This is a genomic window from Cytobacillus sp. IB215665 (assembly GCF_033963835.1).
In the GTDB taxonomy this organism is placed as follows: domain Bacteria; phylum Bacillota; class Bacilli; order Bacillales; family SM2101; genus Nanhaiella.
The window spans coordinates 1-57,671 of sequence record NZ_JAXBME010000021.1 but is presented as its reverse complement, the minus strand read 5'-3'; the positions used below and the strand labels follow the sequence as shown (position 1 = coordinate 57,671).

Below are 57,671 nucleotides of genomic sequence, written 5' to 3'. Positions count from 1 at the left end.
CGACTTGTACAGCCTCGAAAAGCGTTGGAGTCAATTACCATGAAGGCGCTTTTTGCCTATGTGGACATTGGCGAAACGACTCGAGTGGCTAGGAGGCGCAGCTGGACAGCTAGAAATGTGGAAGTGCCCTGTTCATCTCCGACAAGCGCTGGAACCATTACTCATGAAGGCGTTTTTTGCCTTCGGGTGTATTGGTGAAGCGACTCGAGGAGATAGGCACTGCAGCTGGACAGCTAGAAATGCGTTTATTACTAATAATGAAAGGGATTGTGAACATGATCTATCCGTACAAAGGTGTAACCCCTACAATAGCAAATACTGCATTTATTGCTGATTACGTTACAATCACTGGTGATGTATCTATAGGTGATGAGTGTTCAATATGGTTTAATACTGTAATTCGTGGAGATGTAGCACCAACTATTTTAGGCAACCGTGTTAATATTCAAGATAACTCTGTTTTACATCAAAGTCCCAATAAGCCTTTGATATTAGAAGATGATGTGACAGTTGGCCATCAAGTGATTCTCCATAGTTCGATTATTCGTAAAAAAGCATTAATTGGTATGGGCTCCATTGTTCTTGATGGAGCAGAGATCGGGGAAGGCGCATTTATTGGAGCGGGAAGCCTTGTACCACAAGGTAAGACTATTCCACCTTATACATTAGCCTTTGGACGTCCTGCAAAAGTTATTAGGAAATTAACTGAAGATGATCTAAAAGAAATGCGCAGAATTCGCAGTGAATATGTAGAAAAGGGCCAATATTATAAGAATCTACAAGATAATCAATAATATGCAGAGCATCTAAAGTTGAAATATTCATTCTGTTTGAAGTGGGGATATTCTAGCAGAAAATCATAAATTCAACAATAGAATTACAATAGCTACAATAGACTTGTATTATATAATATTTGAGGAGAAAAAATGGTATTTTTATTTTGGCTACTAATTGTTATCATAATCGGGTATCTTTTATACCTTTACAAAACTCAAAAAAAAGCATGGAAAACAATTACATCCTGTATACTCGTTCTATTCATATTATGTATTATTTTGCTCATAAAAAAACTACCTGTGTCGACATTGAGAGAAGCAAATCATACTTCGGTAGAAGCTCAAGCACCTGAAAATGATGTTGAAATCATACAAAATACGATGATAAAAATCAAAAATTCTGTACTATTACAAGCACCAGCGCTTTCACAACTTCCTGAACTTCCTCGTGGTTGTGAAGTAACAGCATTAGCAATGTTTTTACAATATGCGGGTGTCGTTGTTGATAAAATGGAATTAGCTGAAGAGGTAGCAAAAGATCCAACACCATACAAAAAGGAAAATGGCATTATTTCTTATGGACATCCAAACAATGGGTTTGTAGGAGATATGTATTCTCGTAATAATAGAGGATATGGTGTGTATGTTAAACCAATAAAACAGCTTGCTGAGCAATATTTACCTTCAAAGATCATTGATCTAACTGATCGTGACTTCAAAGAAATTGAAATGTATTTATCAATTGGATCACCTGTATGGGTGATTACTAATACTACATATCAAAAATTATCTAATGACAAATTTGAACACTGGGAAACTCCAGATGGAAAAATAAAAATTACTTATTTTGAACACTCGGTTCTAATTACAGGGTACGATTCAGAGTTCATCTATTTTAATGACCCTCTTACTGGTGAAAAAAATAAAAAAGTTCCTAGAGACCATTTCATCGCAGCTTGGCAGCAAATGGGGAGTCAGGCCATTACCTACATGGAGTAATGACCTGACTTTTTTCATGCATGTCTGTTTTCGCATTCTCGCAAAATAGTATCTTCTTTCATCGGATATAAAAGTACTTCTAACTCTTCTCTATAAGTGATAATGGTACAAATTTAAGAATATGAAAGGACAAATTTTTATGTAAGCTCTATTAAGTGTTTATGGAATTATCCATTAACGATGCTGCGCCATTTTTTCCAAATACAAAAAGCGCCTTCGAGTGAACCAACTCTAGCGCTTCTCGTGAGGGTGCAAGACACTTGCACTTATCTTATAGTTTAAACTGTTTCATTTGCTCTCTCATACATTGACTCGAAATCAAACTTCTTTTCAATATAAATTTGATGCCAAATCATAAATATAACAACTGTCCAAATCTTCCTACTGTAATCACCTTTATTAGCACAATGATCATCTAATAGTGATAAAAGTACCTCTTTATTAAAGATATGATCTGTTTCACTAGTTTGAATGATCTGTTTTACCCAGTCGTACATCTCATCTTTCAGCCAGTGACGAATTGGTACTGGAAAACCTAGCTTCTTTCTTTGTAGCACGTGAGCTGGTACAATTCCTTCAACAGCTTTGCGTAAAATATACTTCGTTGTATTTTGAGCTGTTTTCATTTCTGGTGAAATTTTTGAAGCCACTTTGAAAACTTCTTTATCTAAAAAGGGAACACGTAATTCAAGTGAATGAGCCATCGTCATTTTATCTGCCTTTAATAAAATATCACCACGCAACCACGTATGAATATCAATGTACTGCATTTTGTTTACAGGTTCATAACCTTGAATATCCTCATAAAATGGTGCTGTAATCTTTCGGTAGTCTAGTTGTGATTTATAGTCGCGTAAAAGCTTACGTTTATCCGCTTCTTCAAACATTTTGGCATTACCAATGTACCGCTCCTCCATTGGTGTTATACCTCGCTCAATAAAGCTTTTTCCCTTCACACCATCCGGTAACATTGTAGCAATTTTAGCAAGAGCAGATTTTGCAAAGTTAGGTAAGTTACTAAACATTTCTAAAGATTGTGGCTCACGATAAATGTTATATCCACCAAACAATTCATCTGCACCTTCTCCAGATAATACAACAGTAACATGTTTTCTAGCTTCTCTAGCAACAAAATATAACGGAACTGCTGCAGGGTCAGCAAGCGGATCGTCCATATGCCAAATAATTTTTGGAAGCTCTTGCATATACTCTTCTGGAGAAATAACATAGCTTATATTTTCTAAACCAAGCTTTGCAGCTGTCTCCTTCGCTACATCTATTTCACTGAAACCATCACGTTCAAAGCCTACAGAAAAAGTTTTAATATTAGGGTGAAATTCCTTTGCAATTGATGCGATAATCGAAGAATCGATTCCTCCTGAAAGAAACGACCCAACAGGCACATCACTACGCATATGTATTTTCACTGAATCGTATAATACATCACGAATTTCCTTGATAAGCTTTTCCTCTGACTTATGCATCGTTTGAAAACTAGCTTTCCAATATTGAGAGATAATCATGGGCTCTCCTATTTTTTTTGTAAAGCAGTGCCCAGGCTCCAATTTACGAATGCCATATGACATCGTTTCCGGTTCAGGTACATATTGATATGTTAAATAGTTTTGCAACGCCTCATAGTTTATTAAGCCGTTCTTCAGCGCTGCCAAAATACTCTTTTTTTCTGATGCAAAATACGTTAAATCATCCTGCTCCATATAGAAAAACGGTTTAATTCCAAATTGATCTCTTGCCCCAAATAAAGTCTTCGTCTCTTTATCCCAAATTACGAATGCAAACATTCCTCTTAGCTTTTCTACAGCCTTTTCCTTTTCATGGCTATAAAGTGCTAATATAACTTCTGTATCAGAGCTCGTATTAAAATGAAAGCCTTCCTTAACTAAAGATTCACGAAGCTCTACATAATTATATATTTCACCGTTAAAGATTATCCAATAACGTTCATTTTCATAAGTAAGAGGTTGATGTCCCCCTTCAAGATCAATAATACTTAAACGTCTAAAACCTAGCTGAATATGTTCATCGAAATAAAACCCTTCATCGTCTGGTCCTCTATGAGTAATAATATTATTCATATTTTCAAACAATGCTTTGTCATTTTCATGACGTTGATGATTTGCTGTATTGTTTACACAGCCAATGAATCCACACATTATGTAAGTCACCTACTAATTCGTATTTATATATTTAAGAATTATATCATATTTGGCTAGTGAATTGAGAGTGTTAGTAGTATACACAATTTTCCTTTTAATTTAATCAGAAAGGTCCTTTTCGTAAACTTTGTTGCTATTTTTACTAAAAGTCTTTTTGTAAACTCTGTTGCTATTGTTACCAAATTAATACCATAAAAAGTGGTTTTATACGTTAGTCATCGTTGTACAGAAGAAATGATGCCACGGACACTAAATGTATAAGTATTTATTTCTTAAATTGAAAAATAGCCTTCAATGCGAAAATAGCCTTCTGCAAAAATAATCGCTCCTACATTTCGCTTAATATTAATTATTTTCTTTCATTTATAAAGGAAATTTTAATTAGAGTAGAGAAATAGTTTTTAAAATTCTGAAAAATCAGGAGGGTTACTTGTGGACTATCGTGAACATGAGGTACTAAAATTCATTAACGTAAATTTTCCTAACCTAGAACTTGAAATTCAGAACTTGTCTTTGTTTCCTTTTGGCAAACGAATAATTGATATTAATGGCTATGAGATATTCGTTTACTACTGTCCTTTTTCTGATAGTGTTAAAACGATATTTCCTAATGTAGCAGAAGTAAGAGCCCATCTTAGTTAATACCTATAAAAAATATTGTCATTCATAGTGAGGGCAGACCTCACATACAGAATATGTTGTATGTGAGGTCTGCCCTTTAGTTATTGCTTTGTAGTTATTTATTAAGGTACTTTTGTTAATTTTGTTGCTATTGTCATTTAAGTAGAGCAGCAATAATGATACTGAAAAGCAACAATCAATCCGAAAGCAACCTTTATTAATTACTTCGAGATAATGCTTGTTCTTTTAACACTTCTGCTTTATCAGTACGTTCCCACGTAAGATCAACATCAGTACGTCCAAAATGTCCATATGCTGCTGTTTGCTTATAAATTGGACGTCGTAAATCAAGCATATTTATAATCCCAGCTGGACGTAAGTCAAAATTATTACGAATGAGGTCAACTAAAACTTCATCAGCAACCTTACCTGTTTCGAATGTATTTACTGAAATGGATACAGGCTGTGCGACCCCGATTGCATATGCTAACTGAACTTCCAACTTATCAGCTAAGCCAGCTGCCACCAAATTCTTTGCAACATAACGTGCAGCATATGCAGCTGATCGATCAACTTTTGTAGGATCCTTACCAGAGAATGCTCCCCCTCCGTGACGGGCATATCCTCCATACGTATCAACAATTATTTTGCGCCCTGTTAATCCGGCGTCTCCTTGTGGACCACCTATTACAAATCGACCTGTCGGATTTATAAAGTATTTTGTATCAGCATCAATCAATTCTTTAGGAACAACATGGCTTATAACATGCTCCTTAATGTTTCGTTGAATTTGTTCTAATGTGATCTCTGGGTGATGTTGAGTAGAAATTACAATCGTATCTATGCGAACTGGTTTATTATTTTCATCATACTCAACAGTTACTTGGGTCTTACCATCTGGTCGTAAATATGGAAGAATTTCTTCTTTTCTTACCTTTGTTAAGCGTTGTGCCAATTTATGAGCTAATGAGATTGGTAACGGCATTAATTCTTTTGTTTCATTACAAGCATATCCGAACATTAAGCCCTGGTCACCAGCTCCAATTGCATCTATCTCTTCATCTGTCATTGACCCTTCACGAGCTTCAAGTGCTTGATCGACACCCATTGCAATGTCAGGCGATTGCTCATCAATAGATGTTAATACCGCACAGGTTTCTGAATCAAAACCATATTTTGCACGTGTGTAGCCGATGGTCCGTACAGTTTCACGTACGATCTTAGGAATATCAACATACGTCGATGTAGTAATTTCCCCAGCAACCAAGGCCATCCCTGTTGTCACGGTCGTTTCGCATGCAACACGAGCGTTAGGGTCATTTGTTAAGATAGCATCAAGAATGGAATCTGATATTTGGTCACAAATTTTATCAGGGTGACCTTCAGTTACAGATTCAGAAGTAAATAAGTGACGTTTTTTTGTCATAGCTTTTCCTCCTTTATGAAGCAAACTACTTCATATAGTTATATTTTGAAACGGAACTCATTCCCATATTACTTTCCAAAATTTCAAACTTTTTACTGGAAATAAATAAAACCTCTCCTACAAATCATGAGGAAAGGTTTGACATACTCGATTCACGCCTTTCACTCTTATCGTTCAAGACAAGTGCCTTGCACCAGGTTAGCACCTTATCACAATTAAGAACAAAGCAGATTATTTTCTCATAATCTGAAAATATAGTGATGGTTGCTGGGCTTCATAGGGCCTGTCCCTCCACCAGCTCGGGATAAGAGAGTATCCGTTCAACACAATATATTAACGTAGTAAACAGTATCATGTCAACATAGTTAAGAGCTGAATTGTTCATTAAATTATCGTTATGTATCTTTTACAAAGAATGGTACGATTATGTTGAATCCAGTATAAAATAATTATAAATAGTATAGACTATTTGAGTTAATGTGTTATACTATTTTTAAGTTATGAATTGTTAACGACATTATTAAAACGTAAAGGAAGGTTTTGATCATGAATTCTGTTAGTGTATCATGCGAATTATCAAGTTTACTAGCTCGTAAAAATACATTACACAATTTATCCGTCCCTACTCTCGTTGAAAGTGTGTTAAATAGAAAAGAAGGCACTTTAACTTCTTCAGGTGCCATACTATCTACAACAGGAAAATATACTGGACGATCACCAAAAGATAAATATATTGTAGATGAGCCATCTACAAGAGGTAAAATAGATTGGGGAACAGTAAATCAGCCTATTTCACAGGAATCATTTGACAATCTCTATAATAAAGTACTCGATTATTTAGCTAACAAAGATGAAATTTATGTATTTAATGGGTTCGCAGGTGCTGATAAAAAATATCAACTTCCTATTCAAGTGATTAATGAATATGCATGGCACAATTTATTTGCACATCAGCTATTTATTCGTCCTACTGAGGAGGAATTACAATCGCATACCGCTGACTTCACTGTCATTTCTGCGCCAAATTTCAAAGCAGACCCTGCAATTGATGGAACAAGATCGGAAACATTTATTATTATTTCATTTGAAAAACGCACAGTGCTTATAGGTGGAACAGAGTATGCAGGTGAGATGAAAAAATCAATATTTTCTGTCATGAACTACCTTCTCCCTGAAAAAGAGATTTTATCCATGCATTGTTCAGCCAATATTGGTCAAGAAGGAGATGTCGCTTTATTCTTCGGGTTATCAGGAACGGGAAAAACAACCCTTTCAGCTGATGCGAACAGACGGTTAATAGGGGACGATGAACATGGATGGTCAGCAAATGGAGTGTTTAATATAGAGGGTGGCTGTTACGCCAAGTGTATAAACTTATCCCGAGAGAAGGAACCACAGATTTACGATGCGATTCGATTCGGTTCAGTACTAGAAAATGTCATCGTTGATGATTGCTCAAGAAACCCTGATTATGACAATTCTTCTCTAACAGAAAACACTCGAGCTGCTTACCCTATACAAGCAATCGATAATATCATTTTTCCTAGCATTGCAAGTCACCCTAATACGATCATTTTTTTAACAGCTGATGCTTTCGGTGTTTTACCTCCTATTAGTAAACTATCGAAGGAACAAGCAATGTACCATTTTCTAAGTGGGTATACGAGTAAGCTTGCTGGAACAGAGCGAGGAATCACTTCTCCACAAGCTACATTTTCAACTTGCTTTGGTTCACCATTCTTACCATTGCCAGCTACACGTTATGCAAAAATGTTAGGTGATAAGATTGATGAACATGGTGCTCAAGTATACCTTGTGAATACAGGCTGGACTGGTGGAGAATATGGTGTAGGTAACCGAATGAAACTTGAATTTACTCGTTCAATGGTACGTTCTGCTTTAGAAGGAGAATTAACCAATGTTGAAACAATAAAAGAAGGTATATTTGGTTTAGAAATACCATTACATGTTCCCGGTGTACCTGATGATGTACTACAGCCAATAAAAACATGGGCAAATCAACAAGAATACGTTGATAAAGCAACTGAACTAGCAGCAAAATTCCAAGAGAACTTTAAAAAGTTTAGTAATATTGATGAGAAGATAGAACAATTAGGTGGACCTTCATTAATAGCTAACTAATTACTTACTACTCTATATACACTTTCATCATGCATGATACTTAGAATAATAATAACAACAAAGGGTCTGACCCCATTAATAAAAATGGGTCTGACCCTTTTACTCTTTACTAAGGTTAGTATTATTGTAATCATTCGTCTAGGATTGCTGTATGCGAACAAAGTAATCAACACTAATTTCTTATTCTTCTTTTCTTTATAAAAGGCTGTTTTTCAGATTGATTGTTGCCTTAGTTCTAAGATACACGTTTACAGGCATCTTTTCTACTTTTACATATCAAGCTCTCATAAAACTCAGCATTATCACATTATTAGTAAAAACAACTACATCGTTTACGAAAAGAGCCTTACTGTTAAATGTTGTACAACAGCCTCAAAATGTAAAAAAGCATTGATTTTGCCGGATAAAGTATCCCAATCCCTTAGTTTGTTGAATGTAAAGAAATCAGCCGGTAAGTGATCACAGTTTTATTATTTTCTAATTCAACCTTATCAATTACCCCTTCTCCACTTATATCTCCCCCTATAGTTCTTTTTACCTCTAATGGGATGTCGAGTGGATATAGACGGTAACCTGTTTTTTCTAGAGTGAAAATATTTTCTCCTAACCTTTTTTCTTTTCCCTTCGTAACAATCATTGTATTTAATTCAAGAGGCATACCCATTTTAAACGCTCCTTTAACATAGTTATCCTTTTATGACTATTTTATCATGGTGCTTATTGATTTTTCATCCACTCAGTAAGTCTTTTTACAATTTTTCTATTTTCAGCAGGAGGAAAGTAATGGGTATATTCGTCAAAATACCATGTAGTTACGCTTTTATTAAGCTCTTTCAGTCTATTTTCAAGTCTATATGCATGTTGTATGGTCACATTGCTATCGTTTTTACCATGGATAATTAAAATAGGTGCATGTAATTGTTCTAGCGTATAGAGAGGTGTACGTATTTTGTATCTATCTGGATACTTATTAGGTGTTCCTCCAATAACTCTTTTCAGCATACGTCGTAGATCAATTCTTTCGTTATATGTAAGTGTCATATCAGAAACACCACCCCAAGTTACAACTGATTTTACATTGTGTTCTATAATCCCTGTGAAAAGTGCCATGACACCTCCACGTGAAAAACCAAATACATGAATCCTATCTTCAAAAACGCTATCAAGCTGTTCTAGTACTCGGTAACTTGCAACGGCATCATGCCTATCATTACCAGCAAAGTCTTCATTACCTTCTCCGCCTTGATTTCCACGATAAAAAGGCGCCATGACTACAAAACCTTCTGAAGCAAATTGGACGATGCGCCCAACACGAACTTTACCAACATTTTTTATTCCGCCTCTTAAATATAAAAAACCATCATGCTTACCTACTCTTTTCGGTTCGGCTAATAATCCCTTCACTTTCAAACCGTTACTTAAATATGTTAATTCATATAAAAGGATATTTGGATTAGGCGAAGGTAACCGCTGTCTTTCAATAACATGTCCATCTCTACATTCCAAGCTGATCCCCTCCTTCTACTTCAGAATATAGCATGGAAAAGTATTTATGTTGTTTATGCTGTGATAAACACAATGTATTAATTAAGCAACGATTGTTACTAATCCTGAACAGCTAGTTTGACTTTGAGATGTACGATGATAACAAGAAGGATGGTTGTAGAACAATTTATCTCTTAGGTCGAAAAACAACAATCTCTGGGGAAACAATCAAAATAAGTAACTAAAGTTATTATGAGCTTCTATGTTAAATTCTCTACATACTATTTTCACATGTCAACTACTCTACATTCTAACAGTGTAAGTATTGAAGTGACATTCATAGGCGTTCACCTTTTCGAATGGTGCTTCATAAACTATCTTAGCTTAGAAAAGTATATAGGAGGAACTGGCAATGAAGAAAAAAATAAGCTTTATATTTCTTGTAGCATTTCTAATCTTCATACCATTGTCTGGGTGTAATGAACAACAAATACAAAAATTACGTGTTGCTGAAGTAACCCATTCAATATTTTATGCCCCACAGTATGTTGCATTTTCTGAAGGATTCTTTGAAAAGGAAGGGCTGGAAGTAGAGTTGACAACGACATGGGGTGGCGATAAAACGATGACAACTTTGCTATCTGACGGTGCCGATATTGCATTAGTTGGCTCAGAAACGACAATATACGTCCATGCTCAAGATGCTAATGATCCTGTAATAAATTTTGCTCAACTAACTCAAACCGATGGGACTTTTTTAGTTTCACGCACTAACATCAATAATTTTTCCTGGGACCAACTGAAAGGAAGTACTTTCCTCGGTCAACGCAAAGGTGGTATGCCGCAAATGGTTGGAGAGTTCGTATTAAAGAATCAGGGTATTGATCCACACAAAGATTTAGATTTAATTCAAAATATTGAATTTGCTAATATTGCAAGCGCATTTGCAGCTGGAACAGGAGATTATGTGCAGCTTTTCGAACCAACAGCAAGTATATTTGAACAAGAAGGAACAGGATATATTATTGCATCATTTGGCAAGGAGTCTGGATATGTTCCATATACTACCTTTATGGCAAAAAGCAGCTTTATGGAAGAAAATAGTGAAGCAATAGAAAAGTTTACTCGAGCGATATATCAAGCACAACAATGGGTTGACTCTCATGATGCAGCAGAAATTGCACAATCAATTCATACCTTTTTTGAGGATACATCAATAGAATTAATTGAAACAGTAGTTGATCGATACAAAAGTCAAGGCTCATATGCTACCAATCCAATCTTGGATGCAACTGAATGGAATAACCTTCAAGACATAATGGATGAAGCTGGCGAACTACCTTTACGAGTAGATCATGAAACATTAGTCAACACTGATATTGCTGAAAAGGTGATGTCCAAATAAGAGGTGATGATTCATGAGTTTTTTATTAATAAACAATATACATCACACATATTTTTCTAAATCATCAGCAACTACCGCACTCGAGAATATTAACCTAGCAATTAAAGAAGGAGAATTTATTTCATTTATTGGACCAAGTGGCTGTGGGAAGACAACGCTACTTTCCATTATTGCTGGACTTTTACAGCCCACTAAAGGTGATGTTCTTTTAAAAGACACCAAAGTGACAGCATCAACTCACACTGTCGGCTACATGCTTCAGCAAGATTATTTATTTCCTTGGAGAACGATTGAAGAAAATATTTTATTAGGATTAAAACTCAATCATAAATTATGTGATAGAACAAAAGAGAAAGCTATTCAGCTATTACAAGAAATCGGGTTAGAGGGAACCGAAAATCTGTACCCAAGACAACTCTCTGGAGGGATGCGTCAAAGAGCAGCGCTAGTGAGAACATTAGTAACAGATCCACAAATTTTTTTACTGGATGAACCTTTTTCTGCACTTGACTTTCAAACGAAACTTAAATTAGAAGATCTCGTATCAAACACTTTAAAGGAATACAACAAAACTACACTACTTGTAACACATGATATTGGAGAAGCAATTGCAATGAGCGACCGCATTATATTACTGGATGCAAATCCAGGTAGAATATCCGAAACATTCGTTATTCCAAACACATTAAGTGAACTACCTCCATTTAATGCTAGGCAACACCCCATATATGCTGACCTTTTCCAGAAGGTCTGGAAGGAGTTGGATAAATTTGACACCTCAAACAAAATATAGCGACCTTCATGCCCAATACTTGTATCAGCTAAAAAAAGAAAAACGCGTAGTAAGAATTTATCAACTGCTCATTTTTATTGTATTTTTTTCAAGTTGGGAAATAGCTAGCTACTTTAAGTTGATAGATCCACTATTATTCAGTTCTCCTTCAAAAATCACAAAATTATTAATTGAAAAAGTAGCAGATGGCTCAATATTTGTTCATATAGGTGTCACATTATTTGAAACCGTGCTTGGCTTTATTTTAGGCACCTTATTAGGAACCATCCTGGCTGCACTTTTATGGTGGTCACCACGCCTTTCCAACATATTAGACCCTTACCTTGTTATTTTAAATGCGATGCCGAAGGTTGCACTAGGACCTATATTAATCGTTGCCTTAGGACCTGGATTTACGTCCATTATCGCTATGGGAACTATCATATCAGTAATTATTACAACAATTGTTGTTTACACCTCTTTTAAAGAGTTAGATCCAAATTATTTAAAAGTATTACACTCATTTGGAGCTTCCAAAAGACAATCATTTTTCGAAGCAGTACTTCCTTCTTCATTTCCAACGATCATTTCAACACTTAAAGTCAATGTAGGACTTTCATGGGTTGGTGTAATCGTAGGGGAATTTTTAGTATCTGGTAAAGGACTTGGGTACATGATTATTTATGGTTTTCAAGTATTTAACTTCACACTCGTTCTCCTCAGTTTATTAATTATTGCAGTTTTTGCTACAATTATGTACCATGGCGTTGAATACCTAGAAAGAAAACTGATCAAAGACGTATAAATGGAACTATAGGGCAAAAGAAAGATACACCAGCCTTGCTAATCAAAAACTAAAAACAATTAAAGCTCGCACAAGGACCTGAAGATATATAGACCTTGTTGCGAGCTTATTGTTTATTCATTAATTAATTCTCTTATTCGGTTAAGACTATTTTGTAGCACCCCATCCTTCATAATAAAGCTATAAGAATCATTATAAGCAATATTTTCAGGCAGATGATCGAGTAAAACAGGCCCCTTTGTTTCGTAGTATGTTGGTTGTTCCTCAATTGAGTTGATACTTGCAAAATAGATATTTTTTATAATCCTCTTCTCTTTTCCCATCACCATATATTGACCTATATACCGAAGATCAATAATGTTACCACCTGTTTCCTCCTTCACTTCACGAATTGCTGCTTGTTCTGGAGTTTCTCCTTCTTCGACATTACCACCGGGGAATTCTAGGCCTCGTGTAGCATGATTTGTTACAAGCCATTGTTTGTAAAACCTACATATGACCCACACATGCTTAGGAGATAAAGAAAATGGATGATTGTCAAATGAGAGGTAAACATCATTAAAATAATAGTCCTTAAATTGTATTTCCATTGCACTTCTCTCTCCAACTGTTTAGTTATAAAAATATTAACATAATTCATTAAATTTATCACGACTAGTAAGATTTGTAAATTTATATTTTCAATTAAAAGTACACTTGTTATAATACATATTGAGGAACGAATCAAACAAATCTCCCAAATTTATCTACTAATATATATTAAAAATAAGGTTTGTGAAACTTCCTTTATGTTAAATCGTATACATAGTATACACTTTACGAGGAGGAACTATATTGAAAAAGCTAATAACTACTATGTTCGCTGTATCTTTTGTATTACTACTCGCAGCTTGTTCTTCATCAGACGCTGATGTAAATGATTTGTTTAACAAATCAATGGAAGCTGCTCAAGATCTAAATAGTTTTTCAGTTGATATGGTAATGGATCAAACAATTGAAGTGGGAACAGAGAGCATTCCCCAAAACATGGAAATCTATCTAGATATGGTGCAAGAACCATTAACGATGTATCAACAGATGTCTATATCTATGGGTGATGCAATCAATGTAGATACAGAGTCATATTTTACTGAAGAAGGATTTTTCATGTATGATTCAATGAGTAATTTGTGGCAAAAACTCCCTAGTGAGCAATTTGAACAAATTATGCAAATGTCTAAAAATCAGCAATCTCCAATAAATTCTCTGAAGCAAATGGAAAAGTTTGTTGATGATTTTGAACTTATCGAAGAAGATGACCAATACATCTTTAAACTTTCTTCTACAGATGAAAAAATGAAAGAGTTAATTACTTCAATGATTCCACAGGATCAACTCACAAGTGCTGGAATGGCAGATAACATTGACCAATTAATGGAAAATATGACTATTTCAACATTAAAATATGAAATAACTGTTGATAAAGAGACTTACTATCCAAAAAATATTTCAATGATTATGGACTCAACGATGACAATGGAGGGAGAGACTGTCGGATTCTACCAAGAAATGACAGGTAAATACTCTAATTTTAATGAAGTCAGTGAAATTTCTGTTCCTGAAGAAGTTATAAACACAGCAACTGAAAGTCCTCTATAATCATATTGAGGTCACTCATAATTAAGAGTGACCTTTCTGTTTATTACGCTTACTCATAAATTTATCTTTCGTCCAAATAATCTACCTTAAAATTTCACGTACCAAACCCATCTATTGTATATGAGTTTCAGCACACTTCTTCACTGCTTTGCTCACCACATCAACTATACAAGTAATACATTTTATGTTTTTTCATTGAAAAATACATCATGTAACAATCCTTGCTCTTCAATAAATTCTCTAGTTTTTCTATCCCCTAATTGGTAAATTAATTGAAGTATTTTCTCGAGCGTTTCATCATAGGCGTCATTTTGTTCATCATCATGATATTGAATATACGGGATGTGTGCCCTAAAAAAATTTTGCCATTCTGTTGAATAATTTTGGTCAAAATATTCACGTAATGTTGTAATTTCTTCGTCTGTTGCAAATACTTTATAATTCCAAGGAGATGCTGTACTTAATCTCGAAATTTCTCCACTTCCTAAAGAGATATAATAAGCTTCCTTCTCTTTACTCATAATTATTCAACTCCTATATATGCTTAAATATAGGTTTTTCTATCAAGAGTAAAATATACACATAATATATCTCTCTTGCTTACTGATTATTGCGATCTCTTAACAATTTAATGGCTCGAGTAAGAACTTTGGGAACAGGTACTCCAGCCCTTCCTGCATTTTCAATAATCGATAGCAATTCATTAGAAAGATAAAAAAAGATTGTGGTATCACGTAAAAAATGATATTCTCCTAGAATGAGGTCTATTAAATGAGCAATTGCAACTAATGCAAATATAAATATCTTTTGCATAATTCCTTTAAACCCTATTCTGCTGGACAAAGTCCCCTCTATAGTTGCAGATATCATCCCGGTTACATAATCAATGATTACAAATACGAGTAAAATTACCATTAATTTGTCCCAACCACCGAATAGGAATGTCACTGTGGAACATAAAAATGAAAAAGCCACGATAAAAATATATTTTTCCAACATTACCTTCCTTTCTTTGGATAACTGGTTAACAAGTGAAATTAAGCTTTTCCCTTACTTCAAGTTATGAGAAACTTAACATATTGATTGAGTGAATGCCTTATAAAGTGGACATTGTAACCTAATTATTATGAATTTATTTTGTTTGACAGTCATAGACTATAGGATAATCAATATATTGGAGTGAGAAGAATGAAGTTAGTCGACGAACTTTATGATATGTATCGTCATAAATTAACAGGTGACGAAGAAGATGCTGAAATTTTAACATTGGCACTGCTAGAACAATTAGATCGTAATGATATCTTGTCGATGGTTGAGGAACTAAGTGATTATGAATTAGTTGGTTTAGTTAGCTTATATATCACTGAAAAGCTAAAGGGGAAAATAGCGCGAGATGGAGTAGGCAATAATAGACGTTCATCCATTTCTGAACTACGAAATCTTCATTGATTTTCTCTCCTTCATTTCATAAGACTCTTTTCGAAAACTTTGTCGTAACAGTTCCTAAACTAAAAGATAAAGATATCGATTTACTCAATAGTCATCGTTTTAAGAGAAAATGGCACGAAATCCAGGTGTATACGTGTTTATTTTTTCATACGAAAAACAAACACTCTATGCGAAAATAGCCTTTTATAAACAACATATTCGGTCATTATGAGTATTCATGAAGGAGGGTAAATTTTTGCTTACTGTTTTAATAATATCAATTATTATCGTCCTTGGTGTTCTTTTTATAACATTAATGACAACCTCAAAAGCATATCAATATGAGCATACAGTTGACGATTTACAAGAAAATCACCATATCGAAACCGAAGATAAAACGTCTTAACTAACAACTGCTATATTTACATAAATTATAAATCATTGTGTACAAGCCTGATCTTACAATTCATTATTGTTATTGATGAAACAGTTGACAGTTTAGTAACTAAATTGCAAAAAACCCACCTTGGAAGAGGTGGGACATAGCACAATAAAACAAAATCACCATAAACTTTTCGTGCCGTGGAGAGAATGGAAGCCTCTCCTTAAATATTAAGGTATGTTAAACTTTTCACGATATGTAAACCTCACTCCATTAACCCTAGTTCAACTGCTCGATGAGCGATTAAATCATCTACGTCGCTCGGTAGACCATCCAACGATCCAAATTCATGTTCCCAAATGTTAGCAAATGAATCAACACACGATGGAAATGTTAATTGATTAGCATACTTAGCTTCTTCTTTAAACGCCTTAATTAGACTTTCTTTATTCATAACCATCATTTATCTCTCCTTAGTGAATAAATAAATAGGGCAGACCCGATGAAGAGTCTGCGCTATGCTTATTTTCCTTTTGAAAAATGATTAGCTTGGTGTGAATGTTCGACAGTCTGTCTCTTCTGTGCTATTTGCAGAAGTACCACTGTGGCTAATCACATATATTTCCTGAGCATTGCATTTGTTTCCCTGTTTCCAATAATGACAATTATTTACCTCACATAAAACATCTTTTGCCATAGTTACTTACCCCCTAAAAAAATGATACATAATATATCATTTGTTTTTAGGAATTTTTCATACTATATAAAAACTGTAAAATGAGCCCTTTATATTTTTAACTTACTTGAATAATTAAACAGCATTTCTTTTTTCTAACAAACATGAGCTGTTAAATCGGTTTAATAACCTTAAAAGAGAATAAAAGATACCACGAAAGTCCATGTACTTATAGTACAAAGCAACAATCTATGCGAAAACTGTGTCGGTAAGTATCCTACTTCTCAATTTTTGATGGATGTATGGATGATTTTTTTTCTGGTACTGGATCAATGCCACCCGGATGAAAAGGATGACATTTTACGATACGTTTCATTGTTAACCAGCCACCCTTTAATGGTCCAAAGCGCTTAATCGCTTCAAGTCCATAGTGAGAGCAGGTTGGATAAAAACGACATGTCGGTGGTTTTAAAGGCGATATGACAAGTTGATAAAAACGAATAAATCCAATAAATATTTTTTTAAGCAAAGTGACTCACCCTAACTATATAATACCTTTAATAAAGGTCATTTCATAAATTTGTAATTTTTTATTACTTTACATATGAGTAACTGATGTGTATTATATGATTTTTATAGTCTTCGGAGAAGAAAAGATGCTCCAAAAGTTAGTTGTATACGTTTTTAGCTCTTATTAGGAAAAAGCAACAATTAATGCGAAAACAGCCTTAATAAATGATATACTATTTTTAGCTGTATAGAAAATATTATGTTTATCGAAATTTCATGTTAAGTGAAAATTTGTGCTTGGACATGTATAATAAAAAAAGAAAAAATGACAATTTATATAGGAGTGGTTATCCATGCCATCAGTTGAAAGTTTTGAATTAGATCATTGTATTGTAAAAGCGCCTTTTGTAAGACATTGTGGCGTTCACAAAGTAGGAAGCGACGGTGTAGTCAATAAATTTGATATCCGCTTTTGTCAGCCAAATAAACAGGCTATGAACCCTGATGCCATTCATACACTTGAACATTTATTAGCTTTTAATATTCGTAAATATGCTGAAAGATACAACCACTTTGATATCATTGATGTGTCTCCTATGGGATGTCAAACTGGCTTCTATCTAGTTGTTAGTGGAGAACCATCTGTAAGTGAAATCATTGATTTGTTAGAAGATACATTTAAAGAGGCTGTAGAAATAACTGAAATTCCAGCTGCGAACGAAAAACAATGTGGTCAAGCGAAGCTACATGACCTTGAAGGTGCTAAACGCCTTATGCGTTTTTGGTTAGAACAAACTAAGGAAGATCTCCATCAAGTATTTTAACATGTTCATATGAATGACTGTAAGCTATTATTACTGAAAACTCAGCTAGATAAAATCGAAGTGCTGATAAAAGAGTCTACATCGCACGAACTGTATATACAGTTTTTTCTTAGTATGATAAATAATAATTAATTCCACAAAACTAAATATAACAAAGGGTAGACCTCACTCCATATAGTATAAATAAGTAATATATGTTGTGGGGTCTACCCCTTATAAAAGACAAATCACTTCATTCCACTAAAGTTGTTATTGAATTTCTTCATTTCTGTTTGAATAGTGTCAAGATCAAGATGTTGTTCTACAATTTCAGCTAATTTTTCAAAGCTTTCCTCCCTTAAACCATTAAATGATCGACGTAATTTAATCGGCGACAAGCCTTTCTTAACTCTAAGGTGATTCAACAGCTTTGTTCGAAATAAATCATTATGCATAATACCATGAAAATATGTCCCAATGACATCATACTTCCCTTTTACACATCCATCTGTATGTTGGTCTGTAATAACAAACGGATTACATTGGTTAAGGTTGTTAGTAACTCCCATGTGTATTTCATAGCCTGTTACAAATACTTGCTCACCTTCAAATTCCACATAACCTTCAGAAAGAGTCGTCTTCTTTCCTTTTGTAATTGTCGTTCGAATAGGTAAAATACCTAGCCCATGACAACTAACTTGTGATGTTTCAATTGAAAATGGATCTTCAATCATTTCACCTAACATTTGATAGCCACCGCAAATGCCAAAAATAAGCGTATTTTGTTCTTTATGGAGGTACTGAATCCCCTCTGTCAATCCACTATTATGCAAAAATGTACAATCATCAATTGTATTTTTACTTCCAGGTAAAATAACTAAATCTGGCTTGCCCAACTCCTCTATGTGTGAGACAAATCTTACATGGCAATCTTCTTCAATATGAAAAGGGTCTATATCTGTAAAATTTGAGATAAACGGATACCTTATGACAGCAATATCAATATCTTTTACACCATTTTGAGACCTATTGTATGTATCTAAAACAACAGAATCTTCGGCATCTATATGAAGGTTTGGAATATAAGGGACCACACCTAATACTTTTTTACCCGTATAACTTTCGAACCATGTTAGCCCTGATGTTAATAAGTTTATATCTCCACGAAATTTATTAATTATTACACCTACCACTCGGTCACGCTCTTCTTGTGTAAGTAACTGTAATGTACCAACTAAGCTTGCAAATACCCCTCCTTTGTCAATATCCCCAACCAAAATTACAGGAGCGTTAGCCATTTTAGCTACCCGCATATTAACAAGCTCTCGGTCATTTAAATTTATTTCTGCAGGGCTTCCTGCTCCCTCAATCACGATGCGGTCATATTCTTCAGCAAGCTTTTCATATGAATCAGTAATAATCTGTAAGCCTTGTTCAAAGAAATCTTGCCTATACTCACTAGCCTTCATATTTTTCATAGGCTTACCGTGCACAACAATTTGAGATTGGCTATCTCCAGTTGGTTTAATTAATATGGGGTTCATATCAGTAGTTGGTAGAACCCGAGCAGCTTCAGCTTGAACCCCTTGAGCTCTCCCTATTTCTTTACCATCTTGTGTAATATAAGAGTTCAAAGCCATATTTTGTGATTTAAAAGGTGCTGTTTTATATCCAGCATTAGCAAATATCCTACAAAATGCTGTCGCAATTACACTTTTCCCACTATCTGAATGTGTACCCTGAATCATAATTGGAAATCCTATTCCCACTGTTATCCCCTCAATTTAATAGATTATTATCATTTTAGCTCATATAAAATGTTATGTTCTGATACAAATAAACTCAATATTTCGTGAATTTATGAAAAATTACAATACCTTCAGCAATTTGTTCATTGTTCATATCAAAGCTAAGAGATCGTAATTACAACAAGAAATAAATTGTAAAAATTATAATGATGACAATAAAGAATGAAGATAAAAAGAAAATGAATACCTTTGGTGATTGAAATGACCCTTCATTTATATCATGTTGTTTTTGTAAATAGTTCCTTGTAGAAAAAATGATTGTAGCTATCCCCAATATTACAGAAAGTACTTCAACGATATTAGCAATGAAACTCACAGACTTTGTCATAGTTCGTGGAAATGTAAAATGTAAATTTGCAATGAGAAAACCCACTCCAATAATAGCTATTGCAGTTCTAATCCAAGCTAAATACGTTCTTTCATTAGCTAAGTGTTGTTGTATATATTTTGAATCAGTCGTTTCCTTCATAAAATTCACCTTCTTAAAATATGGCTGTTTCTTTTCGTTCTAAGATATAAAATACTTATACACAAAGCGGTTGTAGCATCTTTGCTCACTTAACATGAGGTCAATTGCATGAATTTTTTTGCTTTCCTACATTAGTCTCAGCAGCAACATTGTTTACAAAAGGCTGTTTTCGTATCGTTTGTTGCTATTCTAAAATACGTATAAGCCAAGCGGCCGTGAAATCTTTTCTTATGTTATATGACATCAATTGCATAAATTAATTTGTTGCTTTCCTACATTAGTCTCAGCAGCAACATTGTTTACGAAATGAGACCTCCGAAAAGAGTCTAAATTAAAAAATGAGACGTTTGTGTTATCAAAAGTCCCATTTTTAAAGTTAATTCTCTAACTGCTCTAGTCTTCCAGAATCTAAATGAAATAAAAAGCCTAAGATTTGTATCCCTTCACCATACTTTTTATAGACTGGATGACTTTTTAGCTTTTCAATTTGCTTTATGACATTGACTCTAGACATATCGTCTAAGGATAAACTATCTGATCGGTCTTCTAACGGTAAGTTTTCCTTAATACTATTAATCCAGTATTGCAGCTCTGGCTCTTGATTATTATTACATGCAGCTGCAACACCACCACAATTTGTATGGCCCTCAATAATTATTTTTTTTACTTTAAGATGATAGAGAGCATAGTATAAACTCGCTGAAAAGCTCTCATCATCTTTATTTACTTGATTGGCAATATTACGATGAACAAACATTGTACCCAATGGCATTTGGCTTATCACTGAAGGACTGACTCTTGAATCGCAACAACTTAACACGAAATATTCGGGGCTTTGTCCTTTTGAAAGCTCTGAGAAATAAAGTTTATTTTCCGATAAAGTTTCCTTAACAAATCGTTCATTTTGTTTTTGAATGTCCATTATAAGCCTCCTGTAAATATTCTTATTGCAGATCTAACGCATGCTGTAAGGAAAGATAACTAATATTGTTCCCATATTTGCTCTCCCAATCTGCTCTTTTCACTAAATCTTTTACTGGACCCTTCATGCCAGCAATTAATATTTCTATATTCGCCTGCTTATAGTCGTCAATGATTTTTTCAAGTTCATCAATTGAAACAGCATCTATGGCATTGACACTTGAAAAGTCTAAGACGATCTTTGTCGTACTAGGATGATCTGCAATTTCTTTTCTTAATTGTTCTTCAAAGAAACCCATATTTGCAAAATATAATGAAGCATCTATTCGAAATATAATGGTATCTTTGAACGTTTTTGCGTTTTCATAACGTTTAATATTTCGGAACACATTTTCTTGTTCAATATACCCTAATTGTGCAACATGAGGATATGCGCTTCTCCAAATAAACACAAGTAGTGAAAAAGCAATACCTATTAAAATACCTTCTTCGATACTTGTAACTAATGTAGCTATAAAGGATACGATAAGTGTCCAACCGTCTACCTTTTTTATTTTAAACAAATGCACTGCTTCTTTCACATCAATTAAGCCAAAGACAGCTACCATAATAATCGCGGCTAACACGACGTTAGGCAAATAGTAAAATAATGGTGTGAAAAATAACAATGAGATAATGATTAAAACCGCGGTAATGATTGAAGCTAATCCAGTTTTAGCACCTGCTTGATAGTTAACTGCTGATCTTGAAAATCCACCTGTCACTGGGTATGCTGAAAAGAAAGAACCGACAATATTAGCTAGTCCTAAGCCTGTTAATTCTTGATTTGAGTTTATTTTATCATTTTCCTTCGCTGCAATTGCTTTTGCAACTGCAATTGATTCCATAAAACCAACAAATGAAATTGTCAAAGCAATCGGAAGCAAGCTTGTGATCGAGCTTATGTCAAATGCAGGTAATGACATTGTTGGTATCCCTCTAGGGACTTCTCCAACAATACTTACACCGAACTCTTGGAGGTTTAAAAAATATACAAGTAATGATCCACCGACTACAACAATTAATGCTGCTGGGAAACGAGGATAGTTTTTCTTAAAGTAAAGTAAAATCGCAATGCTTAATGCCCCTATTGCTAAAGTGATAAAATTAACATTTCCAATTTGAACAATTGCCCCATATAATACTTCGAATACACTTCCCCTTGCGATATCAACTCCTAATAAATGCTTTAGCTGACTTAAACCTATAATTAGTGCTGCTGCAGATGTAAATCCACTAATAACTGCATGCGACAAAAAGTTAACGATGAACCCAAGTCGAAATATGCCCATTCCGAACTGAATCACCCCAACCATGAGTGAGAGCAATAATGCATAGGATAAGTATTCACTTGATCCAGGTTCAGCCAATGTCGATACACCTGAAAACACAAGTAAAGACACCATTGCTACAGGACCTACTGCTAATTGTTTTGAAGATCCAAATAAAGCATAAATGATTAAGGGGATAGTAGAGGCATAAAGTCCTATCACAGGAGGTAAGCCTGCAAGCATTGCATATGCCATACCTTGAGGAATTAACATGATAGCAACGATAAGACCAGCAGATAAATCTCCCTTAAGATATGACCCTTTATAACTCTTCATCCAATCAACAGCAGGGATAAGGTACTTTAACATCTTTAATCATTCCTTCATTTTATCATAATTATTGTATAAAATGTTTAATTTGGGTGTAACAAAAGGGTGTTTTGGACAATGTCACGTACATGAGCTTTGTCCAAAAAAATTTATCTTATTATAAATTATCTTTTGTTAATTCTGATGCTATTTTAAACTGAGTTACAACAGCAAAAGGGGAGCTTTATCCCCTTTCGTAAAAAAGCAAAACACGAATAGATCTATGACTATAAAAATCATAAAATACACATCAGTGGCTCCAATTTAAGTGAAAAAAGCAACAAAGTATAAGAATAGAGCCTTCGAAAAATAACTATCCGTACAAAAATAACCTTTTATTACTTATTAATGTGTATGATGAACTGCACAGCGATTAGGTCCAATTTCTAATTCTTGTTGCTTCTCTACTGATGCATCCTCAACTCCACGATTAATCGCTATGATTTCTTCAAAGTTTGGTGGAGTTTCTGTACTTGCAGATTGTGCTACAAATTCAACAAAGTCATCTTCTTTTTGATTTAACATCACTTCATTTTGCTCGCGAATGGTTCCTAATTTCTCACCTATATAACCTTGTTGATTGACTTCATCATCAAAATCAGCATAATGTGCTGGTAGTACAATTACATCATCAGCAATTTTAGCTACTTTATCGTATACAGTCGTATATAAGTCCTTAGCCCATTCTCTTACCTTACCACCTAAATCTGGACGTCCTAATCCACTTACAAAAATTGTATCTCCTGAAAAGAGTAACTTGTCATTCACAAAGAAAGAAACACTCCCCGGGGTATGACCAGGCGTTTTAATAGCAATGACTTCAAGAGTAACTTTTTCAAACTCAATTATTTCATGCTCCTCAAACGGTTCATGATCGAACACTGCGCCTTCACTTTTCATGACATAGTATTTAGCACCTGTTTCTTCTGCAAGCTGTCGTCCACCTGATATATGGTCAGCATGGAGGTGAGAGTCAACAACATGCGTAATTGTAGCCCCCTCATCGTCCGCTATTTCTTTATAAATATTAGTAAAACGTGCAGGATCTACGATTAACACTTCTTCGCCAGAAACGATCATATAAGATAGACACCCTTTACCAACTCTAATAAACTGATATACTTTCATATCTTTATCACGATAAACTTCTGTTTTATACAAATATTCACTCCACGACTTCATACCACCTTTTAAATAAGAGGCAGCTAACCCTTCCTCACTGAGCATTTCAGCTACCATTTTCGAAGATCCCTCTTTGGCACAAACAACAAGTATTTCTTTATCTTTTGGTAATTGTTCAATAATATCTTCAACACCATCTAACAGTTCAAAATAAGGTATGTTTAAATGGTCAATGTTCACCCCTTCAATTTTCCAATCTTTAAAGTCGCTCTCATTTCGCACGTCAAGAATAAATACTTGTTCTCGTTCAAGAATATTCTCTAATATTTCAACACTTGTAATTTCTCTTACACTCATGTATTTTCCCTTCTTTCATTAAAATGTTAGTGATACATTTGCATCCTTAGCAAAATCTAAAAACGTCACCGCACCGCCGACATCAATACCTTCAACAAAATCCTCTTTTTGTAATTGCATAACATCCATTGTCATTTGACAAGCAATCATTTTCACACCTAAATCTGTTGCCATTTGAACTAACTCTGCAATCGGTGGTACTTTAGCAGCTGTAAAACCTTCTTGAAAATGCTCCTTGCCTTGTGGAAGCGGAAGATTCTTATGTGCTTCCTTGTGAATCAAGTTAAGCCCTTCAAAGGTGAAGAAAATACCAACCTCTGCGTCAGTTGCAGCTGAAGCAGTGGCTATATTAAACACTTTATAAGCATCAAATAATCCCCCATTAGATGCGATGATTGCTACTTTGTTTGACATCTTTTTTTCCTCCGTATCATTTATTAAATTTGTTTATTAATTGTTTATTAAAGGCTCTACCAATTCCATCAACTTGTTCGGATCGTATCCTAATACCCATTTTCCATTTACTTCTGTTTGCGGAACACCCATATGTCCAGTTGCCGCAAGAATTTTTTCTACTGCTTGTTGATTACTCTCAAGGTTAACCTCTTTATATGGAATTCCTTTATAGGCTAAAAAATTTTTCATTTTAGTACAATAAGGACATGTAGATGTCGTATAGACAGTTACATTTGCCATGACCCCCCCCCTTTCATTAAATTAATTTAGTAGTTTCACCTTTCCACGTACTCATACCAGGAATAACATTAGTAACTTTGTTAAATCCTTTTTTTGTTAATTGCTGTGCTGCTAAATCACTCCTACTTCCAGTTCGACATATTACATAAATATCATCATCTTCATTTACTTCATGAATACGGCTTGCTAATTCACCAAACGGAATTGATACTGAACCTGGAATATGATTAAAAACAAATTCAGATGGTTCTCTTACGTCCAGGATTACAATATCCTCATCTGTATTTATTTTTGTTAATAACTCTTCATTATTTATTACAATGGGATGCTTTGTTTCAGCTAATTCTTCATCAGCAGATTTACGTAAATAGTGTCTTATGATGGCCCCTTCTTCTATTGTTCCTAAATATTGATTTCCTGTATTTTCTGACCAAGCCTTAAGGTCTGCTGTAGAGCCTTTATCTGTTGCTTGAATTTCTAGTACTTGACCTGGCTGTATGTCATTCATTGCTTTTTTTGTTTTCACAATAGGCATTGGACATGATAAATTTTTTGCATCTAAAACATGATCTGTTTTAATCGAGTTCACTTGAAATACCTCCAAAATAATAATTTCTGAATTACTTACTCACATCTACCCTTTTTTAATCCAAAATTTAAATACGTTGTTTTCATCAGTCGCTTTCAACAATTCATGGCCTGTAGCATTCGCCCATGCTGTAAGATCTTTTGTTGCACCTTTGTCAGTAGCGTGTATTTCTAGAATTTCACCTGAATTCATTTCATTAATTGCTCTCTTTGTTTTTACAATTGGCATTGGACATGATAAGCCTTTTGTGTCTAGTACTTTATTTGAAATCAATTTGTCTCCTCCTTAGATACCTATAAGGGTATTTTAAAAATAAAAAATTTTTCTATATGATCATTTATATATACATAGTTTATTTAATATAAATCCGGGGTATTATCTCACCTGTTACAAACGGCTAGAACTACGAGCAATATACGCAAATAGGCTCAGATAAACAGGTTTACATTTCCATCCTCTGCATCCGCTAAATAAGCTCCAACTCCAGCAAACTCTACGCCATCGATAATTTCTTCCTTTTTAAGCCCTAATAAGTCTACAGTCATTTGACAAGCTACCAGTTTTATTTCTTGCTCCTTAGCCATATCTATTAACTGCGGAACAGGCACAGCATTATGCTTTTTAATAATATTTTTAATTAGTTTTGGACCCATTCCTCCAAAGTTCATCCTGGATAGTCCCATTCTATCTGCACCTCTAGGCATCATTTTGCCAAACATTTTTTCAACAAAGCCTTTTTTCACATGAACTGACTGATCCTTTCTTAAAGCGTTTAAGCCCCAAAAAGTATGAAAAATAGTTACTTCATGATCATATGCTGCGGCACCATTCGCAATAATATAAGCTGCCATTGCCTTATCATAATCACCACTGAATAAGACAATTGTTGTCTTTTTTACTTCCCCCATTACTTCACCTCCCCTTCATTTACCCCTAAGGGTATGTTATTTAGCAAAAAAAATTTAGATACCATATTTAATGTTCCGACTTATTACCTTTACCCCTATGAGTATTTTATTATATATTTTATTTTTTATCAACAAATAAATCTTATTTATGAATTTTTTTAAAAAACACGTATTTGTCAACGTTATGTCACTGAAACTTTCTTCTTTTTTCACAACTCTTAAGTATACTACCGATAAAAAAGTGCTCTAAGGTGGAGATCAATGATAAAAAAAATGATTACCTTCACATTGTTTATTAGTTTTACTATGTTTCCAATTGAGTCAAACGCTCAACAGGACCAATTATTGGTCGTAACGCCTGATACTTCTATTCAACAGGTTATAAACAAAGCACCAGAAGGAGGAAAAGTTGTTATAACAAAAGGAGTATACGTGGAAAACATCATTATTGAAAAACCTATTTATTTAATTGCTGAAGAAGGGGTAGTCCTACACGGAAATAACACTGGTTCAGTAATTACAATCAATTCACCAGAGGTGATTGTAGAGGGTTTTCACATTACTCAAAGCGGAAGAGATGACAATGATGCAGGTATCTTCGTCAAGTCCTCTAACGTGACAATTAAATCTAATACATTTACTGATGTTCATTTTGGAATTTATGTTGAAGGAAATGACAACCTCATTGTTAATAATTTTATCACGAGCTACCCTGTACATTTTGCAAAACGTGGTAACGGTGTTCACCTGTTTTCTGGCAATAACAATGTTGTGAAAGAAAATACAATTAACGAAGTGCAAGATGGCGTGTATATCGATTTTGCAACAAATAGTAAAGTTATTGATAATGAAATCACTCAATCACGTTATGCTGTACATTTTATGTATGGTGAGGGTGGGGTTGTACAGGGGAATTATTTAGTGTCCAACATTAATGGATTAATGATTATGGCATCCGAAAGAATTCACATTTATGCCAATACTTTTGCAAAGCAACTTAGCTACCATGGATACGGAGCACTTATTTATGATTCCGATAATATTACCTTAATGGACAACAAAATAATACAAAATAGTAACGGTATAGCTCTACAAAATGCACGTCAATGTGAAGTTAATCATAATGCCGTTGCTGGAAATCATGTAGGTATAAGTATTTTAGCTAACAATGAAGGTTGTAAGATTACTAACAATAACTTTATGGGAAACGTAGCTCAAATAAAATTGATCACAGAAGAAAAGGGATTTTACAACAACTATTGGGATGATTATCGCTCATTTGATTTAAGTGGGGATGGCATAGGAGAAATACCATATAAAACTGGTTCAATGTATAACGAAATACTTAGTAGACAGCCTTATATACAGTTCTATTTTGAAAGTCCTGCTATTAAAATGTGGACTACCGTTGAATCAATGGTACCATCATTAAGCGTTGCAAACATTGTTGATCCATTTCCTCTTGTGGAACCAATTTCTATTTCAACAGAAACCACTGAAATGCATGAAAGAAATATAGCCATTGGCTTTATTGCAATATTATTTCTACTTATAAGTAGCTTTATATTTTATATTGGGAGGATGTAGTGATGCAACGAAATTATGTACTGCTTTCTACAATAATGATTACAATCCTATTATCATCTTGTAGTAAAGAGATTGCTTATAAACCACGAGAAATTAATCCAGATATAGATATTTGTACGATTTGTAACATGAGTGTTGCACATATAGATCATGCAACAGAGGTCATATTAGATAATGGTGAAATACTAACTTTCGATGATATTGGTTGCATGATTGAATACATAGAAAGAAGTGAAGAAAATACTACAGCAATCAACAAATCATATGTTCGCGATATTAAATCTAACGAATGGATTGAATTACAAGATGCTCACTTTGCCTATCATCAAGAATTTTGGACACCAATGGCTTACGGAGTTATATCTTTTGCCACGAAACAACAAGCCGAGACTTATATTGAAGAAGAAAAAAAAGGTGAGCTGCTAGAATATGTTGATTTGCTCAATCATAATTGGGACGGATTTTAATGATGAGCATATGGATTATAGCGAAACAAGAATTAAAGCTTATGATGAGAAGTAGATGGATCCCCAGTTTTGCTTTGTTATTTACGACCTTAGCAGTTACTATTGTTTATTTTAGTGGAATGAACACCGAAGCGGGCTACGATGGCTTTACTAGAATGACTGGTAGCCTTTTAAATCTATCTCTATTTCTTATTCCTTTAGTCACACTATTAACAGGGAGCTCTTTTATTGCTGGCGAAAAGGAAGACGGTGGCTTTTCTTTGTTATTAACATACGCGCTACCGCCTCGAAAGATTTTAATTGGGAAATATGTTGGCATGTTGATTGCTCTAGCTTCTGTTATTTTCCTAGGATATGGCTTAGCTGGAGTGATACTATTATTGCAGCATGGTAGTATAACAACTACATTATTTTTGTTATTCGTATTTTTTACATTACTATTAACGATGATGTTTTTAGCGGTTGCAATATGCATCGGAGTTATATCTACTAATCGTTTTCAAGCATTAGGATTTAGTCTAGTAGTTTGGGCTACACTTGTGCTGTTTTATGAATTTGGCGTCATAGGTTTAATTACATTTGTTGATCGTTCATTTGTTCTACCAATCATTACGGTATCGATATTATTCAATCCAGTAGAAATTATTAGAGTGTGGACAATATTGATGATGAATAGCGGAGAAATATTTGGACCGACATTGTATGATTTCACATTGTGGGCACAAGGAATGATAGGAAATATCGCTTTTTCTTCAGCAACGACCTTATGGATAATATCGCCATTAATACTAGCAAACCTATTTGTGAAGAAGGGGATTAGAAATGAGTGAACTGGATATCGTGATAGAATGTCATAATGCAACGAAAATTTATAATAACAATAATCAAGTACAAAATATCGATTTTACAGTTCAAAAAGGAACATGTCTTGCTCTTTGTGGCAGTAATGGTGCTGGGAAAAGCACTATTATAAAGATGCTAATCGGTATTATTACTCCCACATCTGGAGAAATATATTTGAATAAACATAAAGTTTCTGCTAAAAACACCTTTTATAAATCAATGTTTTCTTATATGCCGGATAGCATGGTTTTCCCGAAAACTTTAACAGGATATGAAGTGCTCACATTTTTTGCAAAGCTAGACAAATTGCCACTCAAACAAGTAACAGAACTTATTCGCGTAGTCGGGTTAGAGAACGACCAACATAAAAAAGTAAAAGAATATTCAAAGGGAATGCAGCAAAGACTTGCACTCGCTCAAGCTTTGTTATCTGAATCACCTATCCTCGTATTAGATGAACCAACTAACGGACTAGACCCATACTGGGTACGTCGCTTTAAACAAATTATCAAACATGAACAAGAGAAAGGCAAAACGATCATTTTTTCATCTCATGTCCTTTCAGTTGTTGAAGATCTTGCAGATACAGTTGTTTTTATCAATCAAGGTCAAATGCTAATCAATGATTCAATTCACAATTTATGCAGTGTAGATGGGGAATATCGATCTCTTGAAGAAGTTTTCTTTCATTCAGTTCACTCCAGCGTATAATAAGCGCAACATTGATTGTTGCTTTTCGTACTTACATATAAGCACGTCTCTACACCTAGCGGTCGTAAATTCTTGTCTACTGATAAAATCTATGTTCCCTTAAAAACTCATCGTTTTAATAAAAAGGTGTTTTCGCATTGACTATTAAGAAAGTAAACACGTACATAAGTAGAGTTCGTTGCATCTTTTATTCTATATAACAATGACTAACATTATAAAACCACTTTTTATAGGCAAATTTGATAACAATTGTAACAATGTTTACGAAAAGAGCCATACTGAAAAACACCGACCAGAATTCAAATATTGGAAGGTGTTTTTTTGTAAAGCTATTTTTGCATAGATTATTGTTTCCAAGCAAATTCATGATATCGTGCAGTCTTTTCTCTCGGATAATTTAGTGTTATATGTTGTTATTCGGTTCAAAAATAAACACTTACACAAATCGCATTCTCAGCATCTTTGCTACTTTTAAATTATGACCGTCGATAATTTTCAATTTATTTACGAAAAGAACCTACTTATAAGAACGCAAATCCATTTAAGTTATTAACAACAAGGATTAGGATTTCATTGATCTATTTCGTATCATACGTTCTGATAGCAATATACGGCATCATCTTTTTTCAATCAATTTCTTTTGTAAGTAATGATCTATTATTAATACTGCTTAATTCCCATCATGGCCTTCTTCGTTTTGCCCCATTTTTTTCATGTAACGTTCATGAGACACATGATCAATTTCATCCCAGGAAGAGATAGCAGCATTGATGTCCGTACGCTCATCAACAAAGGCTTGAGCAGCTTTTTCTGAGCTAAATAGTGCGTAACCATATTTCATAGGAGTTATGATATCCGCTTTTACCGGAACTGAATCGTCCAGATCAATCCACTCTGATGAATTGTAATCTCTCACCCATTTTGCAATTGCTTGTTCATCTTTGTCTCTTTCATAATTAAGTAAACAGCCAACATCATCAAAAAAATAATGCTCACCATTTTCCATTTGAATTTGTGCTGTAAATACCCCCATTTCATCTTCCATTCCATATACCTTCATATCACAGAACGCACACGTATGTTCATCAGTGGGTTCAACAGCAACAACTTCATGTGTATCAATATTTTGTTGTGAGGATAGCTGCTCACCACTAGCCACCTCTGAAGCTTCCTCTGCACCATTTTCAGTATTGCTACACCCTACTAATGCTCCTAAACTAATCGTAAGAAAAACCATGAAAATAAAAAATTTGCTCATATGTATCCCCCCTTAATATTTTCTAAGTTAGCTTAGCAACTAATTGTGAGGAAACTATGAGAAAATTATTTAAAAGTATTTTCTTCACTATATTGTCATTTTTATCCGACTAAATCATGATACCCTATTTCTCCCTTCCAAGAGAGCATACCCCCAATCATATTTATCGCTCTAAAACCTTGTCCTTCTAAGAAGCGTGTAGCAAGACCACTTCTATTTCCTGAGCGACATACTATGATATATTCCTTAGATTTGTCTAATTCATGTAAACGAAATTCTAATAAACCTAATGGTATATGAATCGCATTTGGAATGATTCCTGTCCTTATTTCATCTACTTCACGAACATCAATGATATTCAAGGTTTCATTATTTCTTAAAATTTTCTCAACTTCTATACTAGTTATCTGCTTCATCTTCATTCTCCAGTCTTTTTACCCATAAGGGTATATTTTGTTCTAAAAAAAAGGGTCTAAACCCTTTCACTTACACTATCTCACATGGATTATTGTTATTTGTACTAAGATATACCACGTATCCAACTGTTTATAGTATCATCAATATCAATTGCAGCAAATCTTAACAAAGAGTCCTCATTCAAAAATAAATTATCTACTTTTAACTAATAAATTTACTGCTTCTTTCACTATTTCTTCTTTTTTATAGCCCTTTTCATCAGCGTTTTCGACACACTCAACTAAATTAGAGCTAACGATTACACCAATTGTCCGATCAATGGCAGCTCGTGCTGCTGATAATTGTGTAATTACCTCTTTACAGTCTTTATCTTCCTCCATCATTTTTAAGACTCCTCTAATTTGTCCTTCAGTTCTTTTTACTCTATTTTTCACTTGATTATTGTATTCCATTTTTACACCACCTAAAAACTAATAATTATTTACAAGTGCAGTCAGTCATCGTATAACTAATTATTTTATATCCTTTACTACGTAAAAAACGGATACCCATGTTTTTTTCTATTTTGTCAGAGGCGATAATATGAACATCATTTTTAGGTAAGTCATTATAATTTCGCTTCAAGTAAGCTATAGGTACGTTAACAGCATTTTTATAAGGGAACTTATGCGAAACATTATAATCTCTAATGTCTACTAATGTAAACTTTTCTTGATGGTTATCGCACCTCTTTACATCTACACATCGTACACCGATTATAGGGAAATATCTTGTGTAAAATAAATAAGTTAAGCTAATCAGTATTATCATTAAGAGATAATTCAATAATCATCCCCCTCACTCTTATAAAATTATACTCATTCTATACCTGAGAGGGTATAATGTCAAGAGATTCACATTACGATTACTGTTTGTAGACTATTTCCTTAGGAACTGTTTTTTAGTTATCGTGATTTCTTCAAGCAACTTATAATTAATATCGAAACCAATCCCTGGATTATTCGGAACATCCACTTGTCCGCCATTAACAGTAACTTCAGGAATAATGACATCTCGTTCCCAATACCTCGATGAAGCTGAAATATCTCCAGGAATAGAAAAGTTTTCTAAAGAAGCTAAAGCTATATTATGTGCCCTGGATATTCCTGTTTCAAGCATGCCACCACACCACACAGGTATATTATTTGATTTACAAATATCATGAATGCGGATAGCTTCATATAAACCACCTACACGACCAATTTTCACATTTATAATTTGACAGCTGCCTAGCTCGATTGCTTTTCTGGCATCATCATATGACGTTATACTCTCATCCAAACAAATTGGTGTTTTGAGCACACGTTGAACTTTAGCATGGTCGATAATATCATCAGAGGCAAGGGGCTGCTCAATCATCATTAATTCATATTCATCTAAAGCCTTTAATCGATCTATGTCTGCTAGGTTGTAAGCTGAATTGGCGTCTACCATTAAAGGAATCTTAGGAAATTCTTTTTTAATCTCCTTAATAATTTCCACATCTTCACCAGGTGCAATTTTTATTTTTATTCTTCGGTACCCTTCTATTAATCTTCTTTCTATAGTTTTTAGCATGCTTTTCGAGCTATCCAACCCAACTACAACTCCAGCATCAACAGACTTCTTCTTACCGCCGAGCAGGCTAGCTAGTGAAACATTTTGCCTTTTCGCATATAAATCCCATACTGCTGTTTCCAAACCTGCTTTGGCCATTCGATTTCGTTTTACATAAGATAACACACCAAATACATCAGACGGATGTGTAATAGACTCTGCAAAAAGCTTTGGAATTAAAAAATCTTCTAACATATGTAGCGACGTTTTAATCGTTTCCTCTGTATACCATGGTGAAGAGAACGCAACTACTTCCCCCCACCCAATAAAACCTTCACGATCTTTTATTTCAATTAATACTGATTCCCTATTTTGAACAGTTTCCAAGCTTGACACAAATGGGGATAATAATTTCATTTTAGTTACATGGAGCGTAATAGTATGTATATCCAGCTTCTCCTTCCCCCCTCTCTTTAGCACACACGATAATTAATTTTCTATATACTCATATAGTTTCCTACGTAATAGTTTATTGCTTGCGTTTCTTGGTAGCTCCTGAACAAACACAATTTTATTAGGAACTTTATACTTCGCAAGCCTAGTGGAACAAAATTGAATAAGCTCACTTTCTGAAACATCTACATCATCTTTACATTTGATAAAAGCACAAGGTACTTGTCCCCACGTTTTATCAAACACTCCTATTACTCCCGCTTCGTCAATATCCTGATGTGAAAGTAGAACGGATTCTATTTCTGCTGGATAGATATTTTCCCCACCAGATATAATGAGGTCAGATCGTCGATCGAGTACAAACAAAAATCCATCATCATCAATATAGCCTATATCTCCTGTATAAAACCAATCGTTATTAAGTGCTTTTCTAGTAATTTCTTCTTGAAATAAATAACCGCTTGTTACATTCGGACCTTTTACAACAATTTCACCAGTTTCGTTTGCTGCAACTATGTCTCCGTCTTTTTCAATTCGTATTTGCGCAGGGAATAATGGTTTTCCCGCCGACCCGATCTTGTTGAGGCTATCTTCAGGTGTGAGTGTAACAATTTGCGATGCTGTTTCGGTCATACCATACGTTTGAAAAACCGGTATGGCTCTTTCTTTACACTTTTTAAGTAATGGGGTTGGCACAGGCCCACCACCTGTTAACATGCATCTAAAATGGGTCGGATAAGAATGGTCTCCTAGCTCATCTATCATTTTTTGAAGCATAACAGCTACGACTGAAACAATTGTTACTCCATCACGCAGGATCGATTGATTTATTTGAGATGGAATAAACCGGTCATGAAGAATGACAGTCATTCCATATATAACACTCCTCATTAAAATTGATAATCCACTTATATGAAATATAGGAACCGCCAACAACCAACGATCCTTCTCATGTAAACCTAAATTCAAAGCAGAGCCAACAGCACTCCACCAATGATTACCGTAAGTTTGAATAACACCTTTCGGTTTGCCAGTCGTTCCTGATGTATACATGATTGTATCAATCTCATGTAAAGGAAATTCTTCAATTAACGAAAATTCCGTTTCTTGTAAACGATTAAGTTGTTTGACACTCACTATATTCAATAAGGGATTTTCATTAGCTATTCCTTTAGAAATATTAGAAAATGCATCCTCAGTAATAAAATAATCTACTCTAGCATCAACAATTTGCCATGCAATTTCTGCCTCAGTGAGCCGAGTATTAAGGAGAACAGTAATGGCACCAATATGTTTTAACGCATGGATGGTTTCGATAAATTCTATACTATTATTCATTAATATTGCTACTGTATCATCCTTTTTCACACCAAAAGAGTGTAACTTTCTTGCCTTCGTTATAGCCCGTTCGTGTAAATTTAAAAATGTAATTTGCTCTTTATGATAAGTAACGGCAATACGGTTAGGAGTTAATTTAGCCCGTTGTAGTAAAAAGTTTGGAATGACTTGTTGCATACTCATGAAAACCACCTCACAAGATGTCCTTATAACGATAGTAAAACAGCTTGATGAAGTTACCCACCAAGCTGTCTTTTACACTTATCCTATTTATTATAAAGGATTAAAAATCGTATTTAATTGCTCATTTTAAGGAAAACGTGGAAACTGTTTAAAGTCAGGGCTACGTTTTTCTTTAAATGCATCACGACCTTCTTTTGCCTCTTCAGTCGTATAGTACAATAAAGTTGCATCTCCTGCAAATTGCTGGATGCCTGCTAAGCCATCAGTGTCAGCATTAAATGCTGCTTTTAAGAAGCGAAGAGCTGTTGGACTTTTCTCAAGCATTTCTTCACACCACTGTACCGTTTCGTCTTCAAGTTGTTCTAAAGGAACAACAGTATTTACTAATCCCATATCCATCGCTTCTTGTGCACTATATTGACGACATAAATACCATATTTCACGAGCTTTTTTATGTCCAACAATTCTAGCTAGGTAGCCAGATCCATAGCCAGCGTCAAAGCTACCAACTTTAGGTCCTGTTTGACCAAAAACAGCATTTTCTGCTGCAATTGTCAAATCACACACAACATGTAATACATGTCCTCCACCAATTGCATATCCAGATACCATCGCAACTACAGGCTTTGGAATGACACGAATTAAGCGCTGAAGGTCTAATACATTTAAACGAGGAATTTCATCTTCACCTACATAGCCTCCATGCCCACGAACCTTCTGGTCTCCACCTGCGCAAAACGCTTCGTCACCTGCACCAGCTAAAACAATGACACCAATGTTAGCATCGTCTCTAGCATATGCAAAAGCATCTATCAACTCCATTACAGTTTTTGGACGGAATGCATTGCGTACTTCAGGACGATTAATCGTTACCTTTGCAATGCCATTATAAGTCTCATATAAAATATCTTCGTACTTTCTCTCAGAAACCCACTCTCTTCCCACTTACGTAATCCCCCTTATATTTATGTAGTTTACGCTTACAAAAACTCATATACTATTTTACCAAAAATTCGTGGTTGTTCCACATGAATTGTATGACCAGCATGATTAATTTTCTCCCACTTAACATATGGTAATAATTTTACCATCTTTTTCGCGATATTGTGAAACTTCGTATCATCCATACCTGTTATTAATAATGTTTGATGAGGAAACGAAGACAATTTGTCCCACCATGATGGCTGAACACCTGTTCCAAATCCTCTAAGGCTATTGGCTAAGCCAATTGGATTGTTTTCTAGACGTTGTTGACGAATCAGCTCCTGGGTTTGAACAGGTAGTTGCTTCATATTATGAAAAAGTGGGAGGTTTGTCCATTTATCTACAAACCATTCCATTCCATATTGTTCGATCGCCTCAGCTAAATGTTCATCAGACTGTTTTCGGAGTAGTCGTTCTTGTTCTGTTGCTAAGCCTGGTGAACTGCTCTCTAATATTAGCTTATCTACTCGTTCAGGGTATAACATTGCTAGTGATAATGCAATTCTACCACCCATTGAATAGCCGAGAATATTCGCTTTTGTTATGTGAAAATTGTTTAGAAGTTGAACCAAATCTAACACAATAGATTCCATATTGTATCTATTACTATCTAAGGGTGATGCTGTATCTCCATGACCTATTATATCTATTAAATAAAGAGTTGACTTAGCTCCCCACTTACGAATAAATGGTTGCCAACTCTTGGTAGAGCCTGTAAAGCCATGTAACAGTATTAATGGTGGACCTTCACCGACGATCTCAATATTGTAGAGCACACTATTTAATTCAATTTTCATCATCTACACCTAAAAAGGAATCAATTTCAGCGATTGCCATGTTCCATAGGGAGCGATGCATTTCCACATTCGTAGTTCTATCAGTTGTTAATTCAATAACAGATAATCCATCAACGTGAATAGACTGTTGAACCTTTTCTCGAAAGTCGCTCCACTTAGTAACACGATTAAATTCACCATCATACATTTTAACAACATACTCATAATCAAGACCTAATGGTGTTCCAAATAAAGTCTCAAAATGAGTTTGGTGTTTAGCCTGTGGTAAAAATGAAAAAATACCACCACCATCATTATTTATAACAATAATTGTTATATTAAGTTTGTGCATTTTCGCTGCCAACAATCCATTTAAATCATGATAGAATGACAGATCGCCAATGACAAGTACTAGAGGTGAACAATTTATACTAGCACCGAGTGCCGTAGAAACAATACCATCTATTCCGTTAGCTCCCCTGTTTGCCAATACTCTAATTGATTTATCATTTGTAAGAAAAAAGGAGTCTAGGTCTCTTATTGGCATACTATTTCCTACAAATAAAGTTGTGTTATATGGGAGTGTTTTTGTTAATTCAGAAAATACTTTCCCTTCAAACAATTCCTCTTCATATTCTAAACCATTCCATATTGATTTTATGATCGCATTCATTTCTACCCACTGTGTTAACCAATGCGATTTTTTATTATGTTCTTTAATAACATGACTAAGTCCACTACAAAAATTAACTTCATCACAATGAATCATGTCTGAAGCAGATAAAGTTGGCTCTCTCCAGCCACCGCCGCCATCAATTACTATATGATCAATATGATTAAGCTGTTTTATGTATAATGTTAATGATTTTGAAACTGGCATTTCACCAAATCGAATAATAACCTCAGGTTTATATAATTGAAGAATTTGTTTATTTTTTAAGATCGTATCATAACTATCAATAATTAGTTCTTTATTATGGTGACCACTTCTAAGTTGAGATAACGGGTCAGCGAATATTGGATATTGTAATTTTTCAGCTAACTCTAATACTGCTTCAGCAAAGGAAGGATCGTCTATGACACCACAAATAATTAGCCCCTTCTTCTTATCTGCTATACAATCGTAAATACTGTGGTATTGATTTGTTGTTAAGCTACGCGCACCTATTGTAACATTTACATAACTGTCTTGATCATGATATTCAATTGCTTCCATTAAAGGTACAAGCGGTTCTCTAAATGGAAAATTCAAATGAACAGGACCTTTTGGTGCTTGCATAGCTGTTCCTGATGCTCGACTTGCAAAGGTTCTTACATAATTAAGCATTTCAGGTGTATCTTCAGGTATTGCCATCTCAGCAAACCATTTCGTATACTCTCCAAATATTCCAATTTGATTTATAGCTTGTGGTGCACCGATATCACGTAATTCATGTGGTCGATCTGCTGTAAGTACGATTAAGGGAACTCTTGAATAATATGCCTCGACAATGGCAGGCATATAATTAGCAGCTGCTGTTCCTGATGTACATAATATTGCTACTGGCTTTCTTTTCGACTTAGCTATGCCTAAAGCAAAAAAAGCGGCTGAGCGCTCATCAATGTTTACATAAACATTCATCATTGGGTGCTCAGCCATTATCATAGCCATAGGTGTGGAACGAGATCCAGGACTAATAACAACATCTGTGACATTGACTTTTATTAACTCATCTACAAAAGCCAACACAAAAGCAGTTAAAGAATTATTATTGTTCATTTTCATCATTACTCATACCCCCTATTGCTGAGAGGATAGGCTTCAGTTTTAATTTAGTTTCTTCATATTCACTTTGTGGATCCGAATCAGCTACAATCCCACAACCAGCAAATAGCGAAGCTTCCTGTCCCTGAAAAAGAGCTGATCGAATAGCTACTGCAAATTCTCCACTATTATTAGCGTCAATCCAGCCGATAGGAGCTGCATACCATCCTCTATCTAATTGTTCAACTTCTCTTATTTTCTTAATAGCTTTATCTGTTGGAAACCCGCCTAACGCAGGGGTTGGGTGAAGCTTCTCCACCATAGATAAAAACGAGACATGATCTTTTACCGTACATATAACAGGTGTATATAAATGCTGAATATGACGCATTTTAAGCAATGTTGGGTGACTAGGAGCATCTATTGTACTACAGAAGTTTAACATTGCTTTTTTGATCATTTTGACGACAAGCTCATGTTCATGTAAATTCTTTTTATCACATAATAAGGAACTCCCCAGCAGTTTATCCTCGTCCAATGTTTTCCCTCTTTTGATTGAACCTGCTAAACATGTGGATAATACCTTACTATTTTCTTTTTTTATTAACCTTTCGGGAGACGCACCAATAAAACAATCTTCACCACTTTCGAAAGCAAATATATAACTCATAGGCTGCTCAGCACGAAGGTTATTTAGTACAGACGTCAGGTTTACTTTACCGTCAAAATGAAGTCTTGTCTCCCTTGCTAACACCACTTTATCTAGCTCACCTTGTTTAATATCTTGTGTCACACTGTCAACAGAATCTATCCAAAGTTCAGGTTCAATTTCAGTTTGACGATATGAATGTTTTTTCTCATTAGGCTGCCAAGACCATTCTGATTGTAGGATATGTTCCATTTTATTTTCTAAATCCTTCAATATTTCTATAGGATCAGATGAGTGTTGACAAATGATATTAGAAGTTATCCAGGCATCCCCTTTGTTTATCGTGAGCATGAACTCTGGCAATATAAATTTCGCAGGTGGATATTTACCCCATAACGAAGTTGATTGCTTTAGTGGGTCAAAGGAAAAACCACCTAATAGAATAGGCCCAGTCCCAAACGGAGAAGTTTGTTCTTCCTTAACACAATTAGTTAAAATGCGTTCCCATTCTTCTTCAACAATCTCAAATCTACGCTCTTGGGCTTCTATAGAAAATACGGTACCCAGCCCGACTAAAATGATTTCATCACTAGGGTCTGTCCAAAAAAAGCGTTCTCCTACATAGGAGTATTTCGCAGCCTCATAAAATAACAGGGGATCTTTATATGAAGTTTTTTTTACTATACTTGTTAGTATAGGCTTTGTATGTTTTTTCGATCTACTAATTCCTTGTAATAGTTGTTCATACGCAGCAGTTTGTTGTACTGCAACCACAATAATCCCCCCGAATGATGAAACGTTATTCTTATATATAATAAATGCTTAATTCTCTTTCTTCTCTAACAAACACACATTTTAAGATACACTTAGTCATATACACTGTCAATATTGGTAATTTCTAAGATGTATCCGCTACATTTCTTCATACATCACATCTAATTTACTTTACGAATTCATTCATTATTATATTACTCTTTTTAAAATAAGAAAACTAAAATGACATACAATTTTCTTTACCTAAAAGTTAACAGGCAAAAGTATTCGTCAAAATCCCCTAAAATGATTGACAGGGTGCTACCCTTTTTCTACACTTAATTTGTATTCATAATTTTTTATAGCTCTTTTCATTAACATTGTTGCTATTTTACTAAAGCATAGCTAGATGAGGTCTTTTGAGGTTGGAACTTTTTAAAACAACTTTAGCTACCACGTCCTCTAGTTGTATTCGTGCTTCAATTTATAAACAACAATCGATATGGAAACAGCCTTTTTTATGTTAAATTTCTCTTTAAGAGGGGAGGAGAAATTATGGAGTCACAAATAAATATGAAACAAAAGTCCATATTGCCGAAACAAAATAAAGGATGGAAGGTGTGGTGGAATTTAACGAGGCCACATACTCTTACTGCTGCCTTCGTCCCTGTATTTATCGGCACAGCACTTGCTTTAGAGCAAACTCAGATAAATATGCCGCTATTTCTAGTCATGTTAATTGCTTGTATACTCATTCAAGCAGCAACAAATATGATTAATGAATATTTCGATTTCAAACGGGGGTTGGACACTGAAGAGTCAGTAGGAATTGGCGGAGCAATAGTTAGAGATGGAGTAAAGCCAAAGACTGTCCTAATAGCCGCTTTTCTTTTATTTGCTATCGCAGCATTTTTAGGTATATATATATGCTTGAATAGTAGCTGGTGGTTAGCACTTATTGGGACAATTTGTATGCTTGCTGGATATTATTATACAGGAGGCCCTATCCCAATTGCGTACACACCCTTTGGAGAAATAGTTGCTGGCACATTTATGGGGCTAATTATCATTTTACTTTCCTATTTTATTCAAACTGATACGATTTCAACAGCAAGTATACTTGTATCTATACCCGTCTCAATATTAGTTGGAGCTATTTTGCTGGCAAATAATATTCGTGACTTAGATGGTGATAAAGAAAATGGACGAAATACATTAGCTATTATTCTAGGTAGACCCAATGCAATAAAATTATTAGCTGGTATGTTTATCATCTCTTATGGCTGGGTTGTTATCTTAGTGTTAGCTAATATTTCTTCTCCATGGGTTTTGTTAGTATTGATAAGTATTCCGAGTGCAATTAAAGCTACAAAGGGCTTCGTTGGAAAAAACATTCCAATACAAATGATGCCCGCTATGAAGGCTACAGCCAAAACAAATACTCATTTTGGTTTTTTACTCTCACTTGGTTTACTATTAAGTTACTGGTTTTAAACACGGCACATCGCCGTGTTTTTTTGTTCACATCGATTCATGTTTTTTATTAATGGTATGTTGATTTTTAATATGTGAGGGAAACACCTCTACGGCGTTCCCCTCACATGTTTCAATTAAAAAGCTTGTTAATTTCAGGTTTGTCATAATCCAAAATCCAATTATTATACCTTTTATACATACCTCTTATTGTTTCAGGTGAAGTTGCCAATAAATCACAACCTCTGTCATCGTAAACGTGATAGATCGTTTTCTTGTTAATATTTATGAAATAAACCCTATGATAAATATTTGGTTTAATTCCTAAATCATGATTGCATAATGCCATTAACAAACGTTTGTATTTAAATTCTGTAGGCTTACACTTTAGAGTAAATCTATGTGTTCTATATGTTCCTTTTTCATCATCTTCAGGGAAAATATAGGGTATTATTTGGTGCTTTAACGTATACAGTAACGACTTCTTAACATAGGGTGAAAAGTTTGTTAATTCCCGTTTAATGTTTTTACCTTTATTAAAATCATTTACATCCATCACTACAAATATATCGTCCGTAGAAGAATGTAGTGCTTCAAATAATGTAATTGCCCTTTGATAGCACCCCAATACATATGGATTATTTGGATAATTATATCCCCTTTTCCAGTCTACCCCAAGTTCAAACCGTATACCAATATCCCAACTATAAAACAAAGGTGGTCTTAGCTGTAAATTAGGGAATGTTTCCTGCATAAAATCGTTTAATGTCATTACAACACCTCTTAAAATTAATCTGCAAATAAGATAATTTTTAATCATTTTTTTCCGCATTAAGTAAACAATAAGAAAAGCAGAGTCTACTAGGTTAGTCTCTCCAAGCACTGAAGTCATATCATTTGAAGGCTCTTTTGTATTGAAATGGTATGCTAAAGTAACCTAAAGAGGCTACGAGGCTGAGCTAGACATTATAATGCGTAAGTGCCCTGTTATCACCAATGGTGGCTTCTTAAATAAGTGCTACAGGCCAACCACTCGATGGGATTGACACTGTAGCTAGACATTGAAAAGCGCATGCCTTGGATATAACAGGCACTGTCGTTTCAATTAATGACTATACAGGAAGGAGACTAGCTATGCTAACAAAAGAACAATCTTCAGCCTTCCGTTCAAGTTTGATTAATACTAGGAACCAACTTAAGTCCCAACTAGAAGCAAATAATCATTTTAACCTGGAGCTTTCTGACGCACATGATTCAGTAGGTGAATTATCAAGCTATGACAACCATCCAGGTGACTTAGGGACAGAGTTATATGAACGTGAAAAGGATATATCACTTTTAGAACATGTTGAAAAAGAAATAACTGACATCGAAAATGCTCTTGAAGCTATAGACAATGGAACTTATGGCACTTGCATAGTTTGTGGAAAGGATATACCGATTGAACGTTTGCAAGCTCTGCCTACCGCATTACATTGCAAAGAGCATAGTCCTGATCAGGCTGTATCTCACAACAGACCCATTGAAGAGGGGGTATTATTACCTCCATATGGGAAGTTTAATAACGATGATAAGGACGCTGTAAGTTTTGATGCTGAAGATTCATGGCAGGAGGTAGCACGTTTTGGCACTTCAGAATCACCATCTGATCTCGTAAATCCACCAGACCACTATAATGATATGTATATTGAATCGGATGAAAACTTAGGTTATGTAGAGGACTATGAGAACTTTGCGGGAACAGATATCGAAGGAAAAAATGTAAAGGTATATCCTAATATACAGCATGAAAAATATGAACAATTGCTAGACGAGGAAGGTATGATGACACCATTTGGTGATTTACTACCGTACGAAAAAAACCCGTATACAGAAGAATCTTTAGAGGATTAAATATCTGCCCTACTTAAATACTGAACTTAAAGCCACTTGTCGAAACAAGAATGGCTTTTTTTATGTATGACAATAAATAATACAGCTATTTTCCATTAGGGATAAAAAATAACCTCTATAGAAAGAGGTCAAAGAAAGCAAATACTATTGCTTTTCGACGTTTGAAGCTTGTGGGCCGCGAGCTCCTTCAACTACCTCAAAACTAACTTTTTCACCTTCTTCTAAAGTTTTAAATCCTTCTCCTGCAATTGCACTGTAATGTACAAATACATCTCCACCGTCATCCACTGCAATAAACCCATAACCCTTTTCTTTATCAAACCATTTTACTGTACCGTTTTGCATTAATCTTTTTCCTCCTAAATATACACTCAAATCGTGTAAAACAAGATTCCTACCGATTGCAAAAGATGATAGTTAAAAAGAAAACTTCCAGATTGTGTAATGAATATAACTCACACTTCTTTAAAAGTCTATTGTCAGCCTTGCTTTCGCCCTTTTATAATCAATAGTAAGATTACAATAGCATACCATCTGAACTTAAGTCAAACACGATAAAACACTGATATTCTACATGTTTCTAGCATATTTCCTAAGTGATTTTTCTACAAAATGATTGTCTTAATTAAACAAATTTATACGACTATACATAATGTTACAAAACTCTTCACATTGCTACATTAAAACATCACATTTTATTTGCTAAAATGAAACAATCTTATACAATAGACAGGGAGATTCATCATTTACATCGAATTAACTATATGTAATGATACAAAATTTATTGAGGTGATTATCATGAACGCACATGAAATTGAGTACAAATTATACGGAGACGACATGCAATTTGTAGAAATTGAACTAGACCCTGGTGAAAGCACTATTGCAGAAGCTGGTGCAATGATGATGATGGAAGATAGAATCGAGATGGAAACAATTTTTGGTGATGGTTCAAAGCGCGGTGGATCTGGATTGTTTGGTAAACTAATGGGTGCAGGAAAACGCGTTATTACTGGGGAAAGTTTATTTATGACTGTATTTACTAATGAAGGGAACGAGAAAAAACACGTTTCATTCGCTGCACCTTATCCAGGTAAAATTATTCCGATTGACTTAAGTGATTTAGATGGTAAAGTAATTTGTCAAAAAGATGCTTTTTTATGTGCTGCTAAAGGTGTATCTATTGGAGTTGAATTCCAGCGCAAGCTTGGTGCAGGATTCTTTGGGGGCGAAGGCTTTATAATGCAAAAACTAGAGGGAGATGGAATGGCATTCTTACATGCTGGTGGTACGATCCATCGTCGGGAGCTTCAGCCTGGGGAGATGTTACGTATTGATACTGGCTGTTTGGTTGCCATGACAAAAGAAGTAGATTATGATATTGAGTTTGTTGGAAAAGTAAAAACAGCTTTTTTTGGTGGCGAAGGCTTATTCTTTGCTACTGTCAGAGGTCCAGGCACGGTATGGGTACAATCATTACCATTTAGTCGTTTGGCTGATCGTATTTTTGCTAGTGCCCCTCAAACTCCAGGTAAAACAACAGGAGAAGGTAGCATTTTAGGCGGTTTAGGTAACTTCCTTGACGGAGATAACTAATAAGCACAATCTGTCAAAATTATATATAAAATATCTGGGTGACTCGGCAAGCTACCATACTTTAGCGCTTGCCAGTCATCCAAGTCACATGAAATATACTCCTATCCTATACTTTAAATCTGCTAATCCTATCTGTTAATTCTTCACTTGACTCTAATAAATCTTCTGCTACTTTCGTAACCGAATTAAATGCTATTGTTTGCTCATCAGTTGAAGCACTCACTTCTTCACATGCAGCAACAGCCTGTTGTGACATTGCAGCAATATTTTCAATTGATTGCGAAACTTCTTGTCGATGATTATGAATATTCATCATATCTACTTGCACATCATCTATTGAGCTCTTTAATTGGCTTACAATTCTTGAAGTTGTATTAAACGCTTGTTCAGTATCATTCACGACTAGAGCTTGTTCTTTATAATATCTTTTTGTATTCGCCATTTCATTTACAGTTCGCTTCGATTCTGATTGAATACTTTGAATTGTTCTTCGAACCTGATCAGTAGCAATAGTAGATTGTTCCGCTAATTTCCGAACCTCATTTGCTACTACTGCAAATCCTTTACCATGTTCTCCAGCTCTTGCAGCCTCAATACTTGCATTTAAAGACAATAAATTTGTTTGTTCAGAAAAGTCATTAATAGCTTTCATGACAGATTCAATTTCAGTTATTTTTTGTTCTAAATTAACGATAATTTCATCAACTGTATTAAAACTCGCTTCAGTCTTTGAAAAAATAGTTTTTAATTCTTCAATTTTCTCAAATCCATTTTCATTGGCGTTATCGGCATCTACCGATAGCAATGACATCTTATCGGTAAGAGACGTAACATTCTTTATTTGAGAAGATAATACACCCATTAATTGATTGGATTTCTCTATATCCTCCGCTGAACGTGCTGCACCAACTGCAATTTCATTTATCGCTTTGGCAATTTCTTCGCTTGAAGCATTTGTTTCTTCTGAGACAGCACTTAATCCTTGAACCGATTCAAATACATGGTCGTTAGATTGTTCAATAGCTATGATTAAGTGGTGCATATTTTTAACCATGTCATTAAAGTGAATGGTCAAATCACCTATTTCATCTTTTGTTTTTTGATGTGCCTTTACAGTTAAATCCCCAGCTGAGACCTTCATTACATCTTTCTTCAAATGTATGAGTGGATTTAAAATACGACTTGTTACAATATAAATGATAATTAAAGATATCACTACAGCTGTCAATGAAATAACCATAATCCAACTACGTAATTTATTTGAACTGGCCATTAAATCTTTATATGTATAAGACGTCCCAAGTTTCCAACCCGTTTGGTCAACTGTTTCAAATGCAAGTACCTTCTCTTCACCTTTGAAATCATAATGAAAAAAACCCTGTTCATTATCTCCGTACATCTTGTTTATAAAATCAAGATCAGATAAGTTGTTCCCTCTCTCTGTCGGATGCACTATGGCATTTTTACTTTTATCAAGTATAAAAGGATAACCGTTATTCGTTAGATCAATATTTTGCATAACTGATTCTAATTGTTCAAGCTTAAGATCAGTAGCAATGACCCCTTTAAACTCATTGTCAATTACGATTGCTTTTGACACTGTGACTACATATTCACCGTCTTCACTAAGGTAAGGTTCTGTCCATACTGCCTTATCCTGGGATTGCTCTGCTAACGTATACCAAGGTCTATCAAGTACACTAAAATCCTCGTCTAAATCTACTACTGGTGGCTCAATTTTCAGTGTGTCATTTCGAGCAGCCACATAAATTAAATACGCATCGGAATAAAGATCTAAGTAATTATTAAATCTGTCCAGAATAATAGGGTCTAATTCCTTTATGTCATTTTCATTGGCAGATAACATAGCTAATACATATGTTTCAAAGTCTTTTTCTCTACTAATCTCTTCAATGCTAATCGCATATTTCTCAACAAATGAATCTACGTAGTTATTTATTTGCTCCACAAGGTTTTCAGCCTGAGTTTTGACGTCTTTTTCAATTTGTTGCTCCGTTTGATATTGCAAAAACAAAGCAACAAATAATAACGTACCTATCATTAATAGCATAAATAATACTAGAAGCTTCCTCTTAATTGATGTAAACAATCTCTATTTCACCATCCTGCTGTATAATTTTTGTTTTTTTTCCACACCTTTCAAAGTTTAACATAATTCATTATGTACACAAACATTAAATTACACTATACCCATAGAAATAATGTATTTAACCAATGTAAGCTTTACTTCTTGGGTAAGCAGGTTCAGAATCAATCCCACCTAATTACAAAACCCCGCCTAAAGAGGCGGGGTCTGAACTCTGTAAAAGAATTAAAAAGAGAGTGGCTATCATAGGATCGTTCACCACCCTCTATATTAACATGTAAATATTTGATCAGTTTTTTTCTAATAAACCAGCAGTTATTTTCCAAACGCTGTCTGCATATTGTTGTATCGTTCTATCGCTAGAAAAATAGCCAGAATGTGCAATATTTATAGCACTCTTTTTTAACCATTTGTCCCTAATTTGATAGGAAACTCCTATCTTCTCCTGTGTACAAACATAAGAATCAAAGTCTCGAAGAACAAAATAATGGTCATTTTGCATAAGTAAAGAGTCATATATGACCTCAAACTCATCTAACACATGTGGGAAAAAACCATTTATTAATTGATTTATTATTTGTTTAATTCGTTCGTCATGATGGTAGTATTCAGTAGATTGATAACCTCCATGTTCATAGTATTGGATGACTTCGTTTGCCGAAAGGCCGAATGTAAACATATTTTCTTGACCAATCCGCTCATTCATTTCTACATTAGCTCCATCAAGTGTTCCAATCGTAATAGCACCATTCATCATAAATTTCATATTTCCTGTTCCAGAGGCTTCCTTACTCGCTGTAGATATTTGTTCACTAACATCTGTAGCAGGAAAAATATCCTCAGCGAGTGAAACCTTATAATTTTCTAAAAAAACTACCTTTATCATGTCGTTTATATCCTGATCATTATTTACAATGTCGGCAACTGAATTTATTAATTTAATAATTTTTTTAGCATAAAAATATCCTGGTGATGCTTTTGCACCAAAGATAAAAGTTCTTGGGAAAACAATGAAACTTCGATCTTCTTTAAGCCTGTTATATAAGTACATAATGTGCAGTACATTTAACAATTGCCTCTTATATGCATGAAGTCTCTTAACTTGAACGTCAAATATAGAATGTGTATCAACGACAAGCCCAGTTTGATCCTTTATCCTGCGTGCTAGTATTTTTTTTCTATCCTGTTTCACATGATACAATTGTTCCTGAAAGATTGAGTCCTCACAATATTTTTGGACTTCAATTAGTTTTTCAGGTTCTGAAATCCATGAATCTCCTATTGTTTCATTTAATAGCATTGTCAGCTGGGGGTTCGCCTTTAATAACCATCTTCTATGCGCTATGCCATTTGTTTTGTTATTAAATTTATCGGTAAAAACATCATGAAATAGCTTCATTTCTCGCTTCTTTAATATTTCAGAATGCAATTTTGCTACTCCATTTACACTATGACTGCCTACAATAGCGAGATGTGCCATCTTTACAACATCATGAGCAATAATAGCCATACGTTCGATTCGTTCCCAGTCATTAGGATACCTTTGCCACAAGTCTCTACAAAAGCGCTCGTTAATTTCTTCAACTATCATATAGATTCTCGGAAGAAGTGGTTGAAAAATGTCAATTGGCCATTTCTCAAGTGCTTCTGTTAATGTTGTATGATTCGTATATGAAATTGTATTTGTAGTTATATTCCATGCTTCATCCCAGTTCATACGCTCTTCATCAAGTAAAATCCTCATTAATTCAGGAATAGCTAATACAGGATGAGTATCGTTAATATGAATAGAAATATGTTCGTGAAAATCTCTTAAACTACTGTGATTAAGCTTATATGAACGAACAATACTTTGTAGACTAGAAGATACTAGAAAGTACTGCTGTTTTAACCTTAGTAACTTTCCTTCAACATGGGTATCATCTGGATATAAAAATTCTGAAATTGCTTCAGTTTCACTTTTATAATCCATCATATTTTTACGAACAGCATGAGGAGAAACTTCCGCGCTCCAAATCCGAAGCGTATTAACTGAATGTAAGCCGTAACCTATAATTGGTATATCGTATGGCACAGCCATCACTATTTCCGTTTCAACATGTCGAAATGATAAATAATTATTTTTATTAGTTGTTTCAACCTCACCCCAAAACCGGACTTCTACTGCTTCATCTGGTCTTCGAACCTCCCATACGTTTCCATGTCGCAACCATTGTTCAGGTAGCTCCACTTGATATCCATCAACTATTTTTTGATCAAACAACCCATGCTTATATCTAATACCAAACCCATGTCCCGGAAGATTTAAAGAAGCTAATGAATCAAGAAAACATGCTGCAAGCCGTCCTAACCCTCCGTTACCTAGACCAGCATCTGCTTCACTTTCCTCAATTTCAGCTAGACTAATACCAAGATCCGCTAATCCCTCCTCAACAACTTCTCTAATTTCTAAATTAATTAAATTATTGCCAAGTAATCTTCCTAGTAAAAATTCAATTGATAAATAATATACCTGTTTATTTTCATTCAGGCGGTTTCTTTCATTTGTTTCGATCCATTTAGTGCTTATATGTTCTCTTACCATGTTTCCTAGCGTAAAATATTGATCGCGTATAGTAGAATAACGAAACCCCTTTCCATATAAGGTCTCATACTTTTTGATAAACGCTTCTTTGAACGTCTCCTTGTTAGAGAACACGATTACCACTCCGAGTCATCAAATCAGCATACAGCTGATTGTATTTAAAAGCTGATTGTGCCCAACTAAAATCACGATTCATCACTTCTATAATCAGCTTATTCCACAAATTAGTTTTATAATAATAGGATAATGCTCTTCTAATTGTAAACAGCATATCGTGAGCATTATAATTCGTAAATGTAAAACCATTTCCTGTCATTGTCTCTTCATTAAATGATTCAACCGTATCATTTAAGCCACCTGTTTCTCTTACAATAGGAATAACACCGTATCTCATTGCTATTAATTGACCTAATCCACATGGTTCAAATAAGGAAGGCATGAGGAAAAGATCTGCTCCTGCATATATCACCCTGGCTAACTCTTCGTGAAAACCGATGTATGCTTTACACTTATCTGGATATTGATTTACCATTTCATTAAAGAATGATTCATATCGATGTTCTCCAGACCCAATGACAATCAATTGTATATCCTCTTGCATAAGTTCATGGAAAATATTAATAAGTAAATCAATACCTTTTTGTTGGGTTAACCTTGTTACCATTGCGATGATCGGTGTTTTTTTACTAACTGGTAATGAAAAATGTTCTTGTAGATGTTGTTTATTCAATACTTTTGAATCTATAGAGGTTCTATCGAAATTCTTAGTAATATATGGGTCATTTTTTGGATCATACGATTGATCATCTATGCCATTTAGTATTCCAACGAGCGACTGTTTTCTATCTCTAAGAACCCCATCTAATTTCTCACCATAATAAGATGTCTGAACTTCATGTTTGTATGTGGGACTTACCGTTGTAACAACATTTGAGGTAACTATGCCTGCTTTCATAAAGTTTACATTCCCATAAAACTCCAGGCTAGTTGATGCAAATGATTGTTCATTTAAACCAAATAATTCTGGTAAAATTTCTTTAGGATAGACACCTTGATACTGAAGATTATGAATAGTAAAAACAGTTTTTATTTTTTCATAAAAGGGCACTTTACTATACTTTTCTTTTAACAAATAACTAATCATTCCGGTATGCCAATCATGAGAATGTATGACATCTGGCTTAAAGTCTAAGACGGGTAACGATGCTAATACCGCCTGGCAAAAAAATGAAAAACGTTCACCATCATCATAATGACCATATAAGATAAAATCACGTTTGAAATAATATTCATTATCGATAAAATAAAATGTGACTCCATCTTGCTCTAATGACTCAATTCCGCAATACTGCTGTCTCCAACCGACTTGAACAGTTATATTCGCTTCTTTTTTCATTTTATCTCTATACTGGACAGGAATCGTTCCGTATTTTGGTAAGATCACTCTAATATCTGTACCGAGTTGTTTAAGTTCTTTCGGTAACGCTCCTGCTACATCACCTAGTCCGCCTGTTTTTGCAAATGGTACACATTCTGAAACAGCAAATAAAACTTTCATGTATTCATCAACGCTCCTTGAATTGTTCCCTTTGGAACTATATATGGTGTCGTGTAATCACCTGTAAGTATGACATTATTTTCTACTTTAACATCTTTATCTAAAATGACACCGTTTAATACACAATTTTCACCTATTTGACTCTTTTGCATAATAATACTGTCTTTTACTACTGTCCCTTTACTTATGTTAACCGAGCGAAAGATGATACTATTTTCAACTTCACCTTCGATTTTACATCCATTTGCAATAAATGAATTTTTTATCTTCGAGCCATTCATATATTTTGTAGGGGGTTCATCTTTCACTTTAGTATAAATTGGATTAATTTGGTTAAACAACTCTTTCCACACTTGAGGTTTTAATAGTTCTAGACTATGTGTATAGTAATCTTTTATGGTGTTTATTTTTGCAACATATCCATCATATTCATATCTACATATGTGTAAATGATGCGAAGGGTCTAATACCACGTCTTGAATCGTCGTATATCCAAACTTTTCATAGTTAGTTATTAAGTCAAACAATAGAGAAAAATTAAAGATGTACATACCCATAGGCTTGCCGTTATGTGCAATTTCAGTAATATCACACTGTGATTCTATATGTTGTTGTAGAATAGCTTGATAGTCAATATTGCAAACTGTATAACAATTTGAGATTAATACGTATTGCTGTTTGCTACGAAGAAAATAATCGATGTTGTTCTTATACTGCTGGAAAACATTGAATTCCTCACTCTGTGAATCAACCGCAGAAGGAAAAAAGAATAATCCATCCCTTTTACGATTTAAATCCCACTGCTGGCCATATTCAATATGATCCATAAGTGAACGATATTGATCTTTCGGAAAAATAGCGACACTAGTAATTCCAGAGTTCACCATATTGGAAAGTACAAAATCAATTAATCTATATCTCCCAGCAAATGGGATTGCAGCTACTGATCGATTGATAGTTAGTTGTTGTATAGAGTCAAAGCTTTGTGTTGCATCAATGATCCCAAGCATCGTTTGATTCATTTATTCGCCATCCTTTCCTTGTTCATTTATGAACAAACATATGTGAAATAAATAATATAATTTTCATATGTTCTTATAATGCAGATTATTCCTCACTAACCAAAATGATTTCATCACTTTCTTCCTTTTTACGTATAATCATGTCATCACATATATTAACTCCTGAAGAAATAATGGCGTTATCTATATAAGCATTTTTCCCAATAGTCGCACCAGGCATAATTACGGCATTTTTAACAACTGCTCCCTCCATAATATGTACACCTTGGAAGAGAACAGATTGATCAATCTCTCCTTCTACGATACACCCTTCACATACAATGGACTCTCTTATGTCTCCAGTTGGGGCTATATATTGTGGAGGATGATTAGGATTAACTGAATAAATTCGCCATGAATGATCATATATATTTAAGTCTGTATCATTGTGTAATAAGTCCATATTGGCTTCCCATAAACTATTAACAGTACCCACATCTTTCCAATACCCTTGAAAAGGATAAGCGGCTAGTTTTTTTTGTTCATCGAGTAATAAAGGAATAATATCTTTGCCGAAATCATGCGTTGAGTCAGGATTAAGTTCGTCTCTTTCTAATACATCAAGTAAAATAGATGTATTAAAAATATAAATCCCCATTGAAGCAAGGTTATTTTTAGGATTTGCTGGTTTCTCTTCAAAATCTGTAATATTCATGCTTTCGTCGGTATTCATAATGCCAAAGCGACTCGTTTCTTCCCACGGTACTTCGATGACAGAAATAGATACGTCTGCCTGTTTTTGAATATGATAATCAAGCATATACGCATAATCCATTTTATAAATATGATCTCCAGACAAAATAAGTACATATTCAGGGTTATATTGTTTAATGTAATTAATATTTTGGTATATTGCTGAGGATGTCCCGGTATACCATTTCATACCTGCTTCCGCAATGTACGGGGGTAATAAAGTTACGCCACCATTTTTTCTATCAAGATCCCAAGCACTACCAATACCAATGTAATCATGTAATTCTAATGGCTGATATTGAGTAAGAATTCCAACAGTATCAATTCCTGAATTTGTACAATTACTTAACGCAAAGTCAATAATTCGATATTTACCTCCGAATGGCACTGCTGGTTTTGCTATCTCTTTTGTTAATGACCGTAGTCGGCTACCTTTTCCTCCTGCCAAGATCATTGCTATGCATTTTTTTTTGCCCATCAGCTCTCTTCCTCTCCTTTCTTTTTTTAATAGGACGTATAATCGATATTCCTAATGGAGGAATAGTAACTGCTAAGTGATATGGCTTCCCATGATATGTTCCTTCGTTACTAAATATTTTTTTGCTATTTCTATTTCCAGCACCTCCAAAATCCATTTCGTCACTATTTAGAATTTCCCGATATTCACCTTTGCTAGGAACACCAACTATATAATCATGGTAAACTGTAGCAGTGAAATTACACACGATAATTAAAAAGTCCTGTTCATTTTTTCCTTTTCTAATAAATGAAAATATTGATTGTTCATGATTGTTTACATCAATCCATTCGAAACCATCATGAGTATCATCAATTTCATATAAAGCTTTATTTCTTTTATAAATTTTAAGTAACTCTTTAACATATGCATGAAGTTTTTGATGCATGACAAAATCTTGCAAGTTCCAATCTAATTGTTCTTGATCTTTCCATTCATCAAATTGTCCAAATTCTCCACCCATAAATAACAATTTCTTTCCAGGGTGTGCTATTAAATAGCCGTATAAAAGGCGAAGCTGGGCAAATTTCTGCCAATAGTCACCAGGCATTTTATTTAACAGTGATTTCTTACCATGAACAACCTCGTCATGCGATAGTGGTAATAGAAATTTCTCTGAAAATGCATATAGAAGTGAGAACGTTACTTTGTCGTGTAAATATTGCCGGTCACTGAATTCAGCCTTCATGTAAGTCAAGATATCATTCATCCAACCCATATTCCATTTGTAACTAAATCCTAACCCTCCTGCCGGTACATTTCCTGTTACTTGTGGGAAGTCAGTGGAATCCTCCGCAATCATTAATGTTTCAGGTGCATAAAAGGAAATAACTTCATTGATTTTTTGTAAAAATGATATGGCTCCTTTATTTAGATGTTGATGTCCATCCGTACTAGGCCAATAAATCATATTAGCTACAGCATCAACTCTAAAGCCATCGATATGAAAATACTCAATCCAAAAAAGGGCATTCGAAATTAGAAAGCTTTGAACTTCTGGTTTGCCTAAATCAAAGTTAGCAGTTCCCCAAACTGGATTTTCTCGATCTTGTGGATTTTCATATTCATATGTCGGCTGCCCATCAAACATATATAGTCCATGATTATCTTTGCAGAAATGACCTGGAACCCAATCTAGAATAACGCCAATCCCTTGTTGATGGCATAGATCTATAAACTTCATTAACTCACGTGGAGATCCATATCTACTCGTAGCTGAAAAATAACCTACCCCTTGATAGCCCCAAGAAATATCCAATGGATGTTCAATAAGTGGTAATAATTCTATATGTGTATAGCCATTTCCTACAACATACGGAATTAACAACTCCGCTAATTCATTATATGAATAATGGCTCCCATCAGCTTTCTTTTTCCAAGACCCAAAATGTAACTCATAAATAAAAACAGGTTTAGATTGTACGTTCTTTTGTTTTCGATTTTGCCATTTTTTATCTCTCCACTTATAAGAATCCATATTGTAAACAATTGACCCTGTTTGAGGCCTTTCTTCAGAGTAAAATGCATAAGGATCTGATTTTAGTATTTTTTGATTAGAAGGTGTGATAATTTCATACTTGTAAATCTCACCCGCTAAATTAACAGGCGTAAAAAGATGCCAAACTCCCTCATCATTTATTTTCTCGAGCTCAAAGTTTTTCCCATTCCAATCATTAAAAGTCCCTACTATACTTACACTCTTAGCATGTGGTGCCCAGACACAAAATCGTGTTCCTTCAATGACGTCACCCTTTTGACAAATATGTGCACCAAATAGCATATGACTTTGGAATAAAGAGCCCTCATGAAATAAATGCAAATCAAAATCTGTTGGTGGCGCGCTTACCGTCAATGTATTCCCCTCTTTTCAAAAATATAGTTTTCATTAATATTAATTATTCACGAATAAAATAATAATTCCTTTTAAAATAATTCGTATTTTTACTACATCATTCTACATAATATGTCATAAAAGCTCATATCATAGTTAAAAAACGAATAATGTAAGCGCATACAATTAGAAAGTTCATATTAAATGAAAGGATATTAAATTTATTAGGTTTTTTTTAAAAAGGCAATAACATTTACATATGAGGAATAACCCTACAATATTATCTATATTTGAGGGTTAATCATTACACAGGGAATGTTCATTTTGTTAAAGCACTCAAAATATCGATTCATTATTTCGGTGCTACTTCAACCTTGCAATAAACACTATGAGATTCGTAAAATTAAGAAATTCGAATTAACGTTATGAGTCTACCTTATAGAATGAGCAAAAGGGAACTGTCATAAGAGGAGTAAAAATGATAAAGCAAAACTTGCGAGGCAAACCAATCAATCGATCAGCCCTTTTTCATATTTTAAATTAGTCATGCCAAGCACACCACAAAAAAGACACTGCATAGTATGCAGTGTCTAAATGGATGACCCGTACGGGATTCGAACCCGTGTTACCGCCGTGAAAGGGCGGTGTCTTAACCACTTGACCAACGGGCCAAAATATTTTATCAAACTGGCGGAGAAGGAGGGATTTGAACCCTCGCGCCGCTTACGCGACCTACACCCTTAGCAGGGGCGCCTCTTCAGCCACTTGAGTACTTCTCCAATGGCTCCACAGGCAGGATTCGAACCTGCGACCGATCGGTTAACAGCCGATAGCTCTACCACTGAGCTACTGTGGAATAATGGTGGGCCTAAATGGACTCGAACCATCGACCTCACGCTTATCAGGCGTGCGCTCTAACCAGCTGAGCTATAGGCCCATTATTTAAAATGGAGCGGGTGATGAGAATCGAACTCACGACATCAGCTTGGAAGGCTGAGGTTTTACCACTAAACTACACCCGCATATTCATAAGGTATTTAATTTTTAAATGGGGCGACTGATGGGAATCGAACCCACGAATGTCGGAGCCACAATCCGATGCGTTAACCACTTCGCCACAACCGCCATAGTATATATGTCAATTTACCAACTGAAGATTGACGGATAGAGATAATATACTCTTAACCTATAGATGGTGGCTCGGGACGGAATCGAACCGCCGACACAAGGATTTTCAGTCCTTTGCTCTACCGACTGAGCTACCGAGCCAAACAATAGTAAAATTAAAATTTCTAAAAAGATATAACACTTTGCTCGTCACATCTCTTTGCAAGACATTGCTCCTCGCAGAACTACATTGAAGTATCTCAAGATGTTTACGTTCTGCTCTACCGACTGAGCTACCGAGCCAACTTTTTCAATAATGGCGGTCCCGACGGGAATCGAACCCGCGATCTCCTGCGTGACAGGCAGGCATGTTAACCGCTACACCACGGGACCATATTTTTTCTTTGGTTGCGGGGACAGGATTTGAACCTGCGACCTTCGGGTTATGAGCCCGACGAGCTACCAGACTGCTCCACCCCGCGATGATAGTAAATTTAATTTTCTCAATGTGTATTTCTCATTGTCTCTTCTTGATGTTTATCAATCTGTTATTAAGAAAATAAAATGGCGGAGGAAGAGGGATTCGAACCCCCGCGGGCTTTGACACCCCTGTCGGTTTTCAAGACCGATCCCTTCAGCCGGACTTGGGTATTCCTCCAACATTGTATGGTGGACCTTGTAGGACTCGAACCTACGACCGGACGGTTATGAGCCGTCTGCTCTAACCAGCTGAGCTAAAGGTCCTTGTTTACTTGGTAGCGGCGGAGGGGATCGAACCCCCGACCTCACGGGTATGAACCGTACGCTCTAGCCAGCTGAGCTACACCGCCAAGTTAATTTACAAATGATATTTTATTGGTGGAGCCTAGCGGGATCGAACCGCTGACCTCCTGCGTGCAAGGCAGGCGCTCTCCCAGCT

The 57,671-nt window shown here is 34.9% G+C and carries 57 protein-coding genes, 12 tRNA genes and 1 riboswitch (1 of these 70 running past the window's edge); of the genes, 19 read left to right on the top strand and 50 right to left on the bottom strand.

From position 1 onward, the window contains the following. The 3 genes from SLH52_RS20005 to SLH52_RS19995 form a co-directional block, all read left to right on the top strand. On the top strand, nucleotides 1-92 hold the final stretch of the coding sequence (locus SLH52_RS20005) for a hypothetical protein (RefSeq protein WP_320210996.1). The gene continues 196 nt to the left of window position 1, outside the view; only the last 92 of its 288 coding nucleotides appear in the window; its start codon lies beyond the left edge, outside the window; the stop codon is at nucleotides 90-92. Nucleotides 93-275: 183 nt separating this feature from the next. Beyond that, nucleotides 276-794 carry a gamma carbonic anhydrase family protein gene (locus SLH52_RS20000; protein WP_320211014.1) on the top strand — a complete coding sequence of 173 codons (519 nt, stop codon included), beginning with the start codon at nucleotides 276-278 and terminating at the stop codon, nucleotides 792-794. 132 nt (nucleotides 795-926) lie between these two features. Beyond that, nucleotides 927-1,775, top strand: a complete 849-nt coding sequence (locus SLH52_RS19995; protein WP_320210995.1) for a C39 family peptidase — start codon at nucleotides 927-929, stop codon at nucleotides 1,773-1,775. Between the two features lie 278 nt (nucleotides 1,776-2,053). Here SLH52_RS19995 and asnB read toward each other — a convergent pair whose 3' ends face one another. After that, a complete protein-coding gene (gene asnB, locus SLH52_RS19990) occupies nucleotides 2,054-3,949 on the bottom strand; it encodes an asparagine synthase (glutamine-hydrolyzing) (RefSeq protein WP_320210994.1) in 1,896 nt (631 codons plus the stop codon). Nucleotides 3,950-4,384: 435 nt separating this feature from the next. Here asnB and SLH52_RS19985 point away from each other — a divergent pair, with 435 nt between their 5' ends. Next, entirely contained in the window at nucleotides 4,385-4,594 is a 210-nt protein-coding gene (locus SLH52_RS19985; protein WP_320210993.1) for a hypothetical protein, read from the top strand. Nucleotides 4,595-4,790: 196 nt separating this feature from the next. Here the strand turns inward: SLH52_RS19985 and metK are convergent, their stop codons facing one another. Further along, nucleotides 4,791-5,999, bottom strand: a complete 1,209-nt coding sequence (gene metK, locus SLH52_RS19980; RefSeq protein WP_320210992.1) for a methionine adenosyltransferase — start codon at nucleotides 5,997-5,999, stop codon at nucleotides 4,791-4,793. A 164-nt stretch (nucleotides 6,000-6,163) separates the two neighbouring features. Further along, a riboswitch (SAM riboswitch) is annotated at nucleotides 6,164-6,310 on the bottom strand. A 235-nt stretch (nucleotides 6,311-6,545) separates the two neighbouring features. Here metK and pckA point away from each other — a divergent pair. Continuing rightward, the gene (gene pckA / locus SLH52_RS19975) at nucleotides 6,546-8,141 is read left to right on the top strand and encodes a phosphoenolpyruvate carboxykinase (ATP) (protein WP_320210991.1); all 1,596 of its coding nucleotides are present in this window, start codon (nucleotides 6,546-6,548) and stop codon (nucleotides 8,139-8,141) included. A gap of 421 nt (nucleotides 8,142-8,562) precedes the next feature. On the opposite strand, the gene SLH52_RS19970 is transcribed toward pckA, so the two are convergent. Further along, nucleotides 8,563-8,805 (bottom strand): DUF2584 domain-containing protein, encoded by a 243-nt coding sequence (locus SLH52_RS19970; RefSeq protein ID WP_320210990.1) that lies wholly within the window; start codon nucleotides 8,803-8,805, stop codon nucleotides 8,563-8,565. Nucleotides 8,806-8,858: 53 nt separating this feature from the next. Then, nucleotides 8,859-9,647, bottom strand: a complete 789-nt coding sequence (locus SLH52_RS19965; protein WP_320210989.1) for an alpha/beta hydrolase family protein — start codon at nucleotides 9,645-9,647, stop codon at nucleotides 8,859-8,861. A gap of 391 nt (nucleotides 9,648-10,038) precedes the next feature. Between SLH52_RS19965 and SLH52_RS19960 the strand changes: the two genes are divergently transcribed. Genes SLH52_RS19960 through SLH52_RS19950 form a run of 3 tightly spaced genes read left to right on the top strand, consistent with a single transcriptional unit; the run spans nucleotide 10,039 to nucleotide 12,608 of the window. Continuing rightward, complete coding sequence (locus tag SLH52_RS19960) at nucleotides 10,039-11,031, top strand: ABC transporter substrate-binding protein (RefSeq protein WP_320210988.1); 993 nt, start codon at nucleotides 10,039-10,041, stop codon at nucleotides 11,029-11,031. A gap of 13 nt (nucleotides 11,032-11,044) precedes the next feature. After that, a complete protein-coding gene (locus SLH52_RS19955) occupies nucleotides 11,045-11,824 on the top strand; it encodes an ABC transporter ATP-binding protein (RefSeq protein ID WP_320210987.1) in 780 nt (259 codons plus the stop codon). After that, the gene (locus SLH52_RS19950; RefSeq protein WP_320210986.1) at nucleotides 11,802-12,608 is read left to right on the top strand and encodes an ABC transporter permease; all 807 of its coding nucleotides are present in this window, start codon (nucleotides 11,802-11,804) and stop codon (nucleotides 12,606-12,608) included. The genes SLH52_RS19955 and SLH52_RS19950 overlap by 23 nt, the downstream gene beginning before the upstream one ends. A 113-nt stretch (nucleotides 12,609-12,721) precedes the next feature. On the opposite strand, the gene ytkD is transcribed toward SLH52_RS19950, so the two are convergent. Then, nucleotides 12,722-13,198 (bottom strand): RNA deprotection pyrophosphohydrolase, encoded by a 477-nt coding sequence (gene ytkD, locus SLH52_RS19945; RefSeq protein WP_320210985.1) that lies wholly within the window; start codon nucleotides 13,196-13,198, stop codon nucleotides 12,722-12,724. 244 nt (nucleotides 13,199-13,442) lie between these two features. Here ytkD and SLH52_RS19940 point away from each other — a divergent pair, with 244 nt between their 5' ends. After that, nucleotides 13,443-14,246, top strand: a complete 804-nt coding sequence (locus tag SLH52_RS19940; protein WP_320210984.1) for a DUF6612 family protein — start codon at nucleotides 13,443-13,445, stop codon at nucleotides 14,244-14,246. Nucleotides 14,247-14,428: 182 nt separating this feature from the next. Here the strand turns inward: SLH52_RS19940 and SLH52_RS19935 are convergent, their stop codons facing one another. Both SLH52_RS19935 and SLH52_RS19930 read right to left on the bottom strand, forming a co-directional pair. Continuing rightward, entirely contained in the window at nucleotides 14,429-14,767 is a 339-nt protein-coding gene (locus SLH52_RS19935) for a hydrolase (protein ID WP_320210983.1), read from the bottom strand. A gap of 79 nt (nucleotides 14,768-14,846) precedes the next feature. Continuing rightward, nucleotides 14,847-15,245: a phage holin family protein gene (locus SLH52_RS19930; RefSeq protein WP_320210982.1), complete on the bottom strand. Its 399-nt coding sequence runs from the start codon at nucleotides 15,243-15,245 to the stop codon at nucleotides 14,847-14,849. A 189-nt stretch (nucleotides 15,246-15,434) separates the two neighbouring features. On the opposite strand from SLH52_RS19930, the gene SLH52_RS19925 reads away from it, so the two are divergent. Together SLH52_RS19925 and ytzI are read left to right on the top strand one after the other, a co-directional pair. Beyond that, on the top strand, nucleotides 15,435-15,695 hold the full coding sequence (locus tag SLH52_RS19925) for a DUF6154 family protein (protein WP_214483716.1): 261 nt from the start codon (nucleotides 15,435-15,437) through the stop codon (nucleotides 15,693-15,695). Between the two features lie 235 nt (nucleotides 15,696-15,930). Beyond that, complete coding sequence (ytzI, locus tag SLH52_RS19920) at nucleotides 15,931-16,080, top strand: YtzI protein (protein ID WP_320210981.1); 150 nt, start codon at nucleotides 15,931-15,933, stop codon at nucleotides 16,078-16,080. 241 nt (nucleotides 16,081-16,321) lie between these two features. Here the strand turns inward: ytzI and SLH52_RS19915 are convergent, their stop codons facing one another. From SLH52_RS19915 to yidD, 3 genes are all read right to left on the bottom strand, one after another. Next, nucleotides 16,322-16,519 carry a hypothetical protein gene (locus SLH52_RS19915; RefSeq protein WP_413785568.1) on the bottom strand — a complete coding sequence of 66 codons (198 nt, stop codon included), beginning with the start codon at nucleotides 16,517-16,519 and terminating at the stop codon, nucleotides 16,322-16,324. Between the two features lie 81 nt (nucleotides 16,520-16,600). Continuing rightward, nucleotides 16,601-16,753 carry a DUF1540 domain-containing protein gene (locus SLH52_RS19910; protein ID WP_320210980.1) on the bottom strand — a complete coding sequence of 51 codons (153 nt, stop codon included), beginning with the start codon at nucleotides 16,751-16,753 and terminating at the stop codon, nucleotides 16,601-16,603. Nucleotides 16,754-17,009: 256 nt separating this feature from the next. Continuing rightward, nucleotides 17,010-17,261, bottom strand: a complete 252-nt coding sequence (gene yidD / locus SLH52_RS19905) for a membrane protein insertion efficiency factor YidD (RefSeq protein ID WP_320210979.1) — start codon at nucleotides 17,259-17,261, stop codon at nucleotides 17,010-17,012. Nucleotides 17,262-17,595: 334 nt separating this feature from the next. Here yidD and SLH52_RS19900 point away from each other — a divergent pair, with 334 nt between their 5' ends. Then, nucleotides 17,596-18,066 (top strand): S-ribosylhomocysteine lyase, encoded by a 471-nt coding sequence (locus SLH52_RS19900; protein ID WP_320210978.1) that lies wholly within the window; start codon nucleotides 17,596-17,598, stop codon nucleotides 18,064-18,066. 227 nt (nucleotides 18,067-18,293) lie between these two features. Here the strand turns inward: SLH52_RS19900 and SLH52_RS19895 are convergent, their stop codons facing one another. From SLH52_RS19895 to SLH52_RS19850, 10 genes are all read right to left on the bottom strand, one after another. Continuing rightward, complete coding sequence (locus SLH52_RS19895; RefSeq protein WP_320211012.1) at nucleotides 18,294-19,793, bottom strand: cobyric acid synthase; 1,500 nt, start codon at nucleotides 19,791-19,793, stop codon at nucleotides 18,294-18,296. A 175-nt stretch (nucleotides 19,794-19,968) separates the two neighbouring features. Continuing rightward, nucleotides 19,969-20,322 carry a DUF202 domain-containing protein gene (locus SLH52_RS19890; protein WP_320210977.1) on the bottom strand — a complete coding sequence of 118 codons (354 nt, stop codon included), beginning with the start codon at nucleotides 20,320-20,322 and terminating at the stop codon, nucleotides 19,969-19,971. A gap of 376 nt (nucleotides 20,323-20,698) precedes the next feature. Further along, nucleotides 20,699-21,244, bottom strand: a complete 546-nt coding sequence (locus SLH52_RS19885) for a carbonic anhydrase (protein ID WP_320210976.1) — start codon at nucleotides 21,242-21,244, stop codon at nucleotides 20,699-20,701. 22 nt (nucleotides 21,245-21,266) lie between these two features. Beyond that, on the bottom strand, nucleotides 21,267-22,922 hold the full coding sequence (locus SLH52_RS19880; RefSeq protein WP_320210975.1) for a solute carrier family 26 protein: 1,656 nt from the start codon (nucleotides 22,920-22,922) through the stop codon (nucleotides 21,267-21,269). 345 nt (nucleotides 22,923-23,267) lie between these two features. Further along, the gene (locus SLH52_RS19875; RefSeq protein WP_320210974.1) at nucleotides 23,268-24,401 is read right to left on the bottom strand and encodes an MBL fold metallo-hydrolase; all 1,134 of its coding nucleotides are present in this window, start codon (nucleotides 24,399-24,401) and stop codon (nucleotides 23,268-23,270) included. An 18-nt stretch (nucleotides 24,402-24,419) separates the two neighbouring features. After that, complete coding sequence (locus SLH52_RS19870; protein ID WP_320210973.1) at nucleotides 24,420-24,815, bottom strand: DsrE/DsrF/DrsH-like family protein; 396 nt, start codon at nucleotides 24,813-24,815, stop codon at nucleotides 24,420-24,422. 36 nt (nucleotides 24,816-24,851) lie between these two features. Next, nucleotides 24,852-25,097 carry a glutaredoxin family protein gene (locus SLH52_RS19865; protein ID WP_214483727.1) on the bottom strand — a complete coding sequence of 82 codons (246 nt, stop codon included), beginning with the start codon at nucleotides 25,095-25,097 and terminating at the stop codon, nucleotides 24,852-24,854. A gap of 16 nt (nucleotides 25,098-25,113) precedes the next feature. Then, complete coding sequence (locus tag SLH52_RS19860) at nucleotides 25,114-25,686, bottom strand: sulfurtransferase TusA family protein (protein WP_320210972.1); 573 nt, start codon at nucleotides 25,684-25,686, stop codon at nucleotides 25,114-25,116. A gap of 45 nt (nucleotides 25,687-25,731) precedes the next feature. Further along, entirely contained in the window at nucleotides 25,732-25,959 is a 228-nt protein-coding gene (locus SLH52_RS19855) for a sulfurtransferase TusA family protein (protein WP_214483729.1), read from the bottom strand. Nucleotides 25,960-26,114: 155 nt separating this feature from the next. Next, a complete protein-coding gene (locus SLH52_RS19850; protein WP_320210971.1) occupies nucleotides 26,115-26,594 on the bottom strand; it encodes a DsrE/DsrF/DrsH-like family protein in 480 nt (159 codons plus the stop codon). A 261-nt stretch (nucleotides 26,595-26,855) separates the two neighbouring features. Between SLH52_RS19850 and nosD the strand changes: the two genes are divergently transcribed. The 4 genes from nosD to SLH52_RS19830 are packed head-to-tail and all read left to right on the top strand — an operon-like array spanning nucleotide 26,856 to nucleotide 30,202. Further along, the gene (gene nosD, locus SLH52_RS19845; RefSeq protein ID WP_320210970.1) at nucleotides 26,856-28,181 is read left to right on the top strand and encodes a nitrous oxide reductase family maturation protein NosD; all 1,326 of its coding nucleotides are present in this window, start codon (nucleotides 26,856-26,858) and stop codon (nucleotides 28,179-28,181) included. Between the two features lie 2 nt (nucleotides 28,182-28,183). Next, nucleotides 28,184-28,648: a nitrous oxide reductase accessory protein NosL gene (locus SLH52_RS19840; protein WP_320210969.1), complete on the top strand. Its 465-nt coding sequence runs from the start codon at nucleotides 28,184-28,186 to the stop codon at nucleotides 28,646-28,648. Beyond that, entirely contained in the window at nucleotides 28,648-29,478 is an 831-nt protein-coding gene (locus SLH52_RS19835; protein WP_320210968.1) for an ABC transporter permease, read from the top strand. The genes SLH52_RS19840 and SLH52_RS19835 overlap by 1 nt, the downstream gene beginning before the upstream one ends. Beyond that, nucleotides 29,471-30,202 (top strand): ABC transporter ATP-binding protein, encoded by a 732-nt coding sequence (locus SLH52_RS19830; RefSeq protein WP_320210967.1) that lies wholly within the window; start codon nucleotides 29,471-29,473, stop codon nucleotides 30,200-30,202. The genes SLH52_RS19835 and SLH52_RS19830 overlap by 8 nt, the downstream gene beginning before the upstream one ends. 670 nt (nucleotides 30,203-30,872) lie before the next feature. On the opposite strand, the gene SLH52_RS19825 is transcribed toward SLH52_RS19830, so the two are convergent. The 10 genes from SLH52_RS19825 to SLH52_RS19780 form a co-directional block, all read right to left on the bottom strand. Next, nucleotides 30,873-31,460: a nitrous oxide reductase accessory protein NosL gene (locus tag SLH52_RS19825; protein ID WP_320210966.1), complete on the bottom strand. Its 588-nt coding sequence runs from the start codon at nucleotides 31,458-31,460 to the stop codon at nucleotides 30,873-30,875. Nucleotides 31,461-31,561: 101 nt separating this feature from the next. Next, the gene (locus tag SLH52_RS19820; RefSeq protein ID WP_320210965.1) at nucleotides 31,562-31,876 is read right to left on the bottom strand and encodes a rhodanese-like domain-containing protein; all 315 of its coding nucleotides are present in this window, start codon (nucleotides 31,874-31,876) and stop codon (nucleotides 31,562-31,564) included. Nucleotides 31,877-32,068: 192 nt separating this feature from the next. Beyond that, nucleotides 32,069-32,329: a metal-sensitive transcriptional regulator gene (locus SLH52_RS19815; RefSeq protein ID WP_214483736.1), complete on the bottom strand. Its 261-nt coding sequence runs from the start codon at nucleotides 32,327-32,329 to the stop codon at nucleotides 32,069-32,071. A gap of 25 nt (nucleotides 32,330-32,354) precedes the next feature. Then, complete coding sequence (locus SLH52_RS19810; protein WP_320210964.1) at nucleotides 32,355-32,702, bottom strand: sulfurtransferase; 348 nt, start codon at nucleotides 32,700-32,702, stop codon at nucleotides 32,355-32,357. Between the two features lie 93 nt (nucleotides 32,703-32,795). Next, complete coding sequence (gene menC, locus SLH52_RS19805) at nucleotides 32,796-33,905, bottom strand: o-succinylbenzoate synthase (RefSeq protein WP_320211011.1); 1,110 nt, start codon at nucleotides 33,903-33,905, stop codon at nucleotides 32,796-32,798. Nucleotides 33,906-33,941: 36 nt separating this feature from the next. Then, entirely contained in the window at nucleotides 33,942-35,420 is a 1,479-nt protein-coding gene (locus tag SLH52_RS19800; RefSeq protein ID WP_320211010.1) for an o-succinylbenzoate--CoA ligase, read from the bottom strand. A gap of 132 nt (nucleotides 35,421-35,552) precedes the next feature. Next, a complete protein-coding gene (gene menB / locus SLH52_RS19795) occupies nucleotides 35,553-36,371 on the bottom strand; it encodes a 1,4-dihydroxy-2-naphthoyl-CoA synthase (RefSeq protein ID WP_320210963.1) in 819 nt (272 codons plus the stop codon). Between the two features lie 35 nt (nucleotides 36,372-36,406). Next, complete coding sequence (gene menH, locus SLH52_RS19790) at nucleotides 36,407-37,207, bottom strand: 2-succinyl-6-hydroxy-2,4-cyclohexadiene-1-carboxylate synthase (RefSeq protein ID WP_320210962.1); 801 nt, start codon at nucleotides 37,205-37,207, stop codon at nucleotides 36,407-36,409. Then, nucleotides 37,197-38,945 carry a 2-succinyl-5-enolpyruvyl-6-hydroxy-3-cyclohexene-1-carboxylic-acid synthase gene (gene menD, locus SLH52_RS19785; RefSeq protein WP_320211009.1) on the bottom strand — a complete coding sequence of 583 codons (1,749 nt, stop codon included), beginning with the start codon at nucleotides 38,943-38,945 and terminating at the stop codon, nucleotides 37,197-37,199. The genes menH and menD overlap by 11 nt, the downstream gene beginning before the upstream one ends. Then, nucleotides 38,935-40,353, bottom strand: a complete 1,419-nt coding sequence (locus SLH52_RS19780) for an isochorismate synthase (protein ID WP_320210961.1) — start codon at nucleotides 40,351-40,353, stop codon at nucleotides 38,935-38,937. Before SLH52_RS19780 ends, menD begins: the two co-directional genes overlap by 11 nt. Before the next feature lie 534 nt (nucleotides 40,354-40,887). Between SLH52_RS19780 and SLH52_RS19775 the strand changes: the two genes are divergently transcribed. Further along, nucleotides 40,888-41,826, top strand: a complete 939-nt coding sequence (locus SLH52_RS19775) for a 1,4-dihydroxy-2-naphthoate polyprenyltransferase (RefSeq protein ID WP_320210960.1) — start codon at nucleotides 40,888-40,890, stop codon at nucleotides 41,824-41,826. Between the two features lie 112 nt (nucleotides 41,827-41,938). Here the strand turns inward: SLH52_RS19775 and SLH52_RS19770 are convergent, their stop codons facing one another. Then, nucleotides 41,939-42,577 (bottom strand): DUF3885 domain-containing protein, encoded by a 639-nt coding sequence (locus SLH52_RS19770; protein ID WP_320210959.1) that lies wholly within the window; start codon nucleotides 42,575-42,577, stop codon nucleotides 41,939-41,941. 362 nt (nucleotides 42,578-42,939) lie between these two features. Between SLH52_RS19770 and SLH52_RS19765 the strand changes: the two genes are divergently transcribed. Beyond that, entirely contained in the window at nucleotides 42,940-43,698 is a 759-nt protein-coding gene (locus tag SLH52_RS19765) for a yteA family sporulation protein (RefSeq protein WP_320210958.1), read from the top strand. A 144-nt stretch (nucleotides 43,699-43,842) separates the two neighbouring features. Here SLH52_RS19765 and SLH52_RS19760 read toward each other — a convergent pair whose 3' ends face one another. Next, nucleotides 43,843-44,043 carry a cold-shock protein gene (locus SLH52_RS19760; protein WP_320210957.1) on the bottom strand — a complete coding sequence of 67 codons (201 nt, stop codon included), beginning with the start codon at nucleotides 44,041-44,043 and terminating at the stop codon, nucleotides 43,843-43,845. 453 nt (nucleotides 44,044-44,496) lie between these two features. Between SLH52_RS19760 and SLH52_RS19755 the strand changes: the two genes are divergently transcribed. Continuing rightward, entirely contained in the window at nucleotides 44,497-45,294 is a 798-nt protein-coding gene (locus tag SLH52_RS19755; protein WP_320210956.1) for a TIGR00266 family protein, read from the top strand. 106 nt (nucleotides 45,295-45,400) lie between these two features. On the opposite strand, the gene SLH52_RS19750 is transcribed toward SLH52_RS19755, so the two are convergent. The 18 genes from SLH52_RS19750 to SLH52_RS19665 form a co-directional block, all read right to left on the bottom strand. Next, entirely contained in the window at nucleotides 45,401-47,404 is a 2,004-nt protein-coding gene (locus SLH52_RS19750) for a methyl-accepting chemotaxis protein (RefSeq protein WP_320210955.1), read from the bottom strand. A 286-nt stretch (nucleotides 47,405-47,690) separates the two neighbouring features. Then, complete coding sequence (locus SLH52_RS19745; protein WP_320210954.1) at nucleotides 47,691-50,099, bottom strand: glycogen/starch/alpha-glucan phosphorylase; 2,409 nt, start codon at nucleotides 50,097-50,099, stop codon at nucleotides 47,691-47,693. Further along, nucleotides 50,089-51,543: a glycogen synthase GlgA gene (gene glgA / locus SLH52_RS19740; RefSeq protein WP_320210953.1), complete on the bottom strand. Its 1,455-nt coding sequence runs from the start codon at nucleotides 51,541-51,543 to the stop codon at nucleotides 50,089-50,091. Before glgA ends, SLH52_RS19745 begins: the two co-directional genes overlap by 11 nt. After that, entirely contained in the window at nucleotides 51,540-52,565 is a 1,026-nt protein-coding gene (locus SLH52_RS19735; RefSeq protein WP_320210952.1) for a sugar phosphate nucleotidyltransferase, read from the bottom strand. The genes glgA and SLH52_RS19735 overlap by 4 nt, the downstream gene beginning before the upstream one ends. A gap of 85 nt (nucleotides 52,566-52,650) precedes the next feature. Beyond that, nucleotides 52,651-53,775: a glucose-1-phosphate adenylyltransferase gene (locus SLH52_RS19730; RefSeq protein WP_320210951.1), complete on the bottom strand. Its 1,125-nt coding sequence runs from the start codon at nucleotides 53,773-53,775 to the stop codon at nucleotides 52,651-52,653. Further along, the gene (gene glgB, locus SLH52_RS19725; protein ID WP_413785569.1) at nucleotides 53,726-55,594 is read right to left on the bottom strand and encodes a 1,4-alpha-glucan branching protein GlgB; all 1,869 of its coding nucleotides are present in this window, start codon (nucleotides 55,592-55,594) and stop codon (nucleotides 53,726-53,728) included. The genes SLH52_RS19730 and glgB overlap by 50 nt, the downstream gene beginning before the upstream one ends. A gap of 650 nt (nucleotides 55,595-56,244) precedes the next feature. Then, a tRNA-Glu gene (locus tag SLH52_RS19720) sits at nucleotides 56,245-56,316 on the bottom strand. Nucleotides 56,317-56,333: 17 nt separating this feature from the next. Further along, nucleotides 56,334-56,424: transfer RNA gene (locus SLH52_RS19715), tRNA-Ser, on the bottom strand. A 2-nt stretch (nucleotides 56,425-56,426) separates the two neighbouring features. Then, nucleotides 56,427-56,501: transfer RNA gene (locus tag SLH52_RS19710), tRNA-Asn, on the bottom strand. A gap of 4 nt (nucleotides 56,502-56,505) precedes the next feature. After that, nucleotides 56,506-56,582: transfer RNA gene (locus SLH52_RS19705), tRNA-Ile, on the bottom strand. Nucleotides 56,583-56,593: 11 nt separating this feature from the next. Then, nucleotides 56,594-56,667: transfer RNA gene (locus SLH52_RS19700), tRNA-Gly, on the bottom strand. 27 nt (nucleotides 56,668-56,694) lie between these two features. Then, a tRNA-His gene (locus SLH52_RS19695) sits at nucleotides 56,695-56,770 on the bottom strand. A gap of 68 nt (nucleotides 56,771-56,838) precedes the next feature. Beyond that, nucleotides 56,839-56,914: transfer RNA gene (locus SLH52_RS19690), tRNA-Phe, on the bottom strand. A 155-nt stretch (nucleotides 56,915-57,069) separates the two neighbouring features. After that, a tRNA-Asp gene (locus tag SLH52_RS19685) sits at nucleotides 57,070-57,145 on the bottom strand. A 12-nt stretch (nucleotides 57,146-57,157) separates the two neighbouring features. Next, nucleotides 57,158-57,234 (bottom strand) — tRNA-Met (locus tag SLH52_RS19680). Nucleotides 57,235-57,317: 83 nt separating this feature from the next. Then, nucleotides 57,318-57,410 (bottom strand) — tRNA-Ser (locus SLH52_RS19675). A 9-nt stretch (nucleotides 57,411-57,419) separates the two neighbouring features. Beyond that, a tRNA-Ile gene (locus SLH52_RS19670) sits at nucleotides 57,420-57,496 on the bottom strand. A 9-nt stretch (nucleotides 57,497-57,505) separates the two neighbouring features. Next, nucleotides 57,506-57,582 (bottom strand) — tRNA-Met (locus tag SLH52_RS19665). Between the last annotated feature and the right edge of the window lie 89 nt (nucleotides 57,583-57,671).

Coding starts and splice junctions, on each gene's coding strand:
- SLH52_RS20000 (WP_320211014.1), top strand. CDS start 276: ATGATCTATCCGTACAAAGGTGTAACCCCTACAATAGCAAATACTGCA.
- SLH52_RS19995 (WP_320210995.1), top strand. CDS start 927: ATGGTATTTTTATTTTGGCTACTAATTGTTATCATAATCGGGTATCTT.
- asnB (WP_320210994.1), bottom strand. CDS start 3,949: ATGTGTGGATTCATTGGCTGTGTAAACAATACAGCAAATCATCAACGT.
- metK (WP_320210992.1), bottom strand. CDS start 5,999: ATGACAAAAAAACGTCACTTATTTACTTCTGAATCTGTAACTGAAGGT.
- pckA (WP_320210991.1), top strand. CDS start 6,546: ATGAATTCTGTTAGTGTATCATGCGAATTATCAAGTTTACTAGCTCGT.
- SLH52_RS19970 (WP_320210990.1), bottom strand. CDS start 8,805: ATGGGTATGCCTCTTGAATTAAATACAATGATTGTTACGAAGGGAAAA.
- SLH52_RS19960 (WP_320210988.1), top strand. CDS start 10,039: ATGAAGAAAAAAATAAGCTTTATATTTCTTGTAGCATTTCTAATCTTC.
- SLH52_RS19955 (WP_320210987.1), top strand. CDS start 11,045: ATGAGTTTTTTATTAATAAACAATATACATCACACATATTTTTCTAAA.
- ytkD (WP_320210985.1), bottom strand. CDS start 13,198: ATGGAAATACAATTTAAGGACTATTATTTTAATGATGTTTACCTCTCA.
- SLH52_RS19935 (WP_320210983.1), bottom strand. CDS start 14,767: ATGAGTAAAGAGAAGGAAGCTTATTATATCTCTTTAGGAAGTGGAGAA.
- SLH52_RS19930 (WP_320210982.1), bottom strand. CDS start 15,245: ATGTTGGAAAAATATATTTTTATCGTGGCTTTTTCATTTTTATGTTCC.
- SLH52_RS19925 (WP_214483716.1), top strand. CDS start 15,435: ATGAAGTTAGTCGACGAACTTTATGATATGTATCGTCATAAATTAACA.
- SLH52_RS19915 (WP_413785568.1), bottom strand. CDS start 16,519: ATGATGGTTATGAATAAAGAAAGTCTAATTAAGGCGTTTAAAGAAGAA.
- SLH52_RS19910 (WP_320210980.1), bottom strand. CDS start 16,753: ATGGCAAAAGATGTTTTATGTGAGGTAAATAATTGTCATTATTGGAAA.
- SLH52_RS19900 (WP_320210978.1), top strand. CDS start 17,596: ATGCCATCAGTTGAAAGTTTTGAATTAGATCATTGTATTGTAAAAGCG.
- SLH52_RS19895 (WP_320211012.1), bottom strand. CDS start 19,793: ATGATTCAGGGTACACATTCAGATAGTGGGAAAAGTGTAATTGCGACA.
- SLH52_RS19890 (WP_320210977.1), bottom strand. CDS start 20,322: ATGAAGGAAACGACTGATTCAAAATATATACAACAACACTTAGCTAAT.
- SLH52_RS19885 (WP_320210976.1), bottom strand. CDS start 21,244: ATGGACATTCAAAAACAAAATGAACGATTTGTTAAGGAAACTTTATCG.
- SLH52_RS19880 (WP_320210975.1), bottom strand. CDS start 22,922: ATGTTAAAGTACCTTATCCCTGCTGTTGATTGGATGAAGAGTTATAAA.
- SLH52_RS19875 (WP_320210974.1), bottom strand. CDS start 24,401: ATGAGTGTAAGAGAAATTACAAGTGTTGAAATATTAGAGAATATTCTT.
- SLH52_RS19870 (WP_320210973.1), bottom strand. CDS start 24,815: ATGTCAAACAAAGTAGCAATCATCGCATCTAATGGGGGATTATTTGAT.
- SLH52_RS19865 (WP_214483727.1), bottom strand. CDS start 25,097: ATGGCAAATGTAACTGTCTATACGACATCTACATGTCCTTATTGTACT.
- SLH52_RS19850 (WP_320210971.1), bottom strand. CDS start 26,594: ATGGGGGAAGTAAAAAAGACAACAATTGTCTTATTCAGTGGTGATTAT.
- nosD (WP_320210970.1), top strand. CDS start 26,856: ATGATAAAAAAAATGATTACCTTCACATTGTTTATTAGTTTTACTATG.
- SLH52_RS19840 (WP_320210969.1), top strand. CDS start 28,184: ATGCAACGAAATTATGTACTGCTTTCTACAATAATGATTACAATCCTA.
- SLH52_RS19835 (WP_320210968.1), top strand. CDS start 28,648: ATGATGAGCATATGGATTATAGCGAAACAAGAATTAAAGCTTATGATG.
- SLH52_RS19830 (WP_320210967.1), top strand. CDS start 29,471: ATGAGTGAACTGGATATCGTGATAGAATGTCATAATGCAACGAAAATT.
- SLH52_RS19825 (WP_320210966.1), bottom strand. CDS start 31,460: ATGAGCAAATTTTTTATTTTCATGGTTTTTCTTACGATTAGTTTAGGA.
- SLH52_RS19820 (WP_320210965.1), bottom strand. CDS start 31,876: ATGAAGCAGATAACTAGTATAGAAGTTGAGAAAATTTTAAGAAATAAT.
- SLH52_RS19815 (WP_214483736.1), bottom strand. CDS start 32,329: ATGGAATACAATAATCAAGTGAAAAATAGAGTAAAAAGAACTGAAGGA.
- SLH52_RS19800 (WP_320211010.1), bottom strand. CDS start 35,420: ATGCAACAAGTCATTCCAAACTTTTTACTACAACGGGCTAAATTAACT.
- menH (WP_320210962.1), bottom strand. CDS start 37,207: ATGAAAATTGAATTAAATAGTGTGCTCTACAATATTGAGATCGTCGGT.
- menD (WP_320211009.1), bottom strand. CDS start 38,945: ATGAACAATAATAATTCTTTAACTGCTTTTGTGTTGGCTTTTGTAGAT.
- SLH52_RS19775 (WP_320210960.1), top strand. CDS start 40,888: ATGGAGTCACAAATAAATATGAAACAAAAGTCCATATTGCCGAAACAA.
- SLH52_RS19770 (WP_320210959.1), bottom strand. CDS start 42,577: ATGACATTAAACGATTTTATGCAGGAAACATTCCCTAATTTACAGCTA.
- SLH52_RS19765 (WP_320210958.1), top strand. CDS start 42,940: ATGCTAACAAAAGAACAATCTTCAGCCTTCCGTTCAAGTTTGATTAAT.
- SLH52_RS19760 (WP_320210957.1), bottom strand. CDS start 44,043: ATGCAAAACGGTACAGTAAAATGGTTTGATAAAGAAAAGGGTTATGGG.
- SLH52_RS19755 (WP_320210956.1), top strand. CDS start 44,497: ATGAACGCACATGAAATTGAGTACAAATTATACGGAGACGACATGCAA.
- glgA (WP_320210953.1), bottom strand. CDS start 51,543: ATGAAAGTTTTATTTGCTGTTTCAGAATGTGTACCATTTGCAAAAACA.
- SLH52_RS19735 (WP_320210952.1), bottom strand. CDS start 52,565: ATGAATCAAACGATGCTTGGGATCATTGATGCAACACAAAGCTTTGAC.
- SLH52_RS19730 (WP_320210951.1), bottom strand. CDS start 53,775: ATGGGCAAAAAAAAATGCATAGCAATGATCTTGGCAGGAGGAAAAGGT.
- glgB (WP_413785569.1), bottom strand. CDS start 55,594: ATGCTATTTGGTGCACATATTTGTCAAAAGGGTGACGTCATTGAAGGA.